The following is a 54,841-nucleotide window of genomic DNA, read 5'->3' as shown; positions in this document are numbered from 1 at the left end:
TGGACCGGCGCACCTCGGCGACCCAGTCGGCCTCGGCCTCGGCCGTCGGCTCGAAAGTGCCGAGATCGTTGTCCAGCAGGTGCTTGACGAGCCGAGCGGCGTGCCGGGCCTTGCGGTCGAGCATGTAGACGAAGTTGACGTAGTAGGCGGTCTGCGACATCCCCAGCTCGACGAAGTTCGGGAAACCGTGGGTGAAGAACCCGTGGAAGGTCCGGGCCCCCTCGGAAAAGTACTCCTGCATCGAGTGACCCTCGCGCCCGATCACGTCGTAGCCGTAGATGCCCGCCGGGCCGGACCCGGTCTCGAAGCCGGTGGCGAAGATGATGCAGTCGACCTCGTAGTGCGTGCCCGCCACCACGATCCCCGTGGAGGTGATCCCGTCGATCCCGGTCGGCGACGCGGCCAGCGTGACATTGGGCCGGTTGAACGTCTGCAGGTACTCGTCGTTGAAGCAGGGGCGCTTGCACATGTAGCCGAACCACGGCTTGAGACCGTCGGCGGTCGCGGGATCCGTGACGATCGAGTCGACCCGCTGATGGGCGCCCATGAGCAGCTTCATGTCCGCGAGCTCGGCGACCAGCGCCTGGTCCGCCTCCGGGAGTTCACCGACGGGCGTGTCCACCAGGGGCTGGCCCGTCAACTGCGGGAACAGGTGGGTCCAGCCGTCGTCGACCAGGTTCCCGTCCACCTCGTGCCCGGAGATGATCCCGTTGAAGTTGTCGTGCCGCTCGTACTGCCAACCGGGCTGGAGCGACTCGGCCCACCGCGGGTCGGTCTTGCGGTTGTTGCGCGGCTGCACGACGCTCGGCGTGCGCTGCACCACGATCAACTCCTTGGCGTCCTCACCGAGGTAGGGCACCACCTGCACGCCGGTGGCGCCGGTGCCCACCACGGCGACGCGCTTGTCGCGCAGGTTCTCCAGGTTCCCGGCCGCCGATCCGCCGGTGTAGTCGTAGTCCCAGCGGCTGGTGTGGAAGATCTTGCCCTCGAAGTCCGCGATCCCGGGCACCTTCGGCAACTGCGGCTTGGTCAGTGCGCCGTTGGAGCGCATGAGGACGCGAGTGCGGAACCGGTCGCCGCGGTCGGTGGTGACCTCCCATCGCTGGGCCTGCTCGTCCCACTGCGCGTGGGTGGCGCGGGTCTGGAAGTAGGTCTTGTCGTAGAGGTCGTAGTGCCGGCCGATGCGCTGGGCGTGCTCGAAGATCTCGGAGCCGTCGGCGTACCGCTGGCTGGGGATGTACCCGGTCTCCTCGAGCAGCGGCATGTAGATGTGCGATTCGATGTCGCACTGGACGCCCGGGTAGCGGTTCCAGTACCAGGTACCGCCGAAGTCGCCGCCGTACTCGACGATCCGGAAGTCCTCGACGCCGTTCTGCGTGAGGTAGGCACCGGCGGTCAGCCCCCCGAACCCGCCTCCCAGGACCAGGGTGTCGAGCTCCTCGGTGACCGGCTCGCGGGTGATCGGGTCGGAGAACGGATCGGCGTCGTCCACCTCGAGGAGGTCCTCCAGGCCCTGGAACTGGGCCAGTTGGTCCCGGCGCAGGCGGGCCTGCTTGTCCGCCTCGAAACGCTGACGGAGGTGGTCGGGGTCGAAATCGATGTCGAGGGGGATCTGCGATTCGGGGAGGGTGAAGGCCATGCTGGTGTCCTTTGGCGAAGGGTGCGTCCGCGGGGAGGGGTTCCGTGGACGGGGTGTCGAACAAACTTGACGCTCCGTCAAGTTGTGACGAGCATTACGTACACTGTGTGATGTACGCAACAGGCCAACGGGGATTCGGGCGGGCCGGACAGGTGGCCGGCACGTCCCACACCGACGGGTCCCGGCTGATCAAAGTAGGTACGGTGGCCTCACCATGACCCCTCCGCGCTCCCCCTCGCCCGACCCGGCCGGTTCCGCGGCGAGCCCGGTCGATGTGACCGGCTCAGCCGATCAGGCCGCGCGCACCCGGCCGCTGGTGGTCGCCGTGATCGGTGCCGGCGCGATCGGCGGCGCGGTCATCGAAGCACTCGAGCGGGGCGACGTCCCCGGGGCCGGGCTCGGCGATGTGCTCCGCTCCCGCAGCACGGACGAGGAGATCACCGACGCCATCGAGGCGGCCGACGTGGTGGTTGAGGCCAGCAGTGTTGACGCTGCCGAGGAGTTCATCCCGCGAGTGACGGCCGCCGGCACGGACATGATCGTGTGCTCCTGCGGGGTGTTCGCCCGCCACTCGGACCCGCGCGACCTGCTAGCGGGCGGGTCGGGCGCCGGACGCGTGCTGGTGCCCGCCGGGGCGATCGGCGGACTCGACGTCCTCTCGGCGGCCGCACGCGCGGGCACCGACGACGCCCACCTGCGCCACTTCACCATCAAGAGTCCTGCTGCGCTGAACGTCGAGGAGCAGCTCACCGAGCGACGGGAGGTGTTCCGCGGGTCCGCCCGCGAGGCGGCGCTGGCGTTCCCGCTCACCTCCAACGCCTCGGTCGCACTCGCGCTGGCCACGCTGGGATTGGACCGGACCGAGGTGGTCGTCGTCGCCGACCCGGAGGTCCGTCGCACCCGCCACGTCGTGGAGTGGGTCTCGCCGATGGGTCGCTACGAGCTGCAGTTCGAGAACGCCGTGGACCCCGACTCCGGCGGCCGCACCTCGGCGATCACCGCGTGGTCGGTCGCGGAGGTCCTCGCGTCACTCACGGCGGGCGCGGGGCCGGGCGTGGTGGTGCTCGGCCAGGACCCGGGCCGCGGTTCGCGTCGAGAGGCGAAAGACCGGCCGGTGACAGGCCGACCGGTGGAAGCTCGACCGCCGAGCCCCTAGCGTGTGGGTCCCAGTCAACGAGAGGTGCGACTATGACCAACGCCCGACCGTCAGACCCGGATCCCGCCCAGAGCCCGGACGTGGATGACACCGGTTCCGCCCCCGCCGGGGTGACGCCGGACTCCGACTCGACCTCGTTGCAGTCGGACAGTGCGGCCAGGAAGCAGGCCCCCACGGAGCGGCAGAGCCCGACTCCTCAGCCGGGACGCACGAGTCCCGTCGTGTGGATAGTGGTCATCGCCATCGTCGTCCTCCTCCTGGTGGTCGGCCTCGTCGGCTACGCGTTCGAGGTGTTCTAGAGCCATGCCCGCCGCGTTCGACACCGTGATCGTCGGGGCAGGCAATGCCGGGGTCTCCCTGGCGGCCCGCCTCAGGCGCGATGGCGTGGGCGGCATCGCGCTCATCGACCCCAGCCCGGTGCACCGCTACCGGCCGATGCTGAACTACGCCGCAGCCGGGCAGGCACGCATGTCCCGCTACGAGCGGGCCATGGCGACCGTGGTCCCGGACGGGGTCGAACTCGTGCCGCACGCGGCCACCCGCGTCGATCCCGACGCCCGGACCGTCACCCTCGACAGCGGCGCGTCCGTCAGCTACCGCGACCTGGTGTTGTGCCCCGGTCTCACCCCGCACTGGGAGGAGATTCCGGGACTGCAGGAGGCCTACGTCGACGGCTGGGCGGTGTCCGCCCACGTGCCCGAGTACGCCGGTCGGGCATGTGCCGCCCTCGTGCGTGAACGTGAGGGCACCGTGGTGTTCTCGGTTCCGCCCGAGCCGGCATCCTGCGGCGGGACGGTGCTCAAGGCGATGTTCCTGGCGTGCGACCGGTGGCGGCGCGCCGAGGTGCTCGACCGGATCGACGTGCACCTGGTGACACCGTTCGGGGGGCTGCTCGGCCTGGAGAAGATCGACGCCCGACTGCAGCCGTTCATCGAGGACTACGGCATCACGGTGCACGCGAACACACGGGTGACCGCCGTGGACCACGCCGCCCGGACCGTCTCGCTCGACGGCCCCGCCCCGGTGACTCTCGAGCACGTCAACCTCGCCTACGTCACCCCGGACAGCCGCGCCCCGCGATTCGTCGCGGACTCTGGCCTGGCGACGGGCGACGCCGCCACACTCGTCGAGGTGGATCCCCGCACCCTGCGCCACACTCGCCACGAGACGGTGTGGGGACTGGGGGACGCCGCGACCGTGGACACCCGCCCGTCCGGTGGCGCGTTGCGCGACCAGGTCGCGGTGGTGGCCGACAACCTGCGCGCCGCCCGCGACGGTGGGCCGCTGGAGGAGTACGACGGCTACACGGTCATCCCCGTGGCCGTGAGCAGGGGCCGACTGGTGCTCGACGAGCACGACCGGGACGGTCGGGCGGCCCCGTCGGTGCCGGGGATCGACCTCTCCGCCCCGCGGCGGATGACGTACGCGTTCGACCGGTTCGTCCAGCCTGTCGTGTACTTCCGCAAGCTCCTACGCGGACGCGTCTGACCCGGCGGGCGACTCGTGCGGCCCGACCCCGGCACGCAGGGCCGCCTCCGTCATGTCGTACAGGTGCGCGACCACGGTCTCGAACTCGGTGTTGACCACGGTGCTGTGCACGTCCCGCCGGTCCTCGTAGACCGCGAGCGCGCCCGTGAACATCTGCACGGCGAGGTCGATCCGCTCGAAGGCCACGCGCCGGGGCAGATGCGACATGGCGTCGATCAGGCGGACCACCACATCGTCGGTGGCCGTGCGGAGGCGCACCTCGGGTGCGCCGGGTCCCATCACGGGCCCCACCCGCTGCAGGAACCGGGCGTAGTGGGTGGCGTCGGGCGAGGCCCGCAGCAGATCGACGATCGGTTCGAACAACACCCGCACGAGAGCCGCGAGGTCGGTGCCCAGGCCCTGCTCGTCGATCTCCGCCAACCGCCGCCGACGATCGACGTCGAGGGCGGTCAGCCGGCGCCGCAGCACCTGCAGGATGAGACCGTCGCGGCTGCCGAAGTGGTACTGCACCGCGGAGTTGTTGCGTTGCCCGGCGGCGGTGGCGACGTCGCGCATCGAGACCCGGTCCAGGCCATGCTCCCTGATCAGCTGCTCGGCGATCTCGAGCATCGCAGTCTTGGCGTCCCTCGCCTGGGCGGCCCCGTCGACCGTGGCCTCACTCGTCGGGTCCATCGGGCCCCTCTCCTCCGCCTGGATAGAACACGTGCCCGTACCACCGCCGGACCGGGCCGGTCGGCGTCGATCAGATCTTGGCCGCTCCGGGGCTCCACTTGCGGCCGGCGGCCTCGCCCAGCTGGTTGAAGCTCAACACCGTGAGGAACAGGACTATGGCGGGGATCCCCACCAGTCCGGGGTACCTCTCGAAATCGGACTGACCGGCGCTGATCATGTTGCCCCACGTCGGTTCGGGCCGAGGAATGCTCAGCCCCAGGTAGCTCAGCGAGGCCTCCGCGACGATCAGCACAGCCACGAGCATGAAACTGTAGGACAGCACCGGCGCCACGATGTTGGGGGCCACCTCACGCAGCATGATGCGGGTCTCGCCCGCACCGAGCGACCGGGCGGCGGTGACGAATTCGCGGCCCGCGAAGCTCATTGCGTTGGCGCGGACGAGCCGTGCGTACGACGGCACCACCATGATCCCCAGCGCCAGGGTGACGTTCAGCAGGGTCGGCTCGAGGACCGTGACGATCGCGATGAGCAGGATGAGCGACGGGAACGCCAGCAGGACGTCGCTGATGATGGAGACGATCCGGTCGGCCCAGCCGCCCTTGTATCCGGCCACCAGGCCCAGCGCGCCGCCGATGAGGGCGCCGATGACGACACCGCCGATGCCCACCACGATGGAGACGCGGGCGCCGTAGAGCAGGCCGCCGAGGATGTCGAGGCCCTGACGGTCGGTGCCCAGGGGATGCGCCGTGAGCAGATCCGGTGGAAGCAGGGATCGGGTCGTCAGCGCGAACTGCGGGTCGCGCGCCTCGGCCAGCGGCAGGAAGTCGACGATCAACGCGCCGAGAACGATGAGGGCGGTCCACCCGAGGGCGAGCAGGGTGCCGACCGCGGAGAGCTTCGGCAGGCGCAGCTTGCGCCGGGCGGGCGCCTCCGCGGCGATGGTCGCGGTGGCGGTCGAGGCGACGGTCACTGTGGAGTCGCCGGCTGTGGTCGAGTCGCCGGTCGTGGTCGAGTCGCCGGTCGTGGCGACGGTGGAACGGGTGGGGTCGTTGTCAGCCACGGCGGATCCTCGGGTCGATGAGTGCATAGGTGACGTCGACGGTCATGTTGACCACGACGTAGAAGACGGCGATGACGATCACGCCGCCGAGCACCACGGGCAGATTGTCGTTCTGGACGGCGTCGACGATCATGCTGCCCATACCGGGCAGGTTGAACAGCCGCTCGACGACCACCGTCCCGCCGATGAGGCGACCGAGGCTGATGCCGGCGAGGGTGATGATCGAGACCGTCGACGGCCGCAGGGCCTCCTTGACCAGGACGTGGCCGGTCGGCATGCCCTTCGCGCGCGAGGACAGGACGAAGTCCTGCTGCAGGGTCGAGATCATGTCGGTCCGCAGGACGCGGGTGAAGATCGCGACCTCCATCAGCGCGAGGGTGAGCGCGGGCAGCATGATGCTGCGCAGGTTCTCCCCCAGCCCCTCGGCCAGCGGCGCGTAGCCCTGGCGGGGGAACTCGGGCAGGAACAGTGCGATCACGGCGATCACCCCGCCCACCGCGAGACCGGCGATGAGGGACCGGCCCCAGGTGACGCCGGGTGCCCCGCGCCCGCCCCGACGGCCCAGCGGCGACAGCGCCACCACCAGCCCGATCACGACGGCCGCGCCGAGGATGAGCTGCTGCGCGAAGGAGTGGTTGAACACCAGCAGGTAGATCAGCAGCAGGCCGGCCACGAAGCTGGGCACCGAGATGAACGCGAACGCGACGACCGAGGCGACCTGGTCGAACACCCCACCACGGCGGTAGGCCGACCACACCGCCACCGGGACCGCGATCGCCAGCGACAGGATGATCGACAGGAATGCCAGCTGGATGGTGACCGGCAGCGCGTTGCCGATCATCTCGGTGACCGGCTGGTTGGGCGGGATGAGCGAGTTGCCCAGGTCAGCGGAGGCCATGCTGCCGACCCATTCCGCGAACCGGGTGGTGACCGGGTCGTCGAGACCCAGTTCCTCCCGGGCTGCCTGGTATTGCTCCGCGGTCGCGCCCGGCCCCACGGCGGATGCCGCGGAGTCGCCGGGAACGGCCTCCATCAGGAAGAACGCGCCGATGGTTGCGAGTACGACGACGACGACCGCGTGCAGAGCGCGTTCGCCAATGAACCTGAGCACGTGGGGAGACCCCTTCGTTTGAGTCACCGCCTGAGGCGGCTTCTTAATCACCTTGACGTGGACACCCTATGCCGTGATACTCATCACAGCAACACGTTCTAAGCAGTTGTCTTAGATCCCCGTCCGAGACACCAACCCCAGGAGGCAGCCATCGCCGCCGCAGCACCCAGCGGACACGGGCCTTCGGACCCCGACCTGCTGCTCGAGGTCCGCGACCTGCGCACCCACATCGACACCCCCGACGGTCGCATCACGCCCGTCGACGGGGTGAACATCTCCCTGCGCCGGGGCGAGACGATCGGCATCGTGGGCGAGTCCGGCTCGGGCAAGTCGATGCTCGTGCGGTCGATCATGGGCATCGCGCCGACCACCGCCCGCGTCGATCAGGGCTCCACGGTCCGCTTCGACGGCCGGGATGTCCTGTCCCTGTCCCAGCGCGAGGCGCAGAAGTTCTGGGGCCGCGAGATCGCCATGGTGTTCCAGGACCCGCTGACCTCGCTCAACCCGATCCGGACCATCGGCCGCCAGATCACCGACCCGCTGCGCCACCACCTGGGACTGAGCCGCCGCGAGGCCACCGATCACGCGGTCGAGCTGCTGACCCGGGTGCGCATCCCCTCACCGCGCGCCAGGCTCTCCGAGTACCCACACCAGCTCTCCGGCGGCATGCGCCAGCGGGTCGGCATCGCGATCGCCCTGTCCTGCTCGCCCAAGCTCCTCATCGCCGACGAGCCCACGACCGCGCTCGACGTGACCGTGCAGCACGAGATCCTCGACCTGCTGCACGGGCTGCAGGCCGACTCGGACATGGCGATGATCCTCGTCAGCCACGACCTCGCGGTGGTCTCGCAGCACACCGACAGGATCGGGGTCATGTACGCCGGCCGGTTCCTCGAAGTGGGCGACACCCGGGCCCTCCTCGACGAGCCCGCACACCCGTACACCGGGGCGCTGCTGGACTCGATCCCGCGCCCCGACCTGCCGCCGCACACCCGACTCACCGTGATCGAGGGACGCCCGCCGAACCTGCGGGAGATGCCCGCCGGCTGCCGGTTCGCACCCCGCTGCCCGCGTGTGGCCGACGACTGCCTCGCCGTGGACCCGCCGCTCGAGGACCTGGCGACGGCACCCGACGCGACACCGCGGTTCGCCATCCACCGCGCCGCGTGCCATCACCCGCTCATCCCCGCCACTTCCAGCACCACCAGCGAGGCATCATGACCGTCCCCTCCCCCCACCTCACCGGTTCGGCCGAGCCGGAGAACGCGGGCCCTGCGGCGGATGCCGACCTCGTCGTCGACGAGCACGGAGCCGGCAAACTCGTCGTCGACCACGTGACCGTCGAGTACCACACCCGCAAGGGCACGGTCCACGCCGTCACGGACGTCTCCCTCACGGTCCCCCGCGGCTCCACCCTGGCCCTGGTCGGCGAGTCCGGCTGCGGCAAGTCCAGCCTCGGCCGGGCGATGCTGCAGCTGCCCCGACCCTCGTCCGGGCGCGTCATGGTGGACGACACCGACCTGTGCTCGCTGTCCGGGGCGGCCCTGACCCGGGCCCGCAAGATGATCCAGATGGTCTTCCAGGACCCCGTGTCCTCCCTCAATCCGCGCCGCAGGGTCCGCGACATCGTGGCCGAGGGACTCGAGATCCAGGGCGTCGATGGTGGACGCGAGGAGATCCGTCGCCGCGTCGACGCCGCCCTCGAGGCGGTCGGACTCGACCCCGAGCACGCCGGCGGCCGCCGCCCGTCGGAGTTCTCCGGCGGGCAGTGCCAGCGCATCGCCCTGGCCCGCGCACTCGTCCTGGAGCCCGAGGTGCTCGTGTGCGACGAGCCGGTCTCGGCCCTCGACGTCTCCGTGCAGGCGCAGATCCTCAACCTGCTCGAGGAGATGAAGGAGCGCTACCGCCTGACGATGGTCTTCATCTCCCACGACCTGTCGGTGGTGCACAACATCGCCGACCGCGTGGCGGTGATGTACCTCGGCACCGTCTGCGAGGTCGCCGACACCGAGTCGCTGTACCGGGCCCCGGCCCACCCGTACACCATGCTCCTCATCTCGTCCGCGCCCACGCTCGGCGGCACGCTCGCCGACACGCTCGGCGAGGACGCCATCACCGCGACCAGCTCCGAGCTGCCCTCGCCCCTGAACCCCCCGTCCGGATGCAGATTCCGAACCCGGTGCCCACTGGCCACCGACATCTGCGCCACCGAACGTCCCCCGTTGATCGACATCGCACCCGGCCACCAGGTCGCGTGCCACCACCCTCTCCAGGAGAATCGATGAAGCGCACCACCAGCGCCATGGCCGTCCTCGCGGCCGCCGCCCTGACCCTGTCCGCCTGCGGCGGCGGGGAGGAGTCCACCTCCGCCTCCGGCGGCGCCGAGGGCCAGGCCCCCGACCAGTCCGAGCGGTGCACCGAGGACCGTGCCGGCGGCGAGATCACCGTGGGCGAGTTCTCCATGCTCCCGTCCTTCGCGCCGGGCCAGGGCCAGTACGGCGTCCGCGGCGGCGCACAGTCGGCGGCCGTCTACGACCGCCTCATGGTGTGGAACCCCGAGGCCGAGGAGTTCGAGCCCAAGCTCGCCGAGTCCCTCGAGGCCAACGACGACAACACCGTGTGGACCCTCACGCTCCGCGACGACGTCACCTTCTCCAACGGCGACCCGCTCACCGCGGACGACGTCGCGTTCACCGTCGGCCTGCACAAGGACCCCGCCACCCGGTCCGTCGCGATGACCGAGGCCATGCAGATCTCCGACGTCCGCGTGGTGGACCCGCTCACCGTCGAGTTCACACTCGGCGACCCGTGGGCCGGCTTCCCCATCACGCTCGCCGGCACCGTCGGCGAGGTCATCCCCCAGGACGCCTACGAGGCCGCCGACCCGCAGGAGTGGGCCCGTAACCCGATCGGCGCCGGCGCGTACACCGTCTCCAACTTCATCCCCGACCAGGAGACCGTCCTCGAGCCCAACCCGGACTACTACGGCGGCCCCGTCTGCCCGACCCTCAAGTTCATCCGCATCCCCGGCTCCCAGGGCACCTACGACGCGTTCCAGACCGGCGAGCTCCAGGTGGGCTTCCTGCGCGGCGCCAAGTTCCTGAACATGGCCACGTCCGACGACGTCAAGGGCTTCGAGGAGATCATCAGCTCCGGCTCGGTGATCAACATGAACTCCGGCAAGGCCGGCTACGACGGCATCCTCACCGACGTCCGCGCCCGTCAGGCCGTCGCCGCCGCCATGGACCGCGACCTGTGGAACCAGCGACTCTACGACGGCGAGGGCCAGCCGACCTCCGCCCTGGTCGCCGAGTCCTCCCGCCTGTACGACGGCCAGGAGGGCCCGGCGTACGACGTCGAGCGCGCGAAGTCGCTCGTGGAGGAGCTCAAGGCAGACCGCCCCGACTGGGACGGCTCGCTGCGGATGCTCATCTCCGACGGCCCCGAGAACATCGAGGCCGGCGTCGTCGCCAAGGCGCTGCTGGACGCGGCCGGCTTCAACGTCCAGATCGACAACGCCCCCGTCTCCCAGGTCACCGCGCGTCAGTTCACCGGTGACTACGAGATCGTGATCGGTGGCCTGGCCACCTCGGACGCCGACCCGGCGGCCGCGTTCGCCAGCGGCATGCTCCCGAACGGCGCGACCAACCTCACGGGCATCGACAACGCCGAGCTCACCGCCGCGGTCAACGAGCTCAAGGCTGCCGCCGACCTCGACGCCCAGAAGGAGGCGATGACCCGACTGCAGGAGGTCTTCAACGAGGTGCAGCCGTTCACCGTGATGGCCGACGCCGAGCAGTACGTGGCCGTCTCCGACACGGTCGGCGGACTCACCCCGACCCTGTCCTCGACCGTCCTGTACGACGGGGCCTTCGTGAAGGAGTGATCACTCCCCCGCGGCCCTGACGGGCCGTCCCCGCACCACACCGACGTGCCCCGGGCTCCCGCCCACCGGCGAGAGCCCGGGGCACTTCTGTGCCGGAAACACCTATGAACGGTGGGCCGACCGGCCCGCCGCCCCTCACGATCAGGAGAACAGATGACCCGCGCCACCAGCGCCCTGGCCGTCCTCGCCGCGACCACCCTCGCGCTCACCGCATGCGGAGGCGGCGGAGCCGATTCCACCGCCTCGGCCTCCGGCGCCACCGCCCCGGACCAGTCCGAGCGCTGCACCGCCGACCGCGTCGGCGGCACCATCACCATGGGCGAGTACGCGATGCTCCCCTCGTTCGCGCCCGGCCAGGGCCAGTTCGGCGTCCGCGGGGCCACCGAGTCCGCGGCCGTCTACGACCGACTCATGCGGTGGAACCCCGAGGCCGCCGAGTTCGAGCCCAAGCTGGCCGAGTCGCTCGAGGCGAATGACGACAACACCATGTGGACGCTCACGCTCCGCGACGGCGTCACCTTCTCCAACGGCGATCCGCTCACCGCCGAGGACGTCGCGTTCACGATCGACCTCCACAAGGACCCGAAGACCGTCTCCAACGCGATGACCGACGCGATGCAGGTCGAGCAGGCCCGCGTGGTGGACCCGCTGACCGTCGAGTTCACGCTCACCGAGCCGTGGGCCGGCTTCCCGATCCTGCTGGCCGGGACCGCGGGCGAGGTGATCCCCAAGGACGCCTACGAGGCCGCGGACCCCGCCCAGTGGGCCCGCAATCCGATCGGTGCCGGCGCGTTCACGGTCTCCGAGTACATCCCGGACCAGGAGCTGGTGCTGGAACCCAACCCGGACTACTACGGCGGTCCCGTCTGCCCCACCCTCGAGTTCATCCGCATCCCCGGCTCCCAGGGCACGTACGAGGCGTTCCAGACCGGCGAGGTCCAGGTCGGGTTCCTGCGTGGCGCCAAGACCGTCACCGCCGCCCAGGACGCCGGCGACCGGGGCTTCGAGACCATCACCAGCGCCGGCTCCATCGTCAACCTCAACGCCGGTAACGCCGGGTACGACGGCGTCCTCACCGACGAGCGGGCCCGTCAGGCGTTCGCCATGGCGCTCGACCGGGAGCTCATCGACCAGCGCCTCACCGGCGGCCTCGGCCAGCCCACGTCCGCCATCATCGCGGAGTCCTCACGCTTCTACGACGGCCAGCAGGGCCCCCAGTTCGACGTCGAGCAGGCCACCGCCCTCATCGACGAGGTCAAGGCCGACCGTCCGGACTGGAACGGCGAGCTCACCCTGCTCGTGGCGGACAGCCCGGAGAACATGGAGTCCGGCGTGGCCGTCAAGGCGCTGCTCGACGCGGCCGGCTTCACCGTCACCATCCAGAGCCAGCCGGTCGCGCAGGTCGTGGCCCGCCAGTTCACCGGCGACTACGAGGCCGTCATCGGCGGTCTGTCCCCCTCGGACGCCGACCCGGCCTCCACCTTCGCCAGCGCCATGACCCCCGGTGGCTCACTCAACATCCCGGGCGTCGACGACCCCGAGCTCACGAAGGCCGTGACCGCGTTCAAGGCCGCCGCCGACCTCGAGGCGCAGAAGGCCGCGGCGACCGACCTGCAGGAGGTCTACAACCGGGTCGTGCCGTTCGCGGTGATGGCCAATGCGCAGGAGTACGTGGTGGTCGACGACTCCGTCAAGGGCGTCTCGCCGAGCCTGTACTCCACGATGTTCTTCGACGGGGCGTTCGTCCAGGAGTGATCGCGCGGCCCGCCCGCCTCTCGAACGCCGACGGCCCCGGATCCCGGAGACATCTCCACGGGATCCGGGGCCGTCGGCTGTCCGGGGTGGGGCGAGGCGGGGTGGGCCGGGCGGGCCAGGCGGACAGCAGCCTCGCCGCTCACAGCCGCGCCGCTCACAGCCGCGCCCCAACGTGGCGTCTCGCGCGCACCGCGGGGTGGGCGAGACGCCACGGCCAGGAGCGGCTGGTGAGATCCCGTGCATTTCCGGGAGCGAGACGCCATGCCAGGGGGCGGCTGCGCCGAAATGGGCGCACTTCGGCGAGCGCGAGAAGCCAACACCGACCGCGAGACGCCAGGCGCGGAGCCCAGGAGCCCAGGAGCCCAGGAGGCCCGGACGCGGGCCAGCTCAGGCCACTCGTCTGGCCGGGCCCGTCACCACCCGTCGTACCCCGGCGCCACGGTGGCCCACGGCGCGGCCGCCTCGAGCTGCCCCGACAGCCGCAGCAGCAGGTCCTCGCGCCCGTAGTCGGCGACCAGCTGCAGGCCCACGGGCAACCCGCGGTCGTCCGCGGCCAGCGGCAGGGAGATGGCCGGCTGCCCGGAGAGGTTGAACATGCTCGTGCACACCGAGAACGCCGAGGACCGCGTCCACATCGCCTCCGGGTCGGTCGGGTCGAGGTAACCCAGCTCCGGGGTGGTGGAGGGCAGCGTCGGCAGCATCAGCACGTCCACGCCACCTGGCCCGAACAGTTCCGCCACGCGCCAGCCGGTCCGGGTGGCGGTCTGCAGGGCCCGCGCGACGTCGGGGGCCGAGTGGGTCATGGCGTTATCGAGGATCACCCGGGTCCAGGGCTCGATGTCGTCGTCGTCGAGGTCTCTTCCCAGTGCGGCGAGGCGCGCGTCGATGGTCGCCCGCAGCTGGGCGCCCATGATGGCGCCGACGGCTGACATCCCCTCCAGCACGTCGACGTCCAACTCCACCTCGCGCACGTCGTGGCCGAGCCCGGCGAGCAGCTCGGCGGTGTGATCGACCGCGGCGCTGCAGGCGGGGTCGGTGGGGAACGGTCCGGGCGCGACGCGCAGCAGCCCGATGCGCAGGCGGCCGGGGTCGGCGCCGACCTCCTCGAGGAACGGGCGCGGTGGGGTGGGCGCACCGTAGGAGTCGCCGGGGCGGTGGCCGGCGACGGCGTCGAGCAGCGCGGCGCTGTCGCGGACGGTGGTGGTCAGGGCGTGGTGGTAGGACAGTGGCGACGAGAGGGCGTCGGGGTGCGGCCACGTCGGTACGCGCCCGCGGCTGGGCTTGAGGCCTACCAGGCCGCACATCGCGGCGGGGATGCGGATGGAGCCGCCGCCGTCGGTGCCGTGCGCGACCGGCACCATGCCCGAGGCGACGGCCGCCGCCGACCCGCCGCTCGACCCGCCCGTCGAGTACCCGGTGTCCCAGGGGTTGCGGCACGGGCCGTGCAGCAGCGATTCGGTGGTGGTGGACTTGCCCATCTCGGGCACGTTGGTCGTGCCGAGCACCACCATCCCGGCCGCCTTGTAGCGCTGTACGACGGTGCTGTCGACGTCTGCGACGACGTCGGCGAGCAGCCGGGAGCCGTCGGCGGCGGGCAGTCCGGCGACGTCGGTGCCGAGCGCCTTGATGACGATCGGCACCCCGCGCAGCGGGCCGTCGGGCAGGCCGGCCTCCACCTCGGCGCGCGCGGCGTCGAACCGGGTGGAGACCATCGCGTTGAGCTCCGGGTCGAGCCGCTCGATACGGGCGATCGCGGTCTCGAGCACCTCGGCGGCGCTGGTGGCACCGGCGCTGATGTCGGCGGCCAGGGCGAGCGCGTCGCGGGTCGGGGTGGGGGTGTCGGTCACGGGGTGGCCTCTCGTGGGCGTGGGGATGGTGGGATGACGGGGGACAGTGATGATGGTGACGACGACGGTGACGACGACGACGGTGACGACGACGAGGTCAGCCCCAGCGGGACTGGCCGCCGTCCAACGGGATGGTCGCACCGCTCAGATACGAGGCCTCGCCGGAGCACAGCCAGGCGACCGGGCGGCCGATGTCGGCGAGGGGGTCGCCCACCCGGCCGGCGGGGATGCCGGCGACGAACTCGGCGGCCTCCTCCGGGTTGTTCTCCATCCACCAGTCGAGCCCGGGGCTGTGGGCGTGCGGGGCAACGTTGAGCGCGCGGATGCCCTCGGCTGCCCACTCGTAGGCGGCGGCGCGGGTGAGGGCGCGGACGGCTTCCTTCACCGCGGAGTAGATGCCGTAGTTGGCGGCGTCCCAGCGCACGGCGGCGGAGGTGACGAGGTTGATGATCGTGCCGCCTCCGCGCTTCGCCATCTCGGGCCGGGCGAGCTTCATCAGGGTCAGCGAGACGCGGGGGCCGCCCTCGAAGGCCTTGCGGAAGTCGTCGTCGGGGTAGTCGGACAGCGGCAGGGGCATGGCCATGTTGGCGTTGTTGACGAGGATGTCCACCCCGCCGAGGCGCTCTACGGCTGTGGCGATGATCTGTTCCGGTGCACCGTCGGTGACGATGTCGGCGGCGAGGCACTCGGCGGTGCCGCCGGCGGAGCGGATCTCCTCGGCGACGCGTTCGAGCTTGTGCATCTTGCGACCGACCAGCAGGACCGCCGCGCCGGATTCGGCGAGGCCGAGCGAGATGCCGCGGCCGACGCCCTGTCCTCCGCCCGTGACGATCGCGACCTTGCCGGCCAAGCGGTTGTCGCGGTCGGCGCCGGGCCGTGCGGCCGCGCCCGGCTGGTCGGTGCCCGCCCCGGGCGTGTTCTGGGTGTTCTCGGTCATGGGGTCCTCCGTGGTTGATCGGGATCTCGGTGGGCGGCGATCACGCCGTGATGATGGTGACGAGGCCGGCGACCACCACGAGGGCGATCACCGACGAGCGGAACACGTGGGTCGGCAGGCGTGTGGCGATCGCGATGCCGAGCTGGTTGAACGCCACTCCGACGACGACGCAGGCCGCGAGCATGGGCGTCAGTTCCCGCAGGTCGACGTCCGTGCCCGCCCACAACAGCGCCAGGGACACGATGCTGGTGACGACGAAGTAACCGGCGAGGTCGGCGATGAAGCTCAGTGGGGGCAGCCTGGCGCGGCTGAGCAGCAGCACCACGGGCGGCCCGTTGAGTGAGGTGGTGGTGGAGAAGTAGCCGCCGATAGCGCCTGTGACCGCGGTGAGCCGGGCCGACGGCGGGCGCGCCACGCGTGCGGTCGGAAGTGCCATGGCCAGCCCACACAGGATGGTGATGACCCCCGCCGCCGGTTTGAGGTGCTCTTCGGGCAGCATGCTCACGGTCTGCACGCCCAGCCAGGCGCCCGGGAGACTCGCCCCGCCGAGGATGGCGACGCGTCGCCACTCGATGTGCTGGCGGAGTTGGTAGGTGACACCCACCCTCGTCACCAGCGCCACCACGAGATTGACCACGACCGTCTCGGTCAGGCCGATGCCCGCCATGAGCATGAACGGGGTCGCCATGAGCGACGTGCCGAATCCGGTCATCCCTCCTATGACCGAGGCCACTGCCACGCACACGGCCGCGACCCAGATCAACTCCATGACGGTCCGTCCGACCTCCTACCGGTGCCCGGTGCTGCTAGTCGGCGCTCGACGGTGCGAGGTGGTTGTCGTTGAGCTGGAAGCTGGGCACGTCCTTGAGGTTGATCATCGCCTCGTAGGTGCGCTTGTAGCCGGTCTTCGTGATCATCCAGCGCCCGTCGATGCGGGCGTAGGTGTCGGAGTAGAACGCGCTGCCGAAGATCATCGTGTCGAAGGCGGGCACGATCACCCGGTCCTGCAGGTACCAGCGGCCGGTGGCGGTGTCGCCGTCGACCTCGATCTCCGGGTGGTGGGCCTGGTGCTCGGTGATGACGTCGTTCGTCATCTGACCCTGCAGTCCGGTGACCACCTCGTCGCGGCCGGTGTAGGACAGGCGCTTACCGTAGGACGCGGTGACGTCGGGCGCGAGCGTCTGGGCGAGCTCGTCCCACAGCCGCAGGTCGACGCAGCGGAGGTAGCGGTACTTGAGTGACTTGATGGCGTCGATGTCGTCGCGGCGGTCGGGAGTGCTCATCGCGGGCCTTTCGCAGAGGGTCGGGGCGCGCGTGTCGCGCGCACAGCAGCGACTGTAGTCAATTGTGTACAGTTCGGGAATGGAAACCGGGAAGAATGCCGTCGGAGGCGCGCCAGGCGCCCCGAACGGGGACGGCAGCCGTGGCGACGACGACAACGCGGGCAGCCCGTACCCCACACGCCCGACCGGCCGCGACGAGGTCCGCTCGGCGGTCATGCGGGAGGCCCGCAGGTTGCTGTCCGATCGCGGTCCGAACGTCCCGCTGCGCGATATCGCCGACGCGGCGCAGGTCAATCTCGGCCTGATCCACCGGCACATCGGGCGCAAGGACGCGCTGCTCACCGAGGTGATGCAGGATGCGGTGCGTTACGGTGCCGCCCGCCTGGAGGACCTCGACGACGCCGGTGAGGCCGCGCGCGGGATGCTGCTCGGAGCCTCGTCGCACCCGGAGATCAGCCGGCTGCTCGCGTGGCTGGCCCTGGACCGCGAGGCGGCGTTCCCGCCGATGCTCGACCCGTCGCAGCGTCCGGCGGCCGCGTTGCGGCGGATGACCTCTCCCCCGCCCGCCGGCGACGTCGAGCTGCTGCTGGTCTTCACCGCCGTGTACGCCTGGCCCGTGCTCCGGGGCGCGCTGCTCGACGCGCTGGACATCCCCGAGGCCGATCGCGAGGGCATCGACGAGCGGCTGGCGGATCTGCTGGCCCGCGTCATCACCGGCGACCGCTGAGGCCCCCGCCCGGCCCCTCAGCGGTCGGCAGGCCCGTCGGGTGTGGCGTACTCGGCGGGGGCGGCGTGCTCGGCGGCGAGTGCCGGTTCGGTCGGCCCCTGGTCGAGGCGGAACGGCGGGTACTCGTCGCGCAGGAGCAGGACGTACGATGCGACCCGGTAGACCCAGCGGTTGAGGCCGACGTTCAGTGCGAACAGGCCCGGCAGGTAGCGCCCGGTGAACAGCAGGCCGATCGCGGCGATCAGCACCAGGAGCCCCAGCAGGGTGAAGCCGGCGCTGGTGCCGTCATTGTCGGTCGAGGCGTCGACGGCCACCGCGCCACTGCCGGTGATGATGCCGACGATCAGCAGGTGCGGGATCACCAGTAGCCACCACTTGACCAGCACGAGACCCCGCGACAGACGTTCGGGGTAGACGACGTCCAGATCGGCGGGGTAGTCCGCTCGACCCAGCGCGAAGGGCGGATACCGGTCGGTGCCCAGGGCGGCGTAGGCGTAGAAGCCGACCCGCCAGTGCCAGCGCATCGCGCCCACGATGAAGGAGAACCACGAGCGCGGGTAGCGGCCGGTGAACAGGATCGCCAGGCCCGCCGCCACCGTGACCACGACCGCGGCGAAGCCCAGGATCGCCAGCACGATGTAGTGCGGAATGGCCAGCGCCCACTTGATCAGCCACAGTGCGCGGGAGACGCCCGGGTCCAGATGGCCGGTCAGCCGCAGCGGATCGGGGCCGGTCAACCGGCCGGTGACATCAGCGCCCGAGACGGCCGAGACGCCCGGGACGCCCGCGGTTCGGCGTTCGACGTCGCGCCCCAGCCCGGCGGCGCCGAGCAGGATCAGCGGGATCCCCAGCACCAGACCGACGATCCCGGCGATCAGCGTGGCCGGGTTCGCGAATCCGAACAATTCGGTGTGGGCCCCCGCCTGCACGTCCACCCACACCGGGCGGCTGCCGTCGCTGTTCATCACGACGATCGCCCAGTTCCCGGACCGGAGGTCCACATTGAGGGTCTGCTGGGTGGAGCCGGTGACGGAACGCTCCCAGAACCGCTCGTCGGCGGGAGGGCCCGGCACCCGCGTCCCGGGGACCTCGTCGACATCGCCGTTCTCATCCGAGCGGGTCGACCAGTCCGTCGCGTCCATGCCGTAGCCGTCGGCCCACGGGTCGGTGCCGAACACGGCGTGGGGCACATCCCGGAGATACTCGTCGACGGCATCGGCGGGCGCCATGCCGAGGAACACCCGTTGTCCCGGGACGACGGGGGTGGCGCGGACCCGGACGCTGATCAGGTCCTCGAGATCGAACGCACCCGAGGAGGCAGCCTGGTCCTCGTCCAGGTTGAGGGTGAACGGGGCCGTGATGATCGCGTTGCCGACCGAGCGGAACTGCTCGGTCTGGGTGTACGCGTACCGCCCGTCCCGCTGCGAGGCCTCGGCGACGGCGAGAAAGATGCCCGCAGCGCTCAGCGTCAGGCCCAGCGCCGTGAGCAGCACGCCGGCGACGAGCATGATCCAGTTGAGTGGACGGGTCCCCTGCCCGGATCTGGGCGTGGCCGTCGAGCCGGGGTTCGGATCGGAGTGGGACGGAGCGGGTTGCGGAGCACCCATAGCGGTTCCTCAGGAGTAGGTGTCACGACACTCGTCTGGATCGACGACGCCGTCGTAAAGATGACTATATCGTTATATTCGCAGTGTAACTGCGTCGATTGTGTGTTGATTTCCCGTCCGGCCTCGACCCCCTCCGCCGCACCCGGCGGTGGCCTAGGGTGACGGGGTGATCCGCCGCCTCGTCTCCCGCGCCTTCTGGTTCTTCAGCCGTTGGGAGTTGTCGACCCGACCGGCTCCGGATCGACCCACGGTGCTCTTGGGCGCACCGCACACGTCCAACTGGGATTTCGTGTTCATGCTCGGTATCGCCTGGCGACTGGGCATCGACATGCACTGGCTCGGCAAGGCCAGCCTCTTCACCGGGTGGCGCGGGCCGATCATGCGGGCGCTCGGTGGGGTTCCGGTCGATCGGGCGAACCCCGCCCGGGTCGTCGAGGACGTGGTCGGGCAGGTCCACGCGGGCGAGACGTTCGGCCTGGTCGTCGCCCCGGACGGCACCCGCGGCGGGCACACGCACTGGAAGTCGGGTTTCTACCGGATCGCCCGCGAGACCGGCATGCCGGTGACGTTGGGCTACGTCGATCGCAGCACCATGACGACCGGGCTGGGCCCGACGATCGATCTGACCGGCGACGTGGCCGCGGACATGGACCGGATCCGCGCCTTCTACGCGGACAAGGCCGGGTTCCATCCCTCAAAGCGGGTCGAGCCCCGTCTGGTCGACGAGCGCCGGGCGGCGGGCACGGATGCCGAGTTGCCGCAGGAGCAGCTCGACTGACGTCCGGACTGCTGTCGGGTTCCCGGCCGCGCTCGTCGGTGCGGGATACTGGCTCCATGGACGGCCTGCGCGTGACTCCGGGGCCCGGCGCGCCCCGTGGCCTCACAGTGCCGGCGGGAGACCTGGTCGAGCGCTTCTCGAGGTCGTCGGGCCCCGGCGGCCAGCACGTCAATACCGCCGATTCGCGCGTGCAGCTGAGCATCGACCTGGGCACCACGACGGCGTTGGACGAGGTCCAGCGCGAACGGGCCCTGCGCACCCTCGCCCCGAAACTGTCCGGCACGGTCCTCACCGTCAGCGTCGAGGAGAACAGGTCGCAGCGGCGCAACCGGGCGACGGCACGCCAGCGCCTCGGAGAGCTGTTGCGTGACGCGGTGGCGCCGCCGGTCGCCAGGCGTGCGACCCGACCCACTCGAGGTTCGCAGCGGCGACGTGTCCAGCATGAACGCCGCCGGGCCGAGATCAAGCGCAACCGCAGACGCCCCGACCACGACTGATGCCCGGTCGCAGGTCAGGCCAGGCCCGTCGCGGGGAGCGAGACGAACCCCCGGGTGAACGGCGAGAGCGCCCGAACCGCCGAGTCCCGGTCGACCCCCACCGTCGGGTGCGCGGCGTAGAGCTCCTCCACCGCGATTCGGGCCTGCAGCCGCGCGAAGTGCGAGCCGATGCAGAAGTGCGGGCCGCGGGCGAACCCGAGGTGCCCGCTGATCTCGCGCGTGATGTCGAGCTGCCCGGCGGTCGGACCGAACTCGCGCTCGTCGCGGTTGGCCGAGCCGTAGAGCATCATCACCTTCTCCCCCGCCGGGATCGTCGTCCCGCCGACGGTCACCTCGCGGGTGGTCGTCCGCGCGAGCGCCTGCACGCTCGACTCGAAGCGCAGGCACTCCGAGAGCGCGCCGGGGATCAGCCCGGGGTCGGCCGCGAGCAACTCCCGCTGCCGCGGATGGGAGTCGAGCAGCGCGACGGTGTGCGAGATGAGGTTGCCGGTGGTGTCGTTGCCGCCGGCGACGATGACGAAGCAGAAGCCGAGGATGTCCCAGTCGTCCAGCCGCTCGCCCTCGATCTCGGCCTGAGCCAGAGCGGAGATGAGATCGTCACCCGGGTGGGCCCTCCGCTCGGCGATGAGTTCACCGAAGTAGGCGAACATCTCCGCCACCGCGTCCACCGCCCCGCCCTCGAGACCGGCCGGGCGGAATCCCTCCTCCTGCAGGGTCGTCAGCGCACTGACCCACGGGCCGAACAGCGGGCGGTCCGCTGTCGGCAGGTCGAACAGGTGGGCCAGCACGAACGTTGGGACCTGCGCACTGAAGTCGCGGTGGAGATCGACCACCTCGTCGTCGTCGTACCTCTCGGCCATCTCCGCAAGCCGCCCACGGACGAAGTCGCGGATCCGCGGCTCGGTGGCGGCGACGCGCTTCGGGGAGAACGCCTTGGCCAGCAGCCGCCGCTTCCCGGAGTGCTCGGGCGGGTCCATCATGACGATGGTCGGGGCCAGCCCCAGTTTCTCGATCTCGTCGCGGTAGAAGGTCAGCCCGCTGGCGGAGGAGAAGGTCCCGGGATCGCACACGGCGGCGTCGACGTCGGCGTAGCGGGACAGCGCCCAGAAGTCGGGGTGGGCGGTGGTGCCGTCGCCGCGGTGATGGTGCACCGGATCGGTCTCGCGCAGCAGCCGGTAGCCCGGGTAGGGGTCGGCGAGGTGCGCGGGGTCGAACGGGTCGAACATGGGGGCTGTCGCCGGCTGCTGGGTCATGGCGGGCTGAGGCATGGCGCGCGGGGTCATGGCGCCATTTAACACGGACTGTTAAACAATGGGAAGGGCCCCTCTAGACTCGAGCGCGTGCCCCGCCCCGTTAGCCCACGCTCCACCACCCCGCGCTCCACCACCCCACGCGCCACGGCCACCCGCGACGCTCTCTACCTAGCCGGACTGCGCCGCTTCGCCTCGGACGGCTGGCGGACGGCACGGGTCCGCGACATCGTCGCCGATGCCGGCCAGGGCAACGACTCCGCGATCAACTACCACTTCGGCGGCCGCGCGGGACTGCTCCGGGAGGTCCTGGACCGCGGCGTCCTGCGGATGGAGGCCGAGCGACGCGCGGACCTGCGAACGTGGGTGTCGTCGCCGCCCGACCTCGCCGAGATCGTGCGGGCGGTGGTGTCCCCGTTGGCGGACCTGTTAGACGACGACGAGGGCCGCTGGACGCTCCGGGTGATCGGCCAGCTGGGAGCACTCGCGGAGGTGGGCCGGACGGTCAACACCGGACCGGTCGCGGACACCGCACTGCAGGATCAGCTGGAGATGCTGGTCGCGGCCGCGACGGCGGCGTGCGGCCCGGACCTGGCCCGCCACCGGGTCCGGCAGTTCATCGTCATGCTCACCGCCGAACTCGCGGCGCGGGCCTGCGATCCGCCGGAGGTCGGTCCCCCGCACGGCACCTATGTGGCGGACCTGATCGACGGGTTCGCGCGAGGGCTCGCGCGGCCTGCGCCCCGCCGCTGAAGGACACCTCCGAGCCCCCCACCAGGCGTTATATCGTCTTGATCTCAGACCTTGCGCCACCGGGCGGGGTCAGTAGCGTGGGGGTATGAGCACTTCCGAGATGATCACGTCCCATCCGAATCCGACCGACGGCCTCGACGTGGACCTGCTCGCCGAGGCCATCGACGCGGCCGCGTCCTGCGCCACCACCTGCACGTCGTGCGCCGACGCGTGCCTCGCCGAGGAGTCCGTCGCCGACCTGCGCGACTGCATCCGCACCGACCTCGACTGCGCGGATGTCTGCGCCGCCACCGCCGCCCTGCTCAGCCGCCGGACCGGCAGCAACCTCGAGGTCGTCAAGGCGCATCTGACGGCGTGCCGGACGGCCTGCGCCGCCTGCGCCGACGACTGCGAGCAGCACGCCGAGATGCACGAGCACTGCAAGCACTGCGCCCAGGCCTGCCGCCGCTGCGAGAAGGCCTGCGCCGACCTGCTCGCCGCGATCGGCTGAGCTCACGATCAGCTGGGCTCACGATCGACCGGGCCTCCGCTCGGCGAGCCGCCGGTGGGCACGCGCCGCCGGCTGCCAGGTGGACCGTCAGCTGCGAGTGGTGACCTGTTCGGGCGAGAGGTCCAGGCGGCGGAGCAGCTGCGCGTTGACCGCCACCACCACCGTCGACAGCGACATGAGGATCGCGCCGACCGACATCGGCATGATGATGCCCACCGGCGCCAGCACACCCGCGGCCAGCGGGATGGCCACGAGGTTGTAGCCCCCCGCCCACCACAGGTTCTGGAGCATCTTGCGGTAGGTGGCATCCGAGAGCGCCGCCACCGAGACCACCGAGCGCGGGTCGTCGGAGGCGAGCACCACGCCCGCGGAGGCGATGGCGACGTCGGTGCCGGCGCCGATCGCGATCCCCACGTCCGCCTGCGCCAGCGCGGGCGCGTCATTGACGCCGTCGCCGACCATGGCCACCCGTCGGCCCTCATCCTGCAGACGCCGCACGGTGGCGGCCTTGTCCTCGGGCCGGACGCCCGCGAAGTAGCGGTCGATGCCCAACTCCTCGGAGACGGAGGCGGCCACGGCATCGGCGTCGCCGGTGATCATCTGCACCTCCACGTCGCGGTCGTGCAGTGCGGCGACCGCCGCCCGGGACTCGTCGCGCACCTCGTCGACCAGCCTCAGCGCGCCGACGACACCTCCGTCGACCAGCACGTGCAAGATGGTCGCGCCCTGAGTGCGCCAGTCCCCTACCGTGCCCGCGAGCTCGTCCAGCTCGGCCAGTCCCTCCTGCTCCAGCAGATACGGCCCGCCGACCTGGACCAGTCGGCCGTCGACGCGGGCCTGCACGCCCACGGCCGGCGACGAGCTGAAGTCCGTGGCGGCGGGCACCTCGAGGTCGTGCTCGTTTGACGAGGCGACGACCGCCCGTGCGAGCGGATGCTCTGAGTCCGACTCGGCGGCCGCGGCCAGGCGCATCACGTCATCGGGGGCCCAGCCCTCGGCAACCTCGACGCCCGTCACCGCCGGTGCGCCCTTGGTCAGCGTCCCGGTCTTGTCGAACAGCACCACGTCGATCGTGCGCATGCCCTCCAGCGCCAGGCGGTCGGTGATGAGCACGCCGCCGCGGGCCGCGCGTTCGGTGGCGATCGACACGACCAGCGGGATCGCCAGCCCCAGCGCGTGGGGGCACGCGATCACCAGCACGGTGATGACCCGCGCGACGATCTGGTCGGCCGGGCCCACGAACCACCAGACCAGCGCGGTGATCACCGCCGCGCCGAGGGCGTACCAGAACAACAACGCCGCGGCCCGGTCGGCGATCCGCTGCGCCCGCGACGAGGAGTTCTGCGCATCGTCCACGAGTCGGCGGATGCCCGCGAGAGTGGTGTCGTCCCCGACCGCCGTCACCCGCATGCGCACACCCGAGTCGGTCGCGACCGTTCCCGCCACCACCTGCTCACCCTCGCCCCGGCGGACCGTGCGGGACTCGCCAGTGATCATCGACTCGTCCATGCTCGCCGAGCCCCGGGTGATCACGCCATCCGCGGGGATGGCGTCACCGGGGCGGATGATCACCTCGTCGTCGTACCTCAACTCCTCCGGTGAGACCTCCTCTACGCGGTCACCCACCACGCGCTCGGCCCGGTCCGGGAGGAGGGAGGCCAGGGAGTCGAGCGCGGACCCGGTCTGGGCGAGCGAGCGCATCTCCACCCAGTGCCCGAGCAGCATGATCACCACGAGCAACGCGAGCTCCCACCAGAACTCGAGCTCGGGGTCCAGCAGTCCCAGCGTCGCGCCCCACGAGGCGAGGAACGCCACCGTGATGCCGAGGCTGATCAGCAGCATCATGCCGGGTTGCCGCTCGCGGAGCTCGTCCGCGCCGCCGGTGAGGAACGGGCGGCCGCCCCACACGTACATGACCGTGCCCAGAACCGGCGCGACCCACAGGCCCCAGCCCGAGACCTCGTAACCGAGCAGGTGGCCGAACATCGGGGAGAACGCGACCGTCGGGATGCCGAGCGCCAGCATGATCCAGAACAGGTGGGCGTACAGCTGGACGTGGTGGGAGTGGTCGTGGCCGGCGTGGTCGTGGCTGGCGTGGTCGTCGTCCCCACCAGGCGCGGGGTGGTCGGCGTGACCGTGGTGGGCCTGCTCCCGCTCCGGATCGGCGGGCTCCGCAGAGTGGTGTCCGTGGCTCATCGGCTGTGGTCCTCCCGTGCTCGCTGCTCCCCCGACCGTGTCACGAACCCACGGGCACTTCCACTCCCACCGGCTCCCCACCCGGGTGGCCGGTTCGACGCGCCTTCGGTGTGCGCTCTCAACCGCCCCGGCGCCGGGCCACCCGCCCACCGCGCGCCCCGCCGCCACTAGACCGGCAGTCATTTCCGTTCTGCCAGTCCACGGGACACTCCACGGAGACGGATGAAGTAACGCTTACCAAATGTTCGACGATGTTACTGCTGGGAGAAGGGGTGGTGAGTGTCTCCCGGAGTCGCACGCAGCCGATCCGCGGCGGTGCCTTGCCCAGGGGGACACGATGGTCGGTTTCAGGCGGTCCAGGCACAGAGATCTTCCGGCTGCCGGCGACGGCGCCCCCGACCCGGAGACCCCCGGCCCGGCGCAGGCCCTCAGAACGGGCTCCCACCTGGGGATCGGCTGGGCGGTGCTGGGGGTCGCGATCGTCCTCGGACTGTTCTTCCTCGTGCCGTTCGGTCTGGAGAGGTCCTCCGCGGTCGTCCCGACCACCTCCGCCGACCCCGTCCCGCAGACTCCGGGCCCGCAGACCTGGGTACTGTCGTCGACCGTCGTCATCCCGCGCCCGGCCACCGGCGATGCCGAGCCCGGTCCCGACCTCGATGACGCCGCCATCAATGGCGACACCGGCGATGACTCGGTGTCCATGATCATCCGAATCCCCGTCGCCGCTCCGACCGCCGGGCCGGGGACCGTCGCGCCGACCGCCACGCAGCACTCCGCCGCGCCGTCGACCACGGCACTGCTGCCGTCCACGACCACTCCCGCGACCGTCTCGACGTGTCCACAGTCCACTGCTTCGGGGCTCGCGCCGCGGCTCGCCGAGAAGCTGGGTGGAGAGCTCGGTTCGACCTCCGGCACCGGCGGGGACTGCACGGGCTGACCAGCGGCGGCCTGACCGGCGGCGGCCTGCCCTGGCTGCGGCGGCCTAGAGCCCGTACTCGATCAGCGGCTTGCCCTGGGCGTCGACGAGCACGGTCAGCCCGCCCCCGCTCCCACCGGCCGAGCGCCACAGGTAGCAGACGCCGGTGCGGGTGTCGCGCAGGATCTCCGCGGTCCCGCCGAACCCCATCGACTCGGAATGGATCTTCTCGAACCGCTTGTCCTTTTTCGCCATGCGCCCATCGTGGCACCGGCGGGGTGTGCCGGACAAAGGTACGACGACGACGAGGTCATCCCGCCCCGGGATCCGATTCAGGAGTCGATGTGGCGGAACAGTCCGCGGGTGGCCTCGGCGACAGCCCGGTCCGGAGCACGGAGTTCGAACGGGATGGCGGGGTGGGGCTCGTTGTCGCGGGTGCGCACCCGGGCCTCGGTGGTCTGCGGGCGTCTGCGACCGCCGATCAGGTGAACGGCGACGACCATTCCCGCGAACACCATGACGGTGAACAGGGCGGGCAGCATCCAGGTGGTGCGGGACATCAGTGCGGCTCCGGCGGCGAGTTCGGCGGATGCGACGGTGGCGTTCAACGACGACCCGATCGTCAGCAGTCCCGTCCCCACGGCGAGGGTCGCGGCGGTGAGGCCGAGGCCGGCGAGGGCGACCGTCGTGATCGTGCTGCGGCGACGTGCGGGGACCGTGCTCATGATGGATCTCCTGTCTGGGCGTCTATACAGGATTCGGAGGCCCCCGCATTCCGGATGGGTGGCGGACCGGAATGTTCCCGAGATTCACACTGCCGCCCCCCGGATCCGCACCGCGGCCCCTCAGGGTGACCCGGATTCGACCCTGAGATCGGCCCTGACCGGTGTCAACGGGGCGGTGTCGGGGGTTATGTTGGAGGGCGTCCCATCCCGCCAGCGACCCCTCGAATCGAGCCAGCATGAACGAGCAGTACGCGCGGCGACCGGACGGGCCGTGGTCCGAGGACTGGCTCGACCGGTCCGAGACGCCGGGGCAGGCCAACCCCACCGAGCAGTTCCCCACCGAGCGATTCCCCGCCGAGCAGTTCCCGCCCGCCGAGCAGCATGAACCCCAGCGCTACGAACCCCGGCGGTACGAACCCCAGCCGTACGCGCGACCGCCCGAACCGCTGGCCCACGAGGGTGGGTTCCCGTACGGCATGCCGCCCGCCGCACCCTACGGTCCGACCGCCCCGTATGGCCCCGGCCAGCAGTTCGGGTACGCCGATCAGTACATCCCGCAGCACCTGCACGTGGCGCCGCACCAGTTCCCACAGGGCCCCTACCCGCCCCAGTTCGGCTACCCGCCCATGCAGCAGACGGTGTACGTGCACGGCGGGCAGGTCAGGCGCGTCAACCACGCCCTGCACCTGATCCTCACGCTGCTGACCTTCGGGTTGTGGCTGCCGGTCTGGATCATCCTGGCGATCGCGGGTTCCTGACCGGCTCCCGCCTCAGCCGCCGGCCTGCCACCGCCCGGTGATGAGCGCGGTCAGCTCCTCGACCCACTCGTCGTCCAGCGCGGCATCAGGACTCACCAGCAGCCGGAAGATCGCCGCACCCGCGACGACCTCCGCCAGCACGGGCAGGTGGTCGTCGCCCCGGCGGGCCCGACCGAAGCGCGACTCGAACGCTGGCAGGTTGCCGGCGAGCCGGGCGATCATCCGGGCGTGCAGGTCGGGATCGGCCACGGTGTCGGCGATGAGGCCGGGCAGCGCGACGCGCACCTCGGGCCGGTCGAACAGCACGCGGACCGTCTCGACCAGCGCGCGGATGTCGGCCTGCGGATCCCCGACAGCGGCACCAGCCCCGCCGCCCACGCCGTCGGGTAACTCGAACGCCGGGATCACCTCCGCCTCGAGCACCGCCTCGTGGACGAGCTGCGCCTTGCTCGACCAGCGGCGATACAGCGCGGCGGTGGTCGTGCCTGCGCGCGCCGCGATCGCGGACAGCGTCAGCGCCGGGTAGCCCGTCTCCAGGACGAGCTCGCGGGTGGCGGCGATGATCGCGGCGTCGATCCGGCCGTCGCGCGGCCGCCCGGGCGCGGACTTCGCTGATCCGCCGCGCGCCGTGTCGCCGTCTGCTGTCATGGTCTCAGCCTAGTTCCGATACGCCGCACATCGTATTCCCGCCGCCGACGCGAGACCGCGAGACGCCGCCACCCAGCACCCCAGGGAGAGCCCCGTGCACCTGAGTCCGCTCGACGAGTTCCCCATCCACCAGACGCCCGCGCCGCTGACGTGGCCGGCCACCTCGGACCGCAACTTCTACGACCGCTCCTACTTCAACGTGTTGGATCGCGAGGGCCGCTTCATGGTGCTCACCGGAATCGGCTACTACCCGCGCCTGGGCGTGAAGGACGCGTACTTCGTGGTCCGCCGCGGCGACACGCAGACCGCGGTGCGGATGAGCGACGCCATCGACGACGACCGCCTCAATCCCCACGTCGGCGGGTACCGGCTGGAGGTGATCGAGCCGCTGCGGGAGATCCGGCTGACCCTCGAGCGCACGGAGGGCATCGCCGCGGACCTCACGTGGCGCGGCCTGTTCCCCGCCGCGCTGGAGGACCCTCACTCCATGCTCACCGACCGGCGGGTAACGCTCCAGGCAAGCCGGTTCGCGCAGGTCGGCTCGTGGGAGGGGTGGATCGAGGTCGACGACGACAAGTTGGAGGTCACCCACTCCTCGTCGGTCGCCGCCCGGGACCGCTCGTGGGGTATCCGCCCGGTGGGCGAGGCCGAACCGGCCGGCAGGCCCGACACAGCATTCCGGGGCATGTGGTGGCTGTATCTCCCGCTGGCGTTCGATGACTTCCAGCTGTTCCTCATCCTGCAGGAGGACCCGGACGGCCACCGCAGCCTCTACGACTGCACCCGCCGCTGGGCCGACGGCCGGGTCGAGCAACTCGACGGCGTGCGCGTGGCGGTCGAGTACACGCCCGGCACCCGCATCCCGACGGGCGTGCGGGTGGAGTTCATGAACCGCGCGGGCGAGCAGATCCGCCTGGAGGTCGAGTCCCGGCTGTACGCCCCGATCGCGTTCGGCTCCGGTTATGGCGGCGACCCGACGTGGGCGCACGGCACTTGGAAGGGCGAGAACTTCACCGACCGCGTGACCTTCGATCTGACGGACCCGCAAGTCATGGCCGGGGCGGCGTTCAGTCTCATCGACCACGTGGGCCACGCGGTGTGCACCGAGGCCGACGGCACCCGACGCGAGGGCGCGGGCCTGTTCGAGCACGGGGTGATCGGCCCGCATCACCCGTCGGGGTTCTCGGACTGGACCGACGGCGCGGACGCGGGGGCGCGCGCATGAAGGTCATGACCGCCCTGTTCAGCCCGACCGACGCGGTCCGGCGCGCCGAGGAGCTCAGGGAGGCGGGCGCGTCCGGGGTGTTCACCTTCGAGGGCCCGCACGACGTGTTCACCCCGCTCGTGCTGGCCTCGCAGGTCGGCGGCCTGGACCTGATGTCCAACGTGGCGATCGCCTTCCCGCGGAACCCCATCCAGCTGGCGCACCAGGCCCACGATCTGCAGACGCTCAGCGAGGGGCGGTTCATCCTGGGCCTGGGCACGCAGATCCGGGCGCAAATCGAGAAGCGCTACGGCACCGAATTCGACCGGCCCGTCGAGCGGATGAAGGACCTCGTGGGCGCCCTGCGGGCGATCTTCCATACATGGGCCACCGGCGAGCGACTGGACTTCCGCGGCGAGTTCTACCGCCACACCCTCATGACCCCCACGTTCGTGCCGCCGCCCACCCCGTACGGCCCGCCGCCCATCTACCTCGGTGCGCTCGGCCCGCGACTGACGCGCGCGGCGGCCGAGGTCGCCGACGGGCTGCTCGTGATGCCGTTCGGCACCACCCGGTTCCTCCACGGACACACGATGCCAAGGGTTCGGGCGGGCCTCACGGCCGCCGGTCGGCGCGAGGAGGAGTTCGAGGTGGTGCCCGAGGTGATCGTGTCGGTGGCGGACGGACAGAACGACGACGACGACCACATGTCCACACGCCGCCTGTTGGCGTTCTACGGCTCGACGCCTGCCTACAAACCGGTGTTGGACGCCCACGGCTGGGGCGATCTGCAGCCCGAGCTGAACGCCATGAGCAAGCAGGGGCGGTGGCAGGAGATGACCTCGCTCATCAGCGACGAGATCCTGCACACGATCGCCGCGTGCGGCACCCCGGCCGAGGTCGCCGCCCACGTCCGCGACCGCGTGGACGGCGTCGGCGACCGCGTGTGCCTGTACCAGACCGGGCCGATCGCTACCGATGCCCTCGCGCAGATCGTCGACGAGTTGGCGGACCGGCCATGAACACCGTCGAGTTCGAGCAGGTCACCGACGACCGCTATGGCGGCAAAGCCGCAGGTCTGGCCGAGCTCATCCGACTGGGCCTGGAGGTACCGCCGGGGTTCGTCATCGCGGACGCGGGGGCCGACCTCGTCGTCGTCGACACTCAGTCCGACACCACCGTCCCAGCCGACACCGCCGTCCCAGCCCACACCGCCGTCCCAGCCCACACCGCCGCCCGGTGGTACCGCCGCATGGCCGAGGCGGGCGCGACCCCCGTCGCGGTGCGGTCCTCGGCGGCCGGAGAGGATGGCGCGCAACAGTCGTTCGCCGGGCAGTACGACACCGTCCTGGGCGTGGACTCGGCCGAGGCGCTGGCCGAGGCGGTGCGGACGTGCGTGGCGTCGGCGGCAACGGGGCGCGCGACGGCCTACCGCCGCGCGGGGCCCGACTCCCCCGCCGCCGACTCCCCCGCCACCGACTCCCCCGCCACAATGCACCTGGTGGTCCAGCAGATGGTGGACGCCCGCGCGGCCGGCGTGGTGTTCACCGCCGACCCCACCACGGGGCGGCGCGACCTCATGGTGATCGACGCCGTCGCCGGGTTGGGCGAGTCGCTGGTCGACGGCACAGCCTCCCCCGACCACCTGGTCCTCGACGCCGCCGGCACCGTGGCGGTGCGCGACGTCGGCGAGCGCCCGGTGCTCCTCGCAGAGGACATCGCGGCGATCCGCTCCGGCGCACTGACCGCCGAGCGGCACTGGGACCGGCCGATGGATCTGGAGTGGGCGATCGACCGGGAAGGGCGGCTGTGGTGGCTGCAGGCGCGGCCCGTCACCACGCTGCCCGCGGACCTGGGCGGGATGGATTCGACACTCGCCGGCAGCGACCACGTGTACACGCGCTGCAACATCGGCGAGATGATGCCGGGGGCGTACTGCCCGCTCACAGCGTCGGTGTCGGGGTACGCGATCGACCACGCCATGCAGATGATTCAGGTGGCCGCCCGCGCGCAGCCGAGTTACGAGCAACCGTGGCTGCAGGTGGGCTACTTCTCCGGGCACATGTTCCTCAACCTCACCGAGGGCACCGCGCTGAGCTCGGGACTGCTGGGCAATTCACTGGAGCAGTTCTCCACGTCGATCTGCGGGCGGGTGGTCGACGAGCTCGTGCCCAAGCCGCCGCAGCCGTTCCCGCGGCGACTCGGTAATACGGTTCGCCTGTCGACGTTCGCCCTCACCGCGGGCCCGGCCGTGCGGGGTCTGGGCGAGCAGATCGGCGAGTTCGAGGTCCCCACCGGCTGCGACCCTCTACGGGTGTGGCGGCAGCTCGAGGACGGGATGCGGCTGTACTGCGAGGTGACGTTGACGCACGTGCGGTCCTCGTCCCGGGCGGCGGTCGCGGCCAACGTGCTGGAGAGCGTGCTCATGCGGCAGGCCGTCGCCGCGGGCGGCAGCGAGGATGACGGCCGCGCCGAGGCCTCCCGGCTCATGGCCGGCGCCGCGGATGTGGAGAGTGCGCTCATGCTGGCCGAGCTCGAGTCGGTGGTGCGGTTCTTGGCCGCCGACTCCGGCGCCGCCGAGCGGTTTCTCGGCGCGGATCCCGGCGCGGCGGTGGAGGCGGTGCTCGCCTCGGCCGACGGGTGGGGCGTCGCGCTGCGGCGGTTCCTGTCGCGTCATGGTCATCGCGGGTATCGCGAGCTGTGTATGCGAGACGCGTCGTGGGCTGACGATCCCGAGGGGTTGGGCGCGATCATGCAGGTCATGGTGCGGTCCACGCTCGAGCGGGGTGGGCGGGCGTCCGAGACCGCGGCGGTCCCGGAGCCGGAGTCACGCGCGATCCGCCAGCTGGCGCGGTGGGCCCGGGCCGGGGCGCGGGGCCGCGAGGAGACCAAATCCAAGATGGCGCTGATGGCGCACTCCTTGAAGCGCGGTTATCAGCATCTGGGCGAGGTGCTCTCGGCGTCCGGGCGGCTGCCCGATGCGGATCTGGTGTTCTTCTTCGACCGGCCCGAGCTGGCGCGGATCGTCGGCGCGCCGGGCCCGGTGACCGGCGGACTCGGGAGCCACGGCTCGGACGGCAGCGTGTCTGCCTCCCCGGAGGAGCTGATCGCGCAGGCTGTCGAGCGTCGGAAGGCGCTGACGTTCCAGGACGCGCTCGAGTTCCCCGACGTGTCGGTGGGTCGGCCGACTGCGTTGATCGCCCGGCCGCCCCGCGAGGCTGCGGACGGCGAGATCGTGGGCCGTCCGGCGAGCCGCGGAACGGTGGAGGGCGTGGTGCGGGTGGCCCGCTCGATCGTCGATGCCCGCGAGGTGCAGCCCGGCGAGATCCTGGTTGCGCCCGTGACGGATGTGGGCTGGACGCCGTATTTCACTGTGATCGCGGCGCTGGTCACCGATATCGGCAGTTCCGTCTCGCATGGCGCGGTGGTCGCCCGCGAGTACGGCCTGCCATGCGTGGTCAACACCATCGACGCCACCCGAACGCTGCAAACCGGCGACCGCGTCCGCGTGGACGGCGACCGCGGCGTGGTGACTCGACTGGAGGGGTGAGGGCCCGGCACCCAGCTACTGCGCCGCAAACTGTGCGGTCAGGTCAGAAGGGTGGTGGGTCGATGAGTTCGTCGAGGCGTTCGTGGAGTAGGGCGCGGATGCCTTTCTCGATGTCGCTGTGGTGGGGTCTGTTGCGGGCCCACCAGCGGCTGGCGCTCTCGGGGGTGGCGCTGGCGGGGGTGGCTTTCTCGGGCGTGGTGTCGGTGGCCGCGCCGGTCGTGGCGCTGGCGGTGGCGCTGGCGGTAGCGCCGGCGGCGTCCGTGCCTGTGCCGTTCCCGGCGGCCGTGCCGGTCCCAGGAGCGGGCGGGGCGGGGTCGTAGGCGCGGGAGCGTTCAGCCTTGCGGCGTTCGGTGTTGCGGCGTTCGGTGCGGTGGCGGGAGGCGCGGCGCGACCAGAACGTCGGCTCCGCGTCGGCCTGCTCGTCGCCGGTGGGGCCGGGGCTGCGGCGTTGCTGCCGGGTCCACGCCTCGGTTTCGGCGCGGGCCTGTTCACGCCGGTACTCGGCCAGCGGGCCGGAGGGTCGGGTGAGCATGGTCGAGCCCTCCGGGGAGCGCACCAGCAGGGTGCCGTCGGGCTGCAGTTCGTAGATCCAGTCCGAGAAGGTCTTGAACCGGTGATGCCGCCGGCACATCGCGGCCAGGTTGGCCTCGATGGTGTGCCCGCCCCGACGGGGGTCGGCGCGATCAAACGGCACCACATGATCCAGATCACAGGCCTCGGCGGGGATCGCGCAGCCGGGGTGGCGGCAGGTGCCGTCCCGCAGCCGGATCCGGCGGGCCAACTGGGCGCTGGGCCGGTATTTCAGGGCGGCCCGGGAGTCGTCGGCGGCCCCGATGCGCGGGTCGATGGGCTCGAAGGTGGCCCCGTCGCTGGTGGCGAGCATGTCCAGCAGGGCCTGCAGGGCGGCCTGGCCGGTGCGGGTGAACTCCACCCGGGCGCCGCCCTCGTCGCGGGCGGTGTTGCCGGTGGCGATGACGGTGACTTTCGGCCGCAACGCCACCCCGGCACCAGGCTCGCCGGGCTGGCCGGGCCGACCGGCGCGACCAGCGGCGCCAGCTAGGCCGGCGTCGCCGCACACCAGGGACATCAGGGCGTCGGCGCGCCGCTCGGCGATCGAGTAGTCCTCGAGCTCGCCAGCGGCCGCGCGATCGCCTGCGGTGGCGGTGTCGGCTTGGGTGTTGGCGGCGGCTTGGGCGTCGGCGTACTTGTGGTCTTTCACGCGTTGGTCGAGGGCCTCGGCCAGGACGGCGGCTTCCTCGGTGGCCAGGATCGCCGACACACTCGACATGCCATCGACGCCCTTGTCTAGGCGTACCCCGCGGGTGCGGGCGGCTTCCTGTCGGCGCAGGCGGATCCCGTTCGAGTCGTAGCGGGCGATGATCGCATCGACGTTGCCACGGATGGCTTTCTCACCCAACCGCACCCCGCCCTCGATCGCGGCGAGATACTCCTCGACGACCTGCCGCTGCACCGCCTCGAGCACATCGACGTGGACGGTGGCCATCTGCGAGGCCAGCACCTCGGCAGCGCGTTGGTCCAACCGGCCGGCAGCCATCTCGGTCAGGATCGCCGGATACCGGGTGTGCAGATCGAACGCGAAAGAGATCATCCGCTCGGCCCGCCTGGCTGAGATCGCCATCGCCGACACCACGTACCCGGCCGCGACATCGATCGGATCGAGCACCGCATGACCGGGCCGACACTCACCGCTGCCCGCCCCGGACTCTTCCCGGCGTTGGCATTCGACAAATAGCTCGTAACAGGCCACGAACCGGCGCGCCGCCGCGCGATTCTCCCCCATCCACCCCTCACGCGCCGCCGCTCGAAACTCAGACAGTGCAGTGGGCGCCGTGGAGCCGGCGCCGCCACCAGACGAGGACGAGCCACCGGACGGGGACGGGCCGCCGGCCGCGCGCTCTGCGTTGCCGCCCATGTGCCCCACCCCCCGACCGTGCGCCGCCTACCTGGTATCGAATCTGTGTTCTATGATACGCACGCACATTCGAACAGGCAAGGGTCGAATCGATACATATCGCCACCCGAGGCCCACCCCTTTCGGCTAGAGCAGAAGACACCAGCCAACAGGGTGGACTCGTCGCAACGAGGCCGCTTCACGCTGCATGATCACCCTCTGAAGGACCGACCACAACAGCCTCGGGACCCGCGACGATGCCAGCGAGACGATCTTTCGTTGCCACCGCCCCTGGCGCCGTCCGCGAGAGGCTGCTAGAGGTGGAGACACACGCCCCTGCGCCAGGAGGAGGACGAGATGATCGCCGAGGACCGTATCGACCCGGACGAGTACACGCCGGGCCCGGATTCAGTCACCGCACCCGAGGAGTACGAGCCCGAGGTGACCGTCGAGGACCCCTTCCGTGAGGCGAATCCGGCCGACGTCGCCGAACAGGCCATCGAGCTGCCCGCCGACGACGGCGACGGAGAAGCGCAGGGTGACGACGACGAGGTCGCCTGACCCCGCGCGATCAGCGAGCCTCCCCAGGCGAGGGGCCGATTGGATCCGACGACGACGAAGTCAGCGCCTGAGTTCGGATTGCCTGAGCAGGGGCAGCCGAACCGGCCCCCGCCGGCGGATACACCCCTGACCTTCTGTCCGCACGTGTCCTTTTCGAGCCGCGGCCCGGGTACACGTGACGCCTTATAACTTCCTGCCAACGGGAGTAGAGTCGGCATCAACGCCGGTGATCCTCGTCACTAGCACGGGCCGCACCGGCACCTCTACGGAAGGGCCGGTCATGAGTGTCAACAGTTTCGGTTCGAAGGATTCGCTGACAGTCGGGGGCGTGGACTACGAGGTCTACAGACTCGATCAGGTCTCTACCGCGGTCCCGCTCCCCTACAGCCTCAAAGTCCTGCTGGAGAATCTCCTGCGCAACGAGGACGGCCGCGTGGTGACGGCCGAGCAGGTCGATGCACTGCGGGAGTGGACTCCCCAGTCCCCGCCGGAGCGGGAGATCCAGTACACGCCCGCCCGGGTGCTGATGCAGGACTTCACCGGGGTGCCGTGCGTGGTGGATCTGGTCGCGATGCGCGATGCCATCACCGACCTCGGCGGCGATCCCAAAAAGATCAATCCGCTCATCCCCGGCGAGCTCGTGATCGATCACTCGATCATCGCGGACGTCTTCGGCCGCCCGGATGCGTTCGAGGTCAATGCCGAGCTGGAGTTCGGCCGCAACCAGGAGCGCTACCAGCTGCTCCGGTGGGCGCAGGAGTCGTTCGCCGACTTCGTGGTGGTCCCGCCGAACACCGGCATCTGCCACCAGGTCAACCTTGAATACCTGTCCCGGGTCGTCTTCACGCGCGAGGGGACCGACGGTATGACCCAGGCCTACCCGGACACTCTCGTCGGGACCGACTCCCACACACCGATGGTCAACGGCCTCGGCGTGCTGGGCTGGGGCGTCGGCGGCATCGAGGCGGAGGCCGCGTTGCTCGGCCAGCCGATGAGCATGCTGATCCCGCAGGTCATCGGGCTCAAGCTGACCGGCGAGTTGCGGGAGGGCACCACTGCCACCGATCTCGTCCTCACCGTGGCGGAACTGTTGCGCCAGACCGGCGTGGTGGGCAAGTTCGTGGAGTTCTTCGGCCCGGGCGTCGCCGCGGTCCCGCTGGCCAACAGGGCCACGCTGGGCAACATGAGCCCCGAATTCGGTTCGACCTGCGCCATCTTCCCCGTCGACGACGAGACTCTCGACTACCTGCGGCTGACCGGTCGGTCTGAGCAGCAGATCGAGCTGGTCGAGGTCTATGCCAAGGAGCAGGGCCTGTGGCACGACCCGGACAACCCTGCCGAGTACAGCGAGGTCATCGAGCTGGACCTGGGGACGGTGGTGCCCTCGATCGCCGGACCCAAGCGACCGCAGGACCGCATCGCGCTGGGTGATGCGCCGGCCGTGGTGCTGGGCAATCTCGACGAGGAGAAGAACCGGTCGGAGAAGGACGACGGGAGCCTGGATGACGCCTCGGCGGACTCCTTCCCCGCCAGCGATCCGGTCTCCCCCGGTTCCAGTACGGCGAAGAACGAGCCTCCCCGCCACTACTCCGAGGAGCAGCTGACCGCCAACGCCAGGCTCGGGTGGCCGAGCGATCCGGCGGAGATCATGCTCGACGGCGACGAGTCACCGGTGATCTTCGACCACGCGGACGTGGTCATCGCGGCGATCACCTCGTGCACCAACACGTCCAACCCCTCGGTGATGATCGGTGCGGCGCTGCTGGCCAAGAAGGCCGTCGAGCGGGGTCTGAAGCCCAAGCCGTGGGTCAAGACGACGTTGGCCCCCGGGTCTCGGGTCGTGACCGACTACTACGACCGGTCCGGCCTCACCCCGTACCTGGAGGAGCTCGGGTTCGATCTGGTCGGCTACGGCTGCACGACGTGTATCGGCAACTCCGGGCCGCTGACCCCGGCGGTGAGCAAGGCGGTCAATGAGAAGGACCTCAACGTCGCCGCGGTCCTGTCGGGCAACCGCAACTTCGAGGGCCGCATCCACCCCGAGGTCAAGATGAACTTCCTGGCGTCCCCGCCGCTGGTCATCGCCTATGCGCTGGCCGGGACGATGCGCAAGAACCTGCTCGAGGACCCGCTCGGAACGGGCTCGGACGGCGAGCCGGTCTACCTGCGGGACGTGTGGCCCACCTCGGCGGAGATCAAGGAGGTCGTGGACGCCAATCTCGAGGCCGACATGTTCACCAAGGGCTACGCCGACGTCTTCGACGGGGACGACAACTGGCGCGGCATGGACGTGCCGGGGGGTGACAAGTTCGACTGGACCGAGGACTCCACCTACATCCGCCGGCCGCCGTACTTCGACGGCATGGCGGTCGACCCCGAGCCGATGCGGGACTTCACCGACGCCCGCGTGCTGGCGCTGCTGGGCGATTCCGTGACCACCGACCACATCTCACCGGCCGGGGCGATCAAGCCCAGTTCGCCCGCGGGCGAGTACCTCCAGCAGCAGGGGGTCGAGCCGGCGGACTTCAATTCGTACGGGTCGAGGCGCGGCAACCACGAGGTGATGATCCGTGGCACGTTCGCCAACGTCCGGCTGCGGAATCTGTTGGCGCCCGGCACCGAGGGCGGGGTCACCACCCACTTCCCCAGCGGTGAGCAGACCAGCATCTATGACGCCTCGAACCGCTACGCCGAGGAGGGCGTGCCGTTGGTGGTGATCGCCGGGGCCGAGTACGGGTCCGGGTCGTCGCGGGACTGGGCGGCCAAGGGCACGTCGCTGCTCGGGGTCCGGGCGGTGATCGCGCAGTCGTACGAGCGGATCCACCGCTCGAACCTCATCGGGATGGGTGTCCTGCCCCTGCAGTTCCCCGAGGGCGAGTCCGCCGAGAGTCTCGGTCTCAAGGGCGACGAGTTGTTCTCCATCACCGGGCTCGAGGGCCGGGACAGCGTTCCGGAGGAGGTGACGGTCCGGGCCGGCGAGGGCGACTCGGCAGTCGAGTTCACGGCGAAGGTCCGCATCGACACCCCGGCGGAGGAGGCGTACTACGAGCACGGCGGCATCCTGCCGTACATGCTCCGCCAGATGCTCTGACCCCACGCGCCACCCCACGCCCCGCGACCCAGCCCACCGTCGACGAGGTGCGCGCTCGCCGACGATCCGCAGTTGCGGAGAGAGCCGAACCGGCCCACGCCACCCGCGACGAGATGTGGTCGATCCGGCCGGCGCCGCTGCTCGGCGCAGGTAACGTCCGACACCATGCAGCCCTCGCCGGATCAGGCTTCCGAGACCCCGCCCGACCAGCCCGAGGTCATCCTTGATCGCCACGGCGAGATCGCCGTTATCCGGCTCAATCGTCCGACCAAGCTCAACGCGGCGACGTACGAGAACCTGACGGACATCATCACCGCGTTGGACAACTGCGATGCGGACGACGATGTGCGTGCCGTGGTCCTCACCGGCACGGGCCGGGCGTTCTGCGCGGGGGCCGACATCTCGGGCGGGGGCGACACGTTCGCGGCTGATCCCGATGCCGACACCGGCGAGGCCCCGCCGGACACCGGCGGTCAGGTCGCGCTGCGCATCTTCCGCATGACCAAGCCGGTCATCTCGGCGATCAACGGGTCGGCCGCGGGGGTCGGGGTGACCATGACCCTGCCGACGGACGTACGCATCGCCGCGGACACCGCCAAGTTCGGGTTCGTGTTCACACGCCGGGGTCTGGTCCCGGAGGCGTGCTCGACGTGGTTCCTGCCCCGCATCGTGGGGATCTCGACCGCGATCGAGTGGGCTGTGGGCGGCAAGACGATCCTCGCCGCCGAGGCCCTGGAGCGAGGGCTGGTGAGCGAGGTGCTCCCGGCCGACGAGGTCCTCCCGCGCGCCATCGAGGTCGCGCGCGAGATGACGCGGGGCACGTCGCCGGTGTCGGCGGCACTGACCCGCCAGCTGATGTGGCGCATGCTCGGTGCACCCGATCCCGAGGTGGCCCACCGCGCCGAGTCGATCGGCATCTACACCCGTGGTAAGTCGGCGGACGTGCGCGCCGGCGTCACCGCGTTCCTCGCCAAGAAGGAGCCGGAGTTCCCGGACCGCGTGTCCGACGGGCTGCCCGACCTCTTCTCCTGACCCCGGCCGCTCTCGGGCCCACAACCGATAGGACCCCACCATGACTGCTGATGACCTCACGGGTCGCGTCGCGATCGTCACCGGATCGACCGCCGGACTCGGCGCAAGGTTCGCGCATGTACTCGCAGGCGCGGGCGCGACTGTCGTCGTCACCGGGCGGCGCACCGATCGGATCCGGGAGGTCGTCGAATCCATCGGCCGGAGCGGCGGCAAGGCACACGGCGTCCGGCTCGACGTCACCGATCCCGCCTCGATCGAGGACTGCCTCACCGGAGTCACCGAGCAGATCGGCCTCCCGCAGATCCTCGTCAACAACGCCGGCATCCCGGACGCGCAGCGTGCGCACAAGATGTCGTTGGAGCTGGTGGACGCCGTGCTGGACACCAATGTCCGCGGCCCGTGGCTCATGGCGACCGGCGTCGCCCGCCGCCTGATCGAGGCCGGGGTGCCGGGGCGGATCGTCAACATCACGTCGATGAGCGCCTACCAGTACGACGGCAACGGAGCAGCCCTCTACTCCACCACCAAGGCCGCGGTCAGTCGGATGACGGAGGCCCTGGCCGTGGAGTGGTCGCGCAAGTTCATCAACGTCAATGCGATCGCCCCGGGAGTCTTCGCCTCGGAGATGACCGACGGCATGCTCGCCCGCGTGGGCGACATCGCGCCCGGGCTCCCGCGTCAGCGCCTCGGCCAGCCCGAGCAGATCGATTCGACGCTGCTCTACCTGGTGTCCGACGCGTCGGAGGCGGTCACCGGCACCGTCATCAAGATCGACGACGGGCAGCTCCCTCGCTGACCGTTCAGCTGACGAGCAGGTCGCTCAGGCCTCACACTTGGTCAGGTCCGTCTCGAGGAGCTCCTGCCCGACCGGTGTGACGTAGGTCGCCATCAGAACCACGTCCTCCGTCCCGTGGTTCCGGCTCTCGTAGATCGAGCCCGCTTCCTCGATGTTCGAGTCCCCGACGCGGTAGATGCGGGGGCCGTCGGGGTGGCGATCGGAGTAGTGCGTGAGTTCGCCCTGCTTGACGACGGCGATCAGGGATCCGTAGTGACAGTGTTCGCCGGTGCTCGCCCCCGGCTCGATCGTGATCTCGCGGAAGGTCACCGAGACGCCGTCCTCGCCGCCGTCCACCTGCAGGTCGACGGGTCGGGCCTGTCGGCCCTGCACGATGTCGACGGCCAGGAAGGGCTGCGACCCCGCGATCGTCGAGGCGGGCGGGAGCGGCTCGGTCGGGTTCACGGTCCTCACCTCGGGCGACTCCGCCGTCGGGTCGTCGGGACTGCACGCGGCGGTGGCCAAGACGCAGACACCGGTGAGTGGGGCGATGACGGATCTGGCCAGTCTGTGGGGCATACCTACTGATCCCTGAGTCTGCTCGGACCGAAGGGGGCTCCGGTCGGCTGGCTGAATGTTATCAGCGAACGGGCCCCGAGTCCGGCCATCATCGTTCTCCTGCAGTGGTCGGGGCTCATCGGACGTCGATCGCGACGGCCTGTAGGCGAGGCCTGAACGACGTCGACGACGACGAAAGCCCCTCCTCGAAGCGCCGCCGCGTCGCGGAAGGCGGAACCGGTCGCGCGACCCCGCTGCTAGCGTGGGGCCTCTCTCACCCACCCAGGAGTTGCCGTGCCCCTGCCCCATTTCGCGTGTCGTCGTCTCGGCCTCGCGGTCGCCCTGGCCGGCGCGGTGGGCGCGCTCGGCACCGCCACCGCTGCCGCCGACCCGGACGCGGCGGGACTTCCCGCCCCGGCGCTTCCGATACCCCGCGGGATGCCGCAGGTCGTCAGCGACGTGCTCGGGCCGGAGGACCCGGCGTTCTGGAATCCGGCGATCCCGGGGACGAGGGTCCTGACTCCGCTCGAGCCGCGCGCCGAGGTGATCTGTGCGACGGGTTTCGTGCCTGTCATCTCGTGCTCGACGGTCAACAGGTGGGACTTCTCGTCGGGGCAGCGTTCCCTGCAGTTCGCGGACGTGCCCGTGATCGGTGGGCCGCCTCTACGGGTGTGGTTCGACGTGCCCCGCCTGGGCGACGGGTCCACGCGCGAGCCGGTGAACCGCGCCGTGACCTGGTGGCTGACGGATCGCACGCTCTCGTAGCCCGTTCGCCTAATTCACGCCCCGAGCAGCGCACTGTCGGAGCCGGGCCTCAGTCCTCGCCGACCGAGACGGTGACCTCGATGTTGCCCCGCGTGGCCCGGGAGTACGGGCACATCTCGTGGGCCAGCTTCGCGAGCTCGTCGGCCTTCTCGGCCTCGACACCGGGGATGATGACCTCGAGGTCCACCGCGATGTCGATGCTCTCCTCGCCCGAGCGCACCAGTGACACCCGCGCGCCCACGGACGAGCCGTCGATCGTGACCTTCTCCGCCCGCGCCGCGCTCTGCAGGGCGGAGTGGAAGCAGGCGGCGAACCCGGCGGCGAACAGCTGCTCGGGGTTGTTTCCCTCGCCCGAGCCGCCGAGTTCCTTCGGCGGGGCCATCTCCAGGTCCACGGCCTTGTCGGCGGTGGCGACGTGCCCGTCCCGGCCTCCGCCGGTGGAGAGGGCTTCGACGGTGTAGAGCGCATCGGACATTCAGAGATCTCCTCGGTCGGGGTCGTGCAGGTGTGGCCCAACGTACGCCCCCGGCGGCTACTCGGCTCTCCCTGCGGGTCGGTACACCCGGCCGAAGCTGCGGGGGCTGTCGGAGTGGATCTCCATGAGTTCCCAGTCGGTCCGCCTGCCTCCGGGCACGTCGAAGATGCGGATCCCGTCGCCCAGGAACACCGGCGCCACGAACACCTGCAGTTCGTCGATGAGGTCGTGTTCGAGCGCCTGCCGGGCGATGTCGGCGCTGATGATCTGGATGTTCCGGTCCCCGGCGATCTCCTGCGCTCGGCTGATCGCCTCGGTGATGTGGCAGTCCAGAGCCACCACACTCGGGTCGTCCGCCAGTTCCTCGGGCCGGTGGGTGAGGATGAACTCGGTTCCGGACCACGCCCCTCCGTACGCCTCGCTGGTGAGGTCGTCTCGCTCGTCACGCTGGGCGCGGGCCGCGTCGTACCCGTCCCGGCCGGCGATGATCACCGCCACGTCGGCGGCCATGCGCTCGACGGTGCCCTCGGCGAGCGGCTCGGCGGCCTCCATCCAGCTCATGTCGTGCCCCGGCCCGGCGATGAACCCATCGATCGAACAGGTGAAGCCCCACGCGACGACGCCCATCACGTCACCGATCTCAGAGCTCAGCCGCGACCGCGTATACCGCTGCGAGTTCCCGCAGGGTGGCGTGGTCCTGTCCGAGCAACCCCATGGGTGAGCGGCGGTCCGCCAGTGCGTCGGCCGGCGCTGTCCACCACGCGGTGGCAGCCTCGGGGTAGTGGCCGGCGTCGAGCATCCGGTTGATCACGGCGACGATGTTGTCCGGGTCGCGCGGGTCGAAGTGGTCGAGCTGGAACCGCGGGTAGACCCAGCGTCGGTCGCCGCGGAGCACGATGAGCCGGCCGTCCCTCGCGAAGGTCCTCAGCGCATCCGCGGGTGTGGACGCGGGGACCACGCCGCGCTCGATGAGGATCTCGCATGCCTCGGTGGAGCAGGCGTGGGGCACCTGCAGCACGGCGCTGTGTACTGCGGAGGCGATCATCGCCCGACGGGCAGCCGCGGCGGGGTCGGCGGGCGGACGGAACGGATCCCCTATCGGGAAGCGCGCTGCCCGGAGGGCTCCGTCGACCTGGTCGGCCACCCTGGCGAACGTCCTGCGCCGCCTCAACTCCCGCAGCATGACCTCGGTGAAGTGCCGGTCGTCGAGGTCCCGCAGGGCACGCTCCGCGGTGTCCTCGGACACCGACCTCCGTGACGCCATCCGGTTCTGAAGAGTCATCGCGGGCACCTCGCCTTCTCCAGCGAATTTTAGACCGCGCAGTCGCCCGCAGCGAGGGGCCGGGCCGACTCGAAACATGCTGGAAACGTGGCCGCCGGTACGACTCTCAGGACTCCGCCCGCCCCAGCTCGGCGGCCTTGCGGCCCAGGTAACGACGCTCGGCCGCGGACGTCGCCTCGGTGGCGGCGCGGCCGTACAGCCCGGCGGCCTCGCCGGTGTCCCCCGCCAGTTCGTGGAGGTACGCCTGCGCGGCGGTGCGCCGGGGCAGCGACTCCGGGAGATCGACCAGCGCCGCGAGGCCGGCGTGCGGGCCGACGGCGTGGCCCACCGCGACGGCCCGCCCGAGCCGCGCCACGGGGTTGTCGCGCAGGGCGAGCAACTCGTCGTACCACTCGACGATCTGAGCCCAGTCGGTCTCGGCGGTGCTCGCGGCGTCGGCGTGCAGAGCGGCGATCGCGGCCTGCGCCTGGTACTCCCCCATCTGGTCGCGTGCGAGCGCTGCCTGCAGGATCGCGACGCCTTCCGCGATCGCTCGCGCGTCCCATCGGGTGCGGTCCTGCTCGGCGAGGGGGATCAGCTCGTCGTCGTCGCCGTCGTCGCCGTCGTCGTTGCTGTCACGGCCGGCCCCGCCGCTCCTGAACCGCGCGGCGCGGCGCGCGTGGTGCAGCAGCATCAACGCGAGCAGGCCCCGCACCTCGGGGTGGTCGATGGCCGCCGACAGCTGCCGGGTCAGGCGCAGGGCCTCGGCGGCCAGGTCGACCTCGCCGGTGTAGCCCTCGTTGAACACCAGGTACAGCACCCGCAGCACGGTGGCCACCTCGCCGGGCCGGTCGAGGCGCTCGCCGGCGAGGGTGCGTTTGGCGCGGCTGATGCGCTGCGCCATGGTCGCCTCGGGCACGAGGAACGCCCGCGCGATCTGGCGGGTGGTCAGCCCACCCACCGCGCGGAGGGTCAGCGCGATCGCCGACGGCATCGGCAGCGACGGGTGGGCGCACAGGAAGTAGAGCCAGAGGGTGTCGTCGGTGGGTGCCGTCGCGGGCCCCGGGGCCGTGGTCAGGTCACCGGGGTCCGGAGGCGACGACGACAGCGACGACGAGCCCGGCCCCTGATCCTCCGCCGCCCGCTGCTCACGACGCCGGCGGGCGCCCTCGGAACGGACGATGTCGAGGAATCTGCGCCAGGCCACGGCGGTCAGCCAGGCGCGGGGGTCACGCGGTGGGTCGTCAGGCCAGACGCGCAGCGCCTCGATGAGCGCCTCCTGGACGGCGTCCTCGGCCGTGGCGAAGTCGGCGCCGCGGCGGATGAGGATGCCGATGACCTGCGGCGTCAGCGTCCGGAGGTCGGGGGCGGTCATGGCACCGGTGCGTCTAGGCGTGGCCGGTGCGCGGGCTGTTCTTCTGCAGGCGGTCGATGTGCTCGGAGGCCTCGGCCTTGGTCAGCGTCGCCGGGAGTTCCTCGCCGGCCTCGCGGGCGAGGGTGTCGAGGTAGCTCTTCTGCGCCTCCGTCATGGGCTCGTCGCCGGTGACCCAGTCGTCGGGGTCACGCTGCACCGAGCTGCCGTCGGCGGTCCGGCCTTCGGGGACGGGCGAACCGAGGGTCTCCTCTGCGTGGTCCTGGTTCGGGTTCGGCGTGGGGTCGGTCATGTCCGGGTTGGTCATGCCCGCACGGTACGCCCGCGCTCCCGGTCGAACCACCGGCCAGCGCAGGGGCCGGGCTCCATTCGGCGCGAGTGGTCACAAATGTGCAATTCTGGTCAAGGCGACCTGCGGAAACGTGATCAGAATCGACCACTCGTGCGTGCGCCCACGAGTCCGGGCAGCTCCCAGGGAAGACGAGCCCAGCAGAAGTTGTCCACAGGCCCCCGGGTTTCCACAAACGGACCGGTTTCGGAGCGCTGACACGCCGGAAGGCGCCGGCCCTTGCACCAGAGTTCCTGGCATGACATCTCCCACCAGCGGGCGGAAGCAACCGCCACCCGGGCCGAGGCGCCGAGGCGATCTCCGGGCGATCCACGGGACACATCGCGCCACACAGGGCTACCGGCAGGCTCACCACGGCGTGTGGGAACCCGAAGGCGCTCACATCACTCCGATCACTCGTCTGGCGGCGGCGACAGTAGCCTGCCCGGGCGCGGTGGCGACGGGGTGGCTGGCCGCGGCGATCCACGGCCATCCATGGCTTCCCCGCGAATTCCATGTCGAGTTGGCGGTCGGCAGCAGACGGGTGCGCAGAGCCGGGATAACCGCGCGCCGCTACGAAATACCAGACGAGCAGATCGAGACCATCCTGGGCGTCGACGGCACTCCGCTACGCCTCGCGAGCGCTGAATGGGCACTCTTCGACCTGGCCCGCTTTCTCGACCGGACCGAGGCGATCGTCGCGCTTGACGGCGCATCCCGGATGGGGCGGGGGGTCGACGTCAAGCGATCCCTCCCAGACCTGCTCGCCCGGTACCCGAACCGTCGCGGGAGCCAGACCGCTCTCGAGCGGTGCGCGCTGGTGGAGCCGATGACCGAATCGCCGATGGAGACACGGCTTCGGCTGTTCATGATCGGCCTAGGGCTGACCGGGTTCCGTGTCCAGTACCGGGTCCCGGGTCTGCCGTACCGTCTGGACTTCGCCTTCCCGGAACACAAGGTCGCGGTGGAGTACGACGGTGCCGGACATCGGAACGCGTCCCAGCACGCTGATGATGTGCGGCGATGGAACCGGCTGCGTGCGGCCGGCTGGACCGTCATCCCAGTTACGGCGACGCTTCTCTACCGCCGGCCTGGTGAACTCGCCGCCCACCTCCGGGCTGCGCTGCGCTGACCGCCGGCCGGCCCGCGCCCGTCACCCCACCCGGCGCCCGCAGCGAGTGGTCACTTCTGCACGCTTTTCCCGGAGGCGATCAGGGACTTCGCGAACACAATCGACCACTCGGCCGGCGCTGGGCGCGGGGCCGACTGAGGCGGACCGGCCGCGGTCAGTCCTCGATCTCCGTGGGAGCGGTGAGCAGGGGCCGCAGTTCGAGCCACTCGCGGATCGGTTCGCCGCCCGGGCCCGGCGCCGCGGACAGCTCGGACGCGAGCGCCAGGGCCCGGTCATAGTCGGCCACATCGATGATCATCCAGCCGGCGATCAGGTCCTTGGTCTCGGCGAAGGGGCCGTCGGTCAGCGGCGGGCGGCCCTCGCCGTCGTACCGCACCCACGTCCCCGACTCCGACAGTGCGTGGGAGTCCACGTACTCCCCGGAGTCCCGCAACCGGTCCGCGAAGTCCTCCATGTACTGGAAGTGGGCGGCGACGTCGTCGGGGTCCCATTCGCCCAGCGGCGGATAGGTGGGCTCCTCGGGTGCGGAGCCGCGATAGTGCTTGAGCATCAGGTACTTGGCCATGACAGAACCTCCTCGTGCTGTGCGACCCAGTGTGGTCGCTTCACCGGGGAGACGGAACAGGTCGCGGGTTCTCGACATCGGGGCCGCCGCCCACCGCCATGGCCCGAGCCGTCGCCGATCCGCCGCGCCGGGCGCAGAGTTTCTAGTAGAACTTGTTCCAGTAATCAATTTAAGAAACCGACTTAAGGATGGGCATGGGAACTCTGGATGGACGGGTGGCCGTGGTGACCGGTGCCGGGATGGGCATCGGCCGGGGGATCGCCGGGGCGCTGGCCCGCGAGGGCGCGTCGGTGGTGGTGGCCGAGATCAACGAGGCCGCCGGCACGGACACCGCGCAGTGGCTGCGGGACGAGTGGGGTGCGCAAGCCGAGTTCGTGCGCACCGATGTCACCGACAAGGAGCAGGTCCTGGCCATGGTGGACGCCGCCACCGACCGCTTCGGCCGCCTGGACATCCTGGTCAACAACGCCTGGCGGGGATCGGGGTTCGCCCGACTGGAGAACATGACCGACGAGAAGCTGCGCGCGGGCTTCGACATGGCCGTGATGGCCGCGTTCTGGGCGATGCAGGCGGCCCTGCCGGAGCTGGAGAAGCGTGGCACCGGCCGGGTCATCAACCTGTGCTCGCTCAACGGCGTCAACGCGCACATGTACTCGGTGCAGTACAACGCGGCCAAGGAAGCGCTGCGGACCCTCACCCGCACGGCCGCCCGGGAGTGGGCGCCGCGTCAGGTGTGCTGCAACGTGATCTGCCCCGGCGCGCAGAGCGAGGCCTATCGGCGGGTGGCGGAGGCCGATCCGGAGATGGCGGCGGGCATGGCGGCGGCCAACCCGATGGGCCGCGTCGGCGACCCGCTCGCCGACATCGGCCCGGTGGCGGCGTTCCTCGCGGGAGACGCCAGCCGCTACCTCACCGGCAACACCCTGTTTGTCGACGGTGGCGCGCACATCAACGGTGTGCAGTGGGCGCCGTCGGTGGACTGAGGAACGACGACGACGAGGGCCTTCAGCAGCAGGACGTCTCCGCGGTCTCGGCCTCCTCGGAACGGGTCGAATCGGCCGGGTCGACGAGGTGCTGCGGACTCGTGCCGAAGGTCTCGGAATCGGCGAGGACGGTGTAGACCTCCCACTTCTCCCCTGCCGGCCCGGTGACCCACACCTTGTCCTGGGTGGCGAAGCAGCAGGTGGTGCCGATCTCCTCGTCGGTGAACAGACCCTCGTCGGTCAGACGGGCGATCTCGGCGTGCACCTTCTCCGACGACTCGACCTCCACGCCGAGGTGGTTGATGGAGCCACCCTTGCCGGGGTTCTCGAGCAGGACGAGCTTGAGCGGCGGCTCGGCGATCGCGAAGTTCGCGTAGCCCGGCTTGAGCTTGGCGGGCTGGACGCCGAAGAGCTTGGAGTAGAACGTCACCGCCTCGTCGAGGTCGTCGACGTTGAGGGCGAGTTGAGCGCGGGACATGGTGACCTCCACCTGTGCGACGTATATCGAATTAGTTCGACCCCGCCAGAATGCTCCCGCTCTTCGATATATGTCAAGAGGGTCGCTAGGATCGGCTCATGCCCAGAGCGCTCCCGGTGATCGACGTCAGCGGACCCATCTGTTGCGAGCCCGTGTCGGCCGCCCCCATGAGCGATGCCGCTGCCCTCGAACTGGCGCTGCGCCTCAAGGCCCTCGCCGACCCGGTTCGCCTCAAGCTCGTGTCGATCCTGCTCACCGACAGCGGCGACGGCGTGTGCACCTGCGACCTCGCCACGGGTGTCGACCTGGCCGAATCCACCGTCAGCTACCACCTCGGGCAGTTGCGCAAGGCCGGCATGGTCGACTCGCAGCGCCGCGGCATGAACGTCTACCACCGGGCCCGCGCAGAGTCGCTCGACGCCCTGCGCGGGGTGCTCGACCCGAACTGCTGCCGCTGACCGCCCGGCAGGCTGACCACTCAGTCGACGCGCAAACCACCCCACGGCCGTCGCGCCTCGGCGGACACTGTCTTGCGTGCACACGATCGAGGCAGAGGACTACCGGCGCGAGATCCTCGGCTACTGCTACCGCTACTTCGGCTGCTTCGCCGAGGCCGAGGACGCGACGCAGGAGACCATGCTCCGCGCGTGGAGGGCCCGGGACGGCGCCGGGTTCCAGGGCCGGTCGTCCCTGCGCACGTGGCTGTACTCGATCGCCACCCACGTCTGCCTGGACATGACCCGAGCTCCGCAGCGCAGGGCCCTGCCCGCGGACCTCACCGGACCCGGCCGCGTGCCCGACGACCCCACGACGCTGACCACCCTGCCCGAGACCACCTGGATCGGCCCGGCGAGCGACGCACACCTGGGGATCGACCCCTCTGCGACCGCGATCGAGCGTGAGTCCGTCCGGCTCGCCTTCATCGCCGCCCTCCAGTACCTGCCGCCCCGGCAGCGGGTCGTCCTGCTCCTTCGCGACGTCCTCGATCACTCGGCCGCGGAGTGCGCCGAACTCCTGGGGATGACGCTCCCCTCCGTCAATTCCGCGCTCGCCCGCGCCCGGAAGACCCTGTCCCAGCACGAGACCGCGTTCCCCGACCCGACGGAGAACACCTCGTCGTCGTCCTCGCCTTGCCCCGACCCCCACGTGGACGCGCGCCTCCTCGAGCAGTACGTCGCGGCGTTCGAGGCCTACGACGTCGACCGCCTGGTCACCCTGCTCACCGACGACGCCGAGTTCACCATGCCGCCGTTCGAACTCTGGCTGCGCGGAGCGGCGGAGATCGAACGGTGGTGGCGTGGTCCGGGCGAGGTCTGCCGGAACGCGCGCACGATCGTCACCTCCGCCAACGGCCGGCCAGCCGTCGCGGTCTACCACCAGGCCGGCGACCAGCGCTGGGAGCCGTTCGCGATCCACGTCCTCGACTCCGCCGCCGGCCGCATCTCGGCCATCACCCACTTCATCGGCGCGCACCACTTCGCCGAGTTCGGCCTCCCCGCGCAGCTGCCGTAGAAAAAACTCCCGCGGCGCCGATCATTTCCGCCGCCCCGTCCCGTCTACTCCTGTGAAGGCAACTCCCCCGGCCCACGGGCACCCGCTCGACCGGCCCCCGAAACCCCGCAGGAGGGATCATCATGAGCCGCACGATCACCGCGCACATGTTCTCCACGCTCAACGGCGTGTCCGAGCACGCCGAGCGCTGGCAGTTCGACGCGTTCGGCCCCGACGAGATGCAGTCCATGCAGCAGATGACCACCACCACCACGGACCTGGTGCTGGGCCGCACGCTCTGGCAGGAATGGTCCGGGTTCTGGCCCACCTACGCCGACGACCCGTTCGCGCAGTGGGTCAACCCGGTCCGCAAGCACGTGCTCACCTCGACGCTGACCGGCGACCTGCCGTGGAACAGCACGATCGTCGCCGGCGACCCGGTGGAGTACCTCGAGCAGTTGCGCAGACAGCCCGGAGGCGACATCGCCGTCGGCGGCGGGATCGAGACGACCCGACGACTGGTCCTGGCCGGCCTCGTCGACGAGCTCACCCTGACCATCCACCCGGTGATCACCGGCGACGGTCGCAGGCTCTTCGACGACTCCGTCCCCACCACGCGCCTGCAACTGCGGAGCTCCACCCAGACACCGGCGGGCAACATCGTCGCCACCTACTCCGTCCGCCCGGACACCCCGGCCGCCTGACCGGCCCACCCAGCACCCACACGCACATCACCCACCAGCAAGGAGAACCCGATGTCATTCCAGGCCTACCTCGACACGATCGAGACCAAGACCGGACTCACGCCCCGGCAGTTGGTCCATGCCGCCACAGAGAAGGGCTTCGGCCCCGGAACCAAGGCCGGTCCGATCCTCGCGTGGCTCAAGGAGGACTACGACCTGGGCCGTGGACACGGGATGGCGCTGGGCCACGTCATCACCAAGGGTCCGACGATCGACCCGAAGCACGTGGGGCGGGGGGCTCCCACTCCGACGCCTCCGACACGCTGTGGCTGGACGGGGCGGCCACCAACCCCGACAGGTGACAGGACGGCCGGCCCGTGACAGGGTCGCCGGCCGCCGCAGGCGCCCGAGGGGTACCTCCCCGACGGGCGCCCGGAGGCATGGTCTAGAGTTCTTTTTCGCAACGCGGTGAGCGAGAGCGAGCCTGCGGAGCGATGCGGATGTGGCGCAGCTGGTAGCGCATCACCTTGCCAAGGTGAGGGTCGCGAGTTCGAATCTCGTCATCCGCTCTCGTGAACCACATGGCATTCGCTGTTTCCTCAACCAACAGCCGCGCGCCGCTCTACCCTCCTGACATGAGTCGAGGCGCGTCCCTCCTGCGAATCACCGTCGCGTACGTCATCGCCATCGCCGCAGGCTTGGCGTGGCTGGCGTGGGGTCCGGATACCGGGCAGCTGTGGCTGGACGGGTTGATCGCCGACCTCATCGCGACGCTGGTGATCTTCGGGTTCAGCCGCATCTTCGGGAACTCCAGCACCTACGACGCCTACTGGTCGGTCATCCCGCCGCTGCTGGCGTTCTACTGGTGGGTCGCCGCCGATGCCGGCGTGAACGACGTCCGCTGGTGGCTCATGATGGCCGTGCTGGTGGCGTGGGCGATCCGCCTGACGGCCAACTGGGTCCGCACCTTCCCCGGGATGCATCACGAGGACTGGCGCTACCCGCTGGTCCGCGAGCGGGCCGGGAAGTTCGGCCTCGTCGCCGACCTCATGGGAATCCACGTCTTCCCCACCCTGGTGGTGTTCGCCGGCCTCATCCCCGTCTACGTGGTGGCCACGCGCTCCGGGCAGCCGCTCGGCTGGCTGGACGTCGTCGCGTTCGCCGTCGGGATCGCCGCGCTGGCCCTGGAGACGATCGCCGACCTGCAGATGCACCGCTTCCTCGCCACCCGCACGCCGGGCCAGGTCATGCAGACCGGGGTGTGGTCGTGGTCGCGGCACCCGAACTACGTCGGCGAGTGCGGCATCTGGCTGTCGATGGCCCTGTTCGGCCTGGCCGCCTGGCCCGGCGCGTGGTGGGTGTTCGTCGGCGCCGCCGCGATGCTCGCCATGTTCCTGGGCGTGAGCATCCCGATGATGGAACGCCGCAGCCTCGAACGCCGCCCCGCCTACGACGATGTCGTGCAGCGCGTGTCCCGGTTCCTCCCGCGACCGCCCAGGAAGGCCACCGCCCGCGTATGACGCGGCGCCGCATATGACCCGCCCCCGCTTGTGACCCGACCCCGCGTCGTGATCGTCGGCCTCGGCGACACGGGCGTCCTCACCGCCATCGCGCTGCGCGGGTACGCCGACGTCGTGGGCATCACCGCCACGCCGGAGTTCGTCAGCGGCCAGGAGCTCGGCCTGCGCCTGGCCCGGCCGGAGGCGTGGGGGCGGGACTACCGCATCGCCTACCGCCGGTTCCGCGGCCTCGACCGCACTCGCATCGTGCACGGCACCGCGACCGGCCTGGACCCCGAGCAGCGGTGCGTGCGCGTCACCCTCGCGGACGGCACCCCGTCCGAGGAACCGTACGACGTCGTCGTCGTCTCCACCGGGGTGACCAACGGCTTCTGGCGCCACCCCACCCTCCGGGACGCGGCGGACGTCGACGCCGAGCTCGCCTCGCCGCACCAGCGCCTCGCGACGGCCGGGTCGGTGGCGGTGATCGGCGGCGGCGCGGCGGCGGTGAGCGCGGCCGCGCAGGTGGCCGAGCGGTGGCCGGCCACGGCCGTGGACCTCTACTTCCCCGGCGGGCGCGCGCTGCCCCATCACCACCACCGCGTCTGGCTGCGCGTGCGGTCCCGCCTCGAGCGCCTCGGCGTGGGCATGCACCCCGGGCACCGCGCGGACCTGCCGCCCGACCACGACACCCGCCACCTCACCGGCGGGCCCGTCACCTGGACCACGGGGCAACCGCCGGCCGACGCCGACGTGGTGCTCTGGGCGATCGGCCTCGTCGCCCCCAACACCGCGTGGCTGCCCGGCGGGATGCTCGACGACCGCGGATTCGTCGCCGTGGAGCCGACTCTGGAAGTCACCGGCTATCCGGGGGTGTTCGCCGTGGGGGATGTCGCGGCCACCGACCCGCTGCGCACCTCCGCCCGCAACCGCGGACACGTCCTGCTCGCGCGCAACATCCGGGCGCATCTCGCCGGCGACCCGCTACGCGCCTACCGCCCGCCGCCGCGCCGATGGGGGTCGGTGCTCGGCCCGCTCCGTGACGGCCTGATCGTGTTCACGCCCACCGGCCGAGGCGTGCGCGTGCCGGCGCGGGTCAACGACGTCGTGCTCCAGCGCCTCATCACGCGCCAGGGGATCTACGGCGGGGTGCGGCGCCGGCCGCGGTGACCCGCTCACGGCGATCGCGCCCGCGGCGAATCGTGTACACACGGGCTATGACATCTACGCCCCCGGATCCGGATCCCAGCGACTCCCCCGACCTCGACGCGGGCGGCTCCCCCGTGGGTCCCATGACGCCGGACTCGGATTCCACCTCCCTGGCCTCGGACAGCGCCCGCACGGGCCAGAGCCCGACCAAGTCGAACTCGCGGGTCGGCATCGTGGTGCTGCTGGCGATCGTCGTCCTGGTGGTGCTGGTGCTGGTCTTCGGGCTCGTCGGGAGGATGTTCGGACTGGGGTGACGACGACGAGGGCCGCGGCAGAGTCCGATCCTGCCGCGGCCCTCGGTGCTCCAGGGCTCAGCTCCCGGCGACGGCGCCGATCAGCTGCCCGACGTCGATGTTGTTGATGAGGTCGGCGGAGAACACGGCGGGGTCGGCGCCGATGTCGCCCAGCGCGCTCGAGCCGGAGGTCAGCGACCCCAGACCCAGTCCCTCGAGGCTGCCGGTGACGGCTTCGGCGGGGTTGGGCTCGCGGATGGTGACGCAGGTGTTGATGGGGTTGGCCACCTTGCGGCCGCTGGCCAGGACGAGGGTGGTGGCGGCGCCGGTGTTGAGCACGTCGCCGGGGGTCGCGTCGTCGGGCACGCGGTAGGTGGTCTCGAGGGTGGCCTTGGCGTTGCCGGCGGTAGTCCATCCGGCCCCGGAGTGGCGGACGGAGTTGGTGGCGGAATCGCGGATCACGTCGTCGGTGACCGTCGACCACGTCTGGCCGCCGACCAGGTACCAGACGCTCTCCCGCGCCCGGACCAGCTCGAACCCGGCCGGGTGGAAGTCGTCGATCCGGCCGACCAGGGCCCCCGCGCCGCTGACGGTGGTCCGGAACGTCACGGTCCCGCCGGGGGCGGCGGTGCCGTCGCCCACGACCTCCTTGGTGAGGTGGTAGTCGGTCCACAGGGTGGAGGCGTCGTTGAACGTCACGGTCTGCGAGGTCGCGCACTCTGTGGCGGTGGGCTCTGCGGTGACGGGCTCGGCACCGGCGACGCCGACCCCGGTTCCCGCGGCGAGCCCGGAGGCGACGAGCAGCGCGGCCGCGCCGGTGGCGACGGATCGGAGGGTCCGTGATGTCATGTGAATCCTGTCTCCAGGCGAGGGCCGCGGGGCCGCTCGATGCGAGTGAGGTGGCCGGCAGGTGAGCTGGTGCTCATCACGTGTCGGCGCTTCCGATGGCAGGTCGGAATCCGACATTTTGGACGGTTGTCTTGGTTCTTGACGGTGTCAACCTCGCGGCCTATCCCCGGCCGGTCGCTGGGCCGATCGCCGGGCCGCGCCGGCCGGGCCGCCGGACGCCGGCGAAGCGGCGATCGGTCGCGACCGGCCGAGGCCGCCGCTACGGTCGAGCCATGCCTCAATTCACTGTTCCCGGACTGTCCACCGCCGACTCGGCCACGCTCGCCGAGACGCTGCAGAAGCGCTTGACGGCGTGCAACGACCTGCACCTCACGCTCAAGCACGTGCACTGGAACGTGGTGGGTCCCAACTTCATCTCGGTGCACGAGATGCTGGACCCGCAGGTCGAGCTCGTCCGTGGCTTCGCGGACGTGCTGGCCGAGCGCATCGCCACGCTGGGCGGTTCGCCGGTGGGCACGATGGGCGCGAACGCCGATCACCGCTCGTGGGATGACTACTCCCTCGGACGGGACACCGCGCAGGCGCACCTCGGCGCGCTCGACAAGGTCTACGACGGCATGATCTCCGATCACCGCAAGGCCATCTCGGTGGCCGGC

56 protein-coding genes and 1 tRNA gene (2 of these 57 running past the window's edge) are annotated in these 54,841 nt (G+C 70.8%); 33 read left to right on the top strand and 24 right to left on the bottom strand.

Annotated features, from left to right (window positions below; all coding sequences use genetic code 11):
- On the bottom strand, nt 1–1,639 hold the 5' portion of the coding sequence (locus tag AC3DEV_RS01595; RefSeq protein ID WP_488371094.1) for a flavin-containing monooxygenase. It extends 200 nt beyond the left edge of the window; 1,639 of the gene's 1,839 nt are visible here — the first part of the coding sequence; it begins with the start codon at nt 1,637–1,639; its stop codon lies off the left edge, out of view.
- A 214-nt stretch (nt 1,640–1,853) separates the two neighbouring features.
- Here AC3DEV_RS01595 and AC3DEV_RS01590 point away from each other — a divergent pair, with 214 nt between their 5' ends.
- The 3 genes from AC3DEV_RS01590 to AC3DEV_RS01580 are packed head-to-tail and all read left to right on the top strand — an operon-like array spanning nt 1,854 to nt 4,283.
- On the top strand, nt 1,854–2,795 hold the full coding sequence (locus AC3DEV_RS01590) for an aspartate dehydrogenase domain-containing protein (protein ID WP_488371093.1): 942 nt from the start codon (nt 1,854–1,856) through the stop codon (nt 2,793–2,795).
- Nucleotides 2,796–2,827: 32 nt separating this feature from the next.
- Nucleotides 2,828–3,094, top strand: coding sequence for a hypothetical protein (locus AC3DEV_RS01585; RefSeq protein WP_067716453.1), 267 nt, complete (start codon nt 2,828–2,830; stop codon nt 3,092–3,094).
- A gap of 4 nt (nt 3,095–3,098) precedes the next feature.
- Nucleotides 3,099–4,283, top strand: a complete 1,185-nt coding sequence (locus AC3DEV_RS01580; RefSeq protein WP_488371092.1) for an NAD(P)/FAD-dependent oxidoreductase — start codon at nt 3,099–3,101, stop codon at nt 4,281–4,283.
- Here AC3DEV_RS01580 and AC3DEV_RS01575 read toward each other — a convergent pair.
- From AC3DEV_RS01575 to AC3DEV_RS01565, 3 genes are all read right to left on the bottom strand, one after another.
- Nucleotides 4,266–4,955 (bottom strand): TetR/AcrR family transcriptional regulator, encoded by a 690-nt coding sequence (locus AC3DEV_RS01575; protein WP_488371091.1) that lies wholly within the window; start codon nt 4,953–4,955, stop codon nt 4,266–4,268. The two genes, AC3DEV_RS01580 and AC3DEV_RS01575, sit on opposite strands and share 18 nt — an antisense overlap.
- Nucleotides 4,956–5,025: 70 nt before the next feature.
- Nucleotides 5,026–6,015 carry an ABC transporter permease gene (locus tag AC3DEV_RS01570; protein ID WP_259822953.1) on the bottom strand — a complete coding sequence of 330 codons (990 nt, stop codon included), beginning with the start codon at nt 6,013–6,015 and terminating at the stop codon, nt 5,026–5,028.
- Entirely contained in the window at nt 6,008–7,126 is a 1,119-nt protein-coding gene (locus AC3DEV_RS01565) for an ABC transporter permease (protein WP_120282963.1), read from the bottom strand. The genes AC3DEV_RS01570 and AC3DEV_RS01565 overlap by 8 nt, the downstream gene beginning before the upstream one ends.
- Nucleotides 7,127–7,393: 267 nt before the next feature.
- Here AC3DEV_RS01565 and AC3DEV_RS01560 point away from each other — a divergent pair, with 267 nt between their 5' ends.
- From AC3DEV_RS01560 to AC3DEV_RS01545, 4 genes are all read left to right on the top strand, one after another.
- Nucleotides 7,394–8,347: an ABC transporter ATP-binding protein gene (locus tag AC3DEV_RS01560; RefSeq protein ID WP_488371090.1), complete on the top strand. Its 954-nt coding sequence runs from the start codon at nt 7,394–7,396 to the stop codon at nt 8,345–8,347.
- A complete protein-coding gene (locus AC3DEV_RS01555; protein WP_488371089.1) occupies nt 8,344–9,411 on the top strand; it encodes an ABC transporter ATP-binding protein in 1,068 nt (355 codons plus the stop codon). Before AC3DEV_RS01560 ends, AC3DEV_RS01555 begins: the two co-directional genes overlap by 4 nt.
- On the top strand, nt 9,408–11,012 hold the full coding sequence (locus tag AC3DEV_RS01550; protein WP_488371088.1) for an ABC transporter substrate-binding protein: 1,605 nt from the start codon (nt 9,408–9,410) through the stop codon (nt 11,010–11,012). Before AC3DEV_RS01555 ends, AC3DEV_RS01550 begins: the two co-directional genes overlap by 4 nt.
- A 153-nt stretch (nt 11,013–11,165) precedes the next feature.
- The gene (locus AC3DEV_RS01545) at nt 11,166–12,767 is read left to right on the top strand and encodes an ABC transporter substrate-binding protein (protein ID WP_488371087.1); all 1,602 of its coding nucleotides are present in this window, start codon (nt 11,166–11,168) and stop codon (nt 12,765–12,767) included.
- Nucleotides 12,768–13,180: 413 nt separating this feature from the next.
- On the opposite strand, the gene AC3DEV_RS01540 is transcribed toward AC3DEV_RS01545, so the two are convergent.
- The 4 genes from AC3DEV_RS01540 to AC3DEV_RS01525 are packed head-to-tail and all read right to left on the bottom strand — an operon-like array spanning nt 13,181 to nt 16,834.
- Nucleotides 13,181–14,755: an amidase gene (locus AC3DEV_RS01540; protein ID WP_488371086.1), complete on the bottom strand. Its 1,575-nt coding sequence runs from the start codon at nt 14,753–14,755 to the stop codon at nt 13,181–13,183.
- Nucleotides 14,712–15,551, bottom strand: coding sequence for an SDR family NAD(P)-dependent oxidoreductase (locus AC3DEV_RS01535; RefSeq protein ID WP_413956629.1), 840 nt, complete (start codon nt 15,549–15,551; stop codon nt 14,712–14,714). The genes AC3DEV_RS01540 and AC3DEV_RS01535 overlap by 44 nt, the downstream gene beginning before the upstream one ends.
- 40 nt (nt 15,552–15,591) lie before the next feature.
- Nucleotides 15,592–16,320, bottom strand: coding sequence for a sulfite exporter TauE/SafE family protein (locus tag AC3DEV_RS01530; RefSeq protein ID WP_069388948.1), 729 nt, complete (start codon nt 16,318–16,320; stop codon nt 15,592–15,594).
- A 37-nt stretch (nt 16,321–16,357) separates the two neighbouring features.
- The gene (locus AC3DEV_RS01525; RefSeq protein WP_120282974.1) at nt 16,358–16,834 is read right to left on the bottom strand and encodes a nuclear transport factor 2 family protein; all 477 of its coding nucleotides are present in this window, start codon (nt 16,832–16,834) and stop codon (nt 16,358–16,360) included.
- 79 nt (nt 16,835–16,913) lie between these two features.
- Between AC3DEV_RS01525 and AC3DEV_RS01520 the strand changes: the two genes are divergently transcribed.
- Nucleotides 16,914–17,561 carry a TetR/AcrR family transcriptional regulator gene (locus tag AC3DEV_RS01520; RefSeq protein WP_488371085.1) on the top strand — a complete coding sequence of 216 codons (648 nt, stop codon included), beginning with the start codon at nt 16,914–16,916 and terminating at the stop codon, nt 17,559–17,561.
- 17 nt (nt 17,562–17,578) lie between these two features.
- Here AC3DEV_RS01520 and AC3DEV_RS01515 read toward each other — a convergent pair whose 3' ends face one another.
- On the bottom strand, nt 17,579–19,168 hold the full coding sequence (locus AC3DEV_RS01515) for a DUF4389 domain-containing protein (protein WP_488371084.1): 1,590 nt from the start codon (nt 19,166–19,168) through the stop codon (nt 17,579–17,581).
- A gap of 166 nt (nt 19,169–19,334) precedes the next feature.
- Between AC3DEV_RS01515 and AC3DEV_RS01510 the strand changes: the two genes are divergently transcribed.
- A complete protein-coding gene (locus AC3DEV_RS01510) occupies nt 19,335–19,946 on the top strand; it encodes a 1-acyl-sn-glycerol-3-phosphate acyltransferase (protein ID WP_154830529.1) in 612 nt (203 codons plus the stop codon).
- Between the two features lie 56 nt (nt 19,947–20,002).
- Nucleotides 20,003–20,443, top strand: coding sequence for an alternative ribosome rescue aminoacyl-tRNA hydrolase ArfB (gene arfB, locus AC3DEV_RS01505; protein WP_488371083.1), 441 nt, complete (start codon nt 20,003–20,005; stop codon nt 20,441–20,443).
- A 14-nt stretch (nt 20,444–20,457) separates the two neighbouring features.
- Here the strand turns inward: arfB and AC3DEV_RS01500 are convergent, their stop codons facing one another.
- Nucleotides 20,458–21,726, bottom strand: coding sequence for a cytochrome P450 (locus AC3DEV_RS01500; RefSeq protein WP_488371082.1), 1,269 nt, complete (start codon nt 21,724–21,726; stop codon nt 20,458–20,460).
- A 57-nt stretch (nt 21,727–21,783) separates the two neighbouring features.
- Between AC3DEV_RS01500 and AC3DEV_RS01495 the strand changes: the two genes are divergently transcribed.
- Both AC3DEV_RS01495 and AC3DEV_RS01490 read left to right on the top strand, forming a co-directional pair.
- Entirely contained in the window at nt 21,784–22,446 is a 663-nt protein-coding gene (locus tag AC3DEV_RS01495; protein WP_488371081.1) for a TetR/AcrR family transcriptional regulator, read from the top strand.
- 85 nt (nt 22,447–22,531) lie between these two features.
- Nucleotides 22,532–22,936, top strand: coding sequence for a four-helix bundle copper-binding protein (locus AC3DEV_RS01490; RefSeq protein WP_488371080.1), 405 nt, complete (start codon nt 22,532–22,534; stop codon nt 22,934–22,936).
- Between the two features lie 87 nt (nt 22,937–23,023).
- Here the strand turns inward: AC3DEV_RS01490 and AC3DEV_RS01485 are convergent, their stop codons facing one another.
- On the bottom strand, nt 23,024–25,132 hold the full coding sequence (locus AC3DEV_RS01485) for a heavy metal translocating P-type ATPase (protein ID WP_488371079.1): 2,109 nt from the start codon (nt 25,130–25,132) through the stop codon (nt 23,024–23,026).
- Nucleotides 25,133–25,469: 337 nt separating this feature from the next.
- Between AC3DEV_RS01485 and AC3DEV_RS01480 the strand changes: the two genes are divergently transcribed.
- On the top strand, nt 25,470–26,069 hold the full coding sequence (locus AC3DEV_RS01480) for a hypothetical protein (protein ID WP_488371078.1): 600 nt from the start codon (nt 25,470–25,472) through the stop codon (nt 26,067–26,069).
- 45 nt (nt 26,070–26,114) lie between these two features.
- Here the strand turns inward: AC3DEV_RS01480 and AC3DEV_RS01475 are convergent, their stop codons facing one another.
- Together AC3DEV_RS01475 and AC3DEV_RS01470 are read right to left on the bottom strand one after the other, a co-directional pair.
- Nucleotides 26,115–26,303 carry a DUF6440 family protein gene (locus AC3DEV_RS01475; RefSeq protein WP_067716403.1) on the bottom strand — a complete coding sequence of 63 codons (189 nt, stop codon included), beginning with the start codon at nt 26,301–26,303 and terminating at the stop codon, nt 26,115–26,117.
- A 77-nt stretch (nt 26,304–26,380) separates the two neighbouring features.
- Nucleotides 26,381–26,773 carry a hypothetical protein gene (locus tag AC3DEV_RS01470; RefSeq protein WP_341254702.1) on the bottom strand — a complete coding sequence of 131 codons (393 nt, stop codon included), beginning with the start codon at nt 26,771–26,773 and terminating at the stop codon, nt 26,381–26,383.
- A gap of 236 nt (nt 26,774–27,009) precedes the next feature.
- Here AC3DEV_RS01470 and AC3DEV_RS01465 point away from each other — a divergent pair, with 236 nt between their 5' ends.
- Nucleotides 27,010–27,531 (top strand): hypothetical protein, encoded by a 522-nt coding sequence (locus AC3DEV_RS01465; RefSeq protein ID WP_488371077.1) that lies wholly within the window; start codon nt 27,010–27,012, stop codon nt 27,529–27,531.
- 12 nt (nt 27,532–27,543) lie between these two features.
- Here AC3DEV_RS01465 and AC3DEV_RS01460 read toward each other — a convergent pair whose 3' ends face one another.
- Nucleotides 27,544–28,179: a TetR/AcrR family transcriptional regulator gene (locus AC3DEV_RS01460; RefSeq protein WP_488371076.1), complete on the bottom strand. Its 636-nt coding sequence runs from the start codon at nt 28,177–28,179 to the stop codon at nt 27,544–27,546.
- Between the two features lie 94 nt (nt 28,180–28,273).
- Between AC3DEV_RS01460 and AC3DEV_RS01455 the strand changes: the two genes are divergently transcribed.
- From AC3DEV_RS01455 to AC3DEV_RS01445, 3 genes are read left to right on the top strand one after another with little or no spacing between them, the layout of a single operon-like run.
- A complete protein-coding gene (locus AC3DEV_RS01455; protein ID WP_488371075.1) occupies nt 28,274–29,404 on the top strand; it encodes an Rv3169 family protein in 1,131 nt (376 codons plus the stop codon).
- Nucleotides 29,401–30,405, top strand: coding sequence for a TIGR03617 family F420-dependent LLM class oxidoreductase (locus AC3DEV_RS01450; protein WP_488371074.1), 1,005 nt, complete (start codon nt 29,401–29,403; stop codon nt 30,403–30,405). The genes AC3DEV_RS01455 and AC3DEV_RS01450 overlap by 4 nt, the downstream gene beginning before the upstream one ends.
- Nucleotides 30,402–32,933, top strand: a complete 2,532-nt coding sequence (locus tag AC3DEV_RS01445; RefSeq protein ID WP_488371073.1) for a PEP/pyruvate-binding domain-containing protein — start codon at nt 30,402–30,404, stop codon at nt 32,931–32,933. The genes AC3DEV_RS01450 and AC3DEV_RS01445 overlap by 4 nt, the downstream gene beginning before the upstream one ends.
- 43 nt (nt 32,934–32,976) lie before the next feature.
- Here the strand turns inward: AC3DEV_RS01445 and AC3DEV_RS01440 are convergent, their stop codons facing one another.
- Nucleotides 32,977–34,734, bottom strand: coding sequence for an HNH endonuclease (locus AC3DEV_RS01440; RefSeq protein WP_488371072.1), 1,758 nt, complete (start codon nt 34,732–34,734; stop codon nt 32,977–32,979).
- A gap of 468 nt (nt 34,735–35,202) precedes the next feature.
- Between AC3DEV_RS01440 and AC3DEV_RS01435 the strand changes: the two genes are divergently transcribed.
- From AC3DEV_RS01435 to AC3DEV_RS01420, 4 genes are all read left to right on the top strand, one after another.
- Nucleotides 35,203–35,406, top strand: a complete 204-nt coding sequence (locus tag AC3DEV_RS01435; RefSeq protein WP_206473094.1) for a hypothetical protein — start codon at nt 35,203–35,205, stop codon at nt 35,404–35,406.
- A gap of 280 nt (nt 35,407–35,686) precedes the next feature.
- Nucleotides 35,687–38,497, top strand: coding sequence for an aconitate hydratase AcnA (gene acnA / locus AC3DEV_RS01430; protein WP_488371071.1), 2,811 nt, complete (start codon nt 35,687–35,689; stop codon nt 38,495–38,497).
- 165 nt (nt 38,498–38,662) lie between these two features.
- On the top strand, nt 38,663–39,529 hold the full coding sequence (locus AC3DEV_RS01425; RefSeq protein ID WP_206473098.1) for an enoyl-CoA hydratase-related protein: 867 nt from the start codon (nt 38,663–38,665) through the stop codon (nt 39,527–39,529).
- 40 nt (nt 39,530–39,569) lie between these two features.
- On the top strand, nt 39,570–40,325 hold the full coding sequence (locus AC3DEV_RS01420; protein ID WP_488371070.1) for an SDR family NAD(P)-dependent oxidoreductase: 756 nt from the start codon (nt 39,570–39,572) through the stop codon (nt 40,323–40,325).
- 24 nt (nt 40,326–40,349) lie between these two features.
- On the opposite strand, the gene AC3DEV_RS01415 is transcribed toward AC3DEV_RS01420, so the two are convergent.
- Nucleotides 40,350–40,769 carry a cupin domain-containing protein gene (locus AC3DEV_RS01415; protein ID WP_488371069.1) on the bottom strand — a complete coding sequence of 140 codons (420 nt, stop codon included), beginning with the start codon at nt 40,767–40,769 and terminating at the stop codon, nt 40,350–40,352.
- A gap of 387 nt (nt 40,770–41,156) precedes the next feature.
- On the opposite strand from AC3DEV_RS01415, the gene AC3DEV_RS01410 reads away from it, so the two are divergent.
- The gene (locus AC3DEV_RS01410) at nt 41,157–41,627 is read left to right on the top strand and encodes a hypothetical protein (RefSeq protein ID WP_488371068.1); all 471 of its coding nucleotides are present in this window, start codon (nt 41,157–41,159) and stop codon (nt 41,625–41,627) included.
- A 49-nt stretch (nt 41,628–41,676) separates the two neighbouring features.
- On the opposite strand, the gene AC3DEV_RS01405 is transcribed toward AC3DEV_RS01410, so the two are convergent.
- From AC3DEV_RS01405 to AC3DEV_RS01385, 5 genes are all read right to left on the bottom strand, one after another.
- Complete coding sequence (locus tag AC3DEV_RS01405) at nt 41,677–42,102, bottom strand: organic hydroperoxide resistance protein (protein WP_488371067.1); 426 nt, start codon at nt 42,100–42,102, stop codon at nt 41,677–41,679.
- 57 nt (nt 42,103–42,159) lie between these two features.
- Nucleotides 42,160–42,729, bottom strand: a complete 570-nt coding sequence (locus AC3DEV_RS01400) for a dihydrofolate reductase family protein (protein WP_488371232.1) — start codon at nt 42,727–42,729, stop codon at nt 42,160–42,162.
- Nucleotides 42,730–42,742: 13 nt separating this feature from the next.
- Nucleotides 42,743–43,384, bottom strand: coding sequence for a hypothetical protein (locus AC3DEV_RS01395; RefSeq protein WP_488371066.1), 642 nt, complete (start codon nt 43,382–43,384; stop codon nt 42,743–42,745).
- Between the two features lie 106 nt (nt 43,385–43,490).
- The gene (locus AC3DEV_RS01390) at nt 43,491–44,738 is read right to left on the bottom strand and encodes an RNA polymerase sigma factor (protein WP_488371065.1); all 1,248 of its coding nucleotides are present in this window, start codon (nt 44,736–44,738) and stop codon (nt 43,491–43,493) included.
- A 13-nt stretch (nt 44,739–44,751) separates the two neighbouring features.
- Nucleotides 44,752–45,042 carry a DUF3072 domain-containing protein gene (locus AC3DEV_RS01385; protein ID WP_488371064.1) on the bottom strand — a complete coding sequence of 97 codons (291 nt, stop codon included), beginning with the start codon at nt 45,040–45,042 and terminating at the stop codon, nt 44,752–44,754.
- A gap of 400 nt (nt 45,043–45,442) precedes the next feature.
- Between AC3DEV_RS01385 and AC3DEV_RS01380 the strand changes: the two genes are divergently transcribed.
- Nucleotides 45,443–46,195, top strand: coding sequence for a DUF559 domain-containing protein (locus AC3DEV_RS01380; RefSeq protein WP_488371063.1), 753 nt, complete (start codon nt 45,443–45,445; stop codon nt 46,193–46,195).
- 154 nt (nt 46,196–46,349) lie between these two features.
- Here AC3DEV_RS01380 and AC3DEV_RS01375 read toward each other — a convergent pair whose 3' ends face one another.
- On the bottom strand, nt 46,350–46,760 hold the full coding sequence (locus AC3DEV_RS01375; protein ID WP_067716108.1) for a YciI family protein: 411 nt from the start codon (nt 46,758–46,760) through the stop codon (nt 46,350–46,352).
- 194 nt (nt 46,761–46,954) lie between these two features.
- Here AC3DEV_RS01375 and AC3DEV_RS01370 point away from each other — a divergent pair, with 194 nt between their 5' ends.
- Entirely contained in the window at nt 46,955–47,743 is a 789-nt protein-coding gene (locus tag AC3DEV_RS01370; RefSeq protein WP_067716105.1) for an SDR family NAD(P)-dependent oxidoreductase, read from the top strand.
- Between the two features lie 22 nt (nt 47,744–47,765).
- Here AC3DEV_RS01370 and AC3DEV_RS01365 read toward each other — a convergent pair whose 3' ends face one another.
- Nucleotides 47,766–48,221: an ArsI/CadI family heavy metal resistance metalloenzyme gene (locus AC3DEV_RS01365; protein WP_488371062.1), complete on the bottom strand. Its 456-nt coding sequence runs from the start codon at nt 48,219–48,221 to the stop codon at nt 47,766–47,768.
- A gap of 98 nt (nt 48,222–48,319) precedes the next feature.
- Between AC3DEV_RS01365 and AC3DEV_RS01360 the strand changes: the two genes are divergently transcribed.
- The 8 genes from AC3DEV_RS01360 (at nt 48,320) to AC3DEV_RS01325 (ending at nt 53,357) form a co-directional block, all read left to right on the top strand.
- Nucleotides 48,320–48,679 carry an Rv2640c family ArsR-like transcriptional regulator gene (locus tag AC3DEV_RS01360; protein WP_317468868.1) on the top strand — a complete coding sequence of 120 codons (360 nt, stop codon included), beginning with the start codon at nt 48,320–48,322 and terminating at the stop codon, nt 48,677–48,679.
- A gap of 76 nt (nt 48,680–48,755) precedes the next feature.
- Nucleotides 48,756–49,733, top strand: a complete 978-nt coding sequence (locus tag AC3DEV_RS01355; protein ID WP_488371061.1) for an RNA polymerase subunit sigma-70 — start codon at nt 48,756–48,758, stop codon at nt 49,731–49,733.
- Nucleotides 49,734–49,855: 122 nt separating this feature from the next.
- Nucleotides 49,856–50,416 (top strand): dihydrofolate reductase family protein, encoded by a 561-nt coding sequence (locus tag AC3DEV_RS01350; RefSeq protein ID WP_488371060.1) that lies wholly within the window; start codon nt 49,856–49,858, stop codon nt 50,414–50,416.
- Between the two features lie 51 nt (nt 50,417–50,467).
- Nucleotides 50,468–50,776 carry a DUF4287 domain-containing protein gene (locus AC3DEV_RS01345; protein ID WP_488371059.1) on the top strand — a complete coding sequence of 103 codons (309 nt, stop codon included), beginning with the start codon at nt 50,468–50,470 and terminating at the stop codon, nt 50,774–50,776.
- A 115-nt stretch (nt 50,777–50,891) separates the two neighbouring features.
- Nucleotides 50,892–50,964 (top strand) — tRNA-Gly (locus AC3DEV_RS01340).
- 66 nt (nt 50,965–51,030) lie between these two features.
- Nucleotides 51,031–51,915, top strand: coding sequence for a DUF1295 domain-containing protein (locus tag AC3DEV_RS01335; protein WP_488371058.1), 885 nt, complete (start codon nt 51,031–51,033; stop codon nt 51,913–51,915).
- Nucleotides 51,916–51,945: 30 nt separating this feature from the next.
- On the top strand, nt 51,946–53,064 hold the full coding sequence (locus AC3DEV_RS01330; RefSeq protein WP_488371057.1) for an FAD-dependent oxidoreductase: 1,119 nt from the start codon (nt 51,946–51,948) through the stop codon (nt 53,062–53,064).
- 47 nt (nt 53,065–53,111) lie between these two features.
- Nucleotides 53,112–53,357 (top strand): DUF6480 family protein, encoded by a 246-nt coding sequence (locus tag AC3DEV_RS01325; RefSeq protein ID WP_185950781.1) that lies wholly within the window; start codon nt 53,112–53,114, stop codon nt 53,355–53,357.
- Between the two features lie 57 nt (nt 53,358–53,414).
- On the opposite strand, the gene AC3DEV_RS01320 is transcribed toward AC3DEV_RS01325, so the two are convergent.
- The gene (locus AC3DEV_RS01320) at nt 53,415–54,185 is read right to left on the bottom strand and encodes a hypothetical protein (protein ID WP_488371056.1); all 771 of its coding nucleotides are present in this window, start codon (nt 54,183–54,185) and stop codon (nt 53,415–53,417) included.
- A 272-nt stretch (nt 54,186–54,457) separates the two neighbouring features.
- On the opposite strand from AC3DEV_RS01320, the gene AC3DEV_RS01315 reads away from it, so the two are divergent.
- Nucleotides 54,458–54,841 carry the 5' portion of a Dps family protein gene (locus tag AC3DEV_RS01315; protein WP_317468881.1) on the top strand. It continues 159 nt past the right edge of the window, so the window shows 384 of its 543 coding nt (coding positions 1–384); it begins with the start codon at nt 54,458–54,460; its stop codon lies beyond the right edge, outside the window.

It is taken from the genome of Dietzia sp. IBK-p2-15D (assembly GCF_057773105.1).
Note: the sequence above shows the minus strand (reverse complement) of the source record. Positions and strands in the feature narration are given on the sequence as shown.

Excerpts from the sequence above, each read along its gene's own strand:
- AC3DEV_RS01450 (WP_488371074.1), top strand. The coding sequence starts at position 29,401 with ATGAAGGTCATGACCGCCCTGTTCAGCCCGACCGACGCGGTCCGGCGC.
- AC3DEV_RS01585 (WP_067716453.1), top strand. The coding sequence starts at position 2,828 with ATGACCAACGCCCGACCGTCAGACCCGGATCCCGCCCAGAGCCCGGAC.
- AC3DEV_RS01480 (WP_488371078.1), top strand. The coding sequence starts at position 25,470 with ATGGTCGGTTTCAGGCGGTCCAGGCACAGAGATCTTCCGGCTGCCGGC.
- AC3DEV_RS01545 (WP_488371087.1), top strand. The coding sequence starts at position 11,166 with ATGACCCGCGCCACCAGCGCCCTGGCCGTCCTCGCCGCGACCACCCTC.
- AC3DEV_RS01470 (WP_341254702.1), bottom strand. The coding sequence starts at position 26,773 with ATGAGCACGGTCCCCGCACGTCGCCGCAGCACGATCACGACGGTCGCC.
- AC3DEV_RS01475 (WP_067716403.1), bottom strand. The coding sequence starts at position 26,303 with ATGGCGAAAAAGGACAAGCGGTTCGAGAAGATCCATTCCGAGTCGATG.
- AC3DEV_RS01435 (WP_206473094.1), top strand. The coding sequence starts at position 35,203 with ATGATCGCCGAGGACCGTATCGACCCGGACGAGTACACGCCGGGCCCG.
- AC3DEV_RS01555 (WP_488371089.1), top strand. The coding sequence starts at position 8,344 with ATGACCGTCCCCTCCCCCCACCTCACCGGTTCGGCCGAGCCGGAGAAC.
- AC3DEV_RS01405 (WP_488371067.1), bottom strand. The coding sequence starts at position 42,102 with ATGTCCGATGCGCTCTACACCGTCGAAGCCCTCTCCACCGGCGGAGGC.
- AC3DEV_RS01490 (WP_488371080.1), top strand. The coding sequence starts at position 22,532 with ATGAGCACTTCCGAGATGATCACGTCCCATCCGAATCCGACCGACGGC.
- AC3DEV_RS01350 (WP_488371060.1), top strand. The coding sequence starts at position 49,856 with ATGAGCCGCACGATCACCGCGCACATGTTCTCCACGCTCAACGGCGTG.
- AC3DEV_RS01440 (WP_488371072.1), bottom strand. The coding sequence starts at position 34,734 with ATGGGGGAGAATCGCGCGGCGGCGCGCCGGTTCGTGGCCTGTTACGAG.
- AC3DEV_RS01325 (WP_185950781.1), top strand. The coding sequence starts at position 53,112 with ATGACATCTACGCCCCCGGATCCGGATCCCAGCGACTCCCCCGACCTC.
- AC3DEV_RS01365 (WP_488371062.1), bottom strand. The coding sequence starts at position 48,221 with ATGTCCCGCGCTCAACTCGCCCTCAACGTCGACGACCTCGACGAGGCG.
- AC3DEV_RS01360 (WP_317468868.1), top strand. The coding sequence starts at position 48,320 with ATGCCCAGAGCGCTCCCGGTGATCGACGTCAGCGGACCCATCTGTTGC.
- AC3DEV_RS01345 (WP_488371059.1), top strand. The coding sequence starts at position 50,468 with ATGTCATTCCAGGCCTACCTCGACACGATCGAGACCAAGACCGGACTC.
- AC3DEV_RS01485 (WP_488371079.1), bottom strand. The coding sequence starts at position 25,132 with ATGAGCCACGGACACCACTCTGCGGAGCCCGCCGATCCGGAGCGGGAG.
- AC3DEV_RS01420 (WP_488371070.1), top strand. The coding sequence starts at position 39,570 with ATGACTGCTGATGACCTCACGGGTCGCGTCGCGATCGTCACCGGATCG.
- AC3DEV_RS01535 (WP_413956629.1), bottom strand. The coding sequence starts at position 15,551 with ATGACCGAGAACACCCAGAACACGCCCGGGGCGGGCACCGACCAGCCG.
- AC3DEV_RS01550 (WP_488371088.1), top strand. The coding sequence starts at position 9,408 with ATGAAGCGCACCACCAGCGCCATGGCCGTCCTCGCGGCCGCCGCCCTG.
- AC3DEV_RS01425 (WP_206473098.1), top strand. The coding sequence starts at position 38,663 with ATGCAGCCCTCGCCGGATCAGGCTTCCGAGACCCCGCCCGACCAGCCC.
- AC3DEV_RS01500 (WP_488371082.1), bottom strand. The coding sequence starts at position 21,726 with ATGACCCCGCGCGCCATGCCTCAGCCCGCCATGACCCAGCAGCCGGCG.
- AC3DEV_RS01370 (WP_067716105.1), top strand. The coding sequence starts at position 46,955 with ATGGGAACTCTGGATGGACGGGTGGCCGTGGTGACCGGTGCCGGGATG.
- AC3DEV_RS01400 (WP_488371232.1), bottom strand. The coding sequence starts at position 42,729 with ATGGGCGTCGTCGCGTGGGGCTTCACCTGTTCGATCGATGGGTTCATC.
- AC3DEV_RS01320 (WP_488371056.1), bottom strand. The coding sequence starts at position 54,185 with ATGACATCACGGACCCTCCGATCCGTCGCCACCGGCGCGGCCGCGCTG.
- AC3DEV_RS01465 (WP_488371077.1), top strand. The coding sequence starts at position 27,010 with ATGAACGAGCAGTACGCGCGGCGACCGGACGGGCCGTGGTCCGAGGAC.
- AC3DEV_RS01520 (WP_488371085.1), top strand. The coding sequence starts at position 16,914 with ATGGAAACCGGGAAGAATGCCGTCGGAGGCGCGCCAGGCGCCCCGAAC.
- AC3DEV_RS01335 (WP_488371058.1), top strand. The coding sequence starts at position 51,031 with ATGAGTCGAGGCGCGTCCCTCCTGCGAATCACCGTCGCGTACGTCATC.
- AC3DEV_RS01530 (WP_069388948.1), bottom strand. The coding sequence starts at position 16,320 with ATGGAGTTGATCTGGGTCGCGGCCGTGTGCGTGGCAGTGGCCTCGGTC.
- AC3DEV_RS01580 (WP_488371092.1), top strand. The coding sequence starts at position 3,099 with ATGCCCGCCGCGTTCGACACCGTGATCGTCGGGGCAGGCAATGCCGGG.
- AC3DEV_RS01390 (WP_488371065.1), bottom strand. The coding sequence starts at position 44,738 with ATGACCGCCCCCGACCTCCGGACGCTGACGCCGCAGGTCATCGGCATC.
- AC3DEV_RS01525 (WP_120282974.1), bottom strand. The coding sequence starts at position 16,834 with ATGAGCACTCCCGACCGCCGCGACGACATCGACGCCATCAAGTCACTC.
- AC3DEV_RS01515 (WP_488371084.1), bottom strand. The coding sequence starts at position 19,168 with ATGGGTGCTCCGCAACCCGCTCCGTCCCACTCCGATCCGAACCCCGGC.
- AC3DEV_RS01385 (WP_488371064.1), bottom strand. The coding sequence starts at position 45,042 with ATGACCAACCCGGACATGACCGACCCCACGCCGAACCCGAACCAGGAC.
- arfB (WP_488371083.1), top strand. The coding sequence starts at position 20,003 with ATGGACGGCCTGCGCGTGACTCCGGGGCCCGGCGCGCCCCGTGGCCTC.
- AC3DEV_RS01375 (WP_067716108.1), bottom strand. The coding sequence starts at position 46,760 with ATGGCCAAGTACCTGATGCTCAAGCACTATCGCGGCTCCGCACCCGAG.
- AC3DEV_RS01590 (WP_488371093.1), top strand. The coding sequence starts at position 1,854 with ATGACCCCTCCGCGCTCCCCCTCGCCCGACCCGGCCGGTTCCGCGGCG.
- AC3DEV_RS01395 (WP_488371066.1), bottom strand. The coding sequence starts at position 43,384 with ATGACTCTTCAGAACCGGATGGCGTCACGGAGGTCGGTGTCCGAGGAC.
- AC3DEV_RS01460 (WP_488371076.1), bottom strand. The coding sequence starts at position 28,179 with ATGACAGCAGACGGCGACACGGCGCGCGGCGGATCAGCGAAGTCCGCG.
- AC3DEV_RS01445 (WP_488371073.1), top strand. The coding sequence starts at position 30,402 with ATGAACACCGTCGAGTTCGAGCAGGTCACCGACGACCGCTATGGCGGC.
- AC3DEV_RS01575 (WP_488371091.1), bottom strand. The coding sequence starts at position 4,955 with ATGGACCCGACGAGTGAGGCCACGGTCGACGGGGCCGCCCAGGCGAGG.
- acnA (WP_488371071.1), top strand. The coding sequence starts at position 35,687 with ATGAGTGTCAACAGTTTCGGTTCGAAGGATTCGCTGACAGTCGGGGGC.